This window comes from Chryseobacterium limigenitum, from assembly GCF_900114875.1.
Taxonomy (GTDB): domain Bacteria; phylum Bacteroidota; class Bacteroidia; order Flavobacteriales; family Weeksellaceae; genus Chryseobacterium; species Chryseobacterium limigenitum.
Genome location: NZ_FPKW01000001.1, coordinates 461,372 through 519,042, shown reverse-complemented (window position 1 = coordinate 519,042; position 57,671 = coordinate 461,372). Strand labels below are relative to the sequence as shown.

The window sequence follows — 57,671 nt, the reverse complement described above, 5'->3', positions numbered from 1 at the left end:
GTTTGTAAATAAGCCCTGTCATTCATGGTTTGAATTTGTTTCTCCAAAAATTGCAAAAAGTGCATTGAAGCTTGATCTTTTGACTAATTTTAAAAAATTTGTAAGAAAATATTTCAACGATCCAAAGTTGATTACTTTAATGGAATTTCCCGTAATTTTTCTTGGAGCAGCACCAAAAGATATTCCTGCACTATACAGTTTAATGAATTATGGAGGATATAAATTGGGAACCTGGTATCCGATGGGTGGTTTTTCAAAAGTGATAGATGCGATGAAAAGTGTTGCAGAAAGTCAAGGAGTGAAATTTCATTTTAATTCCAATGTAGAACAAATTATTGTTAAAAATAGTAAAGTTTCTTCTCTGTTAGTTAATGGAAAGGAAATCGATTTTGATACAATTATCGCTTCCTCAGATTATCACCATACGGAAAGTAAATTGTTATCTGAAGAATTCAGAAACTATAAAGAATCGTATTGGGAAAAGCTCACTTTTGCACCTTCCTGTTTGATTTATTATTTAGGTTTTAAAGAAAAAATTTCAAATCTTAAACATCATACATTGTTTTTTGAAAATGATTTGGACCTTCACACCACAGAAATTTATGAAGATAAAAAATGGCCTACAAAACCATTATTTTACGCTTGCTGCCCATCAAAAACAGATCCGGATGTAGCACCTGAAAATTGCGAAAATGTATTTCTTCTCATGCCTGTTGCTACCGGAATAGAAGATTCTGAATTGGAAAGAGAAAAATATTTTCTTGAAATGATCGTAAGATTAGAAAAACATACAGGAGATTCAAATTTACTATCAAAAATCGATTATAAAAAAAGCTATTGCATTAAAGATTTTAAAGAAGATTATAATGCTTATGAAGGGAATGCTTACGGACTTGCCAACACATTGTCGCAAACCGCAGTTTTGAAACCGTCACTCAGAAACAAAAAAGTGAAAAATCTTTTTTACACCGGACAGCTTACCGTTCCGGGACCCGGAGTTCCGCCGTCGATCATTTCAGGAAAAATTGCAGCTATCGAAGCCACCAAAACGAATTAATTATGAAAAAATTATTTGATGAACTTTCTTATCGGGTAAGTAAAGAAACAACCAAACAGTACAGCACGAGCTTTTCTTTGGGTATTTTGGCATTGTCTCCAACAATCAGGAATCCGATTTATGCGATCTATGGATATGTACGTCTGGCTGATGAAATTGTAGACAGTTTTCATGGGTATGATAAAGAAAAACTACTTAAAAAATTCAGGGAAGAAACCGTTCAGGCTTTGGAGGATGGAATTTCATTAAACCCTATTTTACAGTCGTTTCAGGACACGGTTCATCGTTTTGATATTGATCAGAACCTGATTAATCAGTTTTTGGATAGTATGCAGATGGATCTTCAGAAAGTAGATTATAATTCAGATCTTTATAAACAATATATTTTAGGCTCTGCAGAAGTGGTTGGCTTGATGTGTCTTCAGATATTTGTAGAAGGGAATGTTTCTGAATTTGAAAGACTTAAGCCTTTTGCCATGAAATTAGGTTCAGCTTTTCAGAAGGTTAATTTTTTAAGAGATATGAAAGATGATTATCAGATTCTGGGACGAAGTTATTTTCCGGATGTAGATATTACCTTGTTCGATAATAAAATTAAAGCTGATATTGAAAAAGATATCGAAAAAGAGTTTAATGAAGCCTTGATTGGAATTAAAAAGCTTCCCAATTCATCAAGATTTGGAGTGTATTTGGCGTATCGTTATTATATTTCACTTTTCAGAAAGATCAAAAGAACTTCGGCTCATAAGATCATTAATCAAAGGATAAGAATCTCAAACAGTAAAAAGATTTCTTTAATGATGAGCAGTTATTTACAGTATAAAACTTCATTTTTATAAAAAATTACAATGGTACACAGACTTTATAAAGAGCAGCAATTGAATTGTGATATAGCAACCGCATGGAAATTTTTCTCTTCGGCCAATAATCTGTCTAAGATCACTCCGAAAGACATGAAATTTGTTGTTTTGACTAAAACTGATGATGACGAAATTTATGAAGGAATGATCATTGATTACCATGTTTCGCCGTTGTTGGGCATTAAGATGAACTGGACTACAGAGATCAAACAGGTTGATTTTCAAAAAAGTTTTACCGATTATCAGCAAAAAGGACCTTATAAATTATGGAATCATTTTCATGAATTTATTCCTAATGATAAAGGAGTTTTAATGAAAGATACCGTTGACTACGAACTTCCAATGGGATTTTTAGGCGAAATTGCTCACAAACTTTTTGTGAAAGATAAGTTGGAACATATTTTCAGCTACCGAAATAAAGTTTTAGACAAAATGTTTAATAGTAAAATCTAACCACAAATCGAAGATTCGACGGAGTCAAAAGAGACAAAAGCTTTTTGACACTTTAGAACACTTTAGTTAAAAAAAGTCCACATAAGAAGAAAATCAAAGATTTTCATAAAACTTAAGTGTTCTTATTTTGCAGTTTACGGATTAACTTAATAAATCTTAAGTGTTATCATCTTTTGTAGCTTTTGTGGTTAAAATAAAAAATTAAATAAATAAAAATCATGAATTTTTTAATTGTCATAAGTACATTTTTCATCATGGAAGGCATGACGTGGCTGATCCATAAATACATCATGCATGGTTTTTTATGGTCGCTTCACAGGGATCATCACGACCACAGTAATGAAGGACATGTAGAAAAAAACGATTACTTTTTCCTGATTTTTGCCCTTCCAACCATCGCTTTGATGTATTACGGAACGGTCAATAATTACAACATCTATTTTTATATTGCTGTCGGAATTGCTTTGTACGGGATGGCTTATTTTTTTGTTCATGATATTTTCATTCATCAAAGAATAAAATTTTTAAGAGATACGAAAAACCCATATTTATTGTCGATCAGACGCGCGCACAAGCAACACCATAAGCATACAGGAAAGGAAAGAGGTGAGTGTTTTGGATTTTTATGGGTGCCGATTAAATATTTTAAAATGTATTTTAATAGAAATAAATGATGATAATCTATAATTTCATCTCATCAAAATTCATTGATAAAACTTTGTGACCTTAGCCGAGTAGAACGCCTTTGCGAACCTTAAAAACGACTAGTTGTCAAAAAAACTTTGCGGGCTTTGCGTTAAAAATTATTAGTATAAAACAGAATTCAATAAATAAGTTAAAAAATGCATCACTATACCTACCTGTTAATCAATTTTTTTACGGTGTTTATCTGTTTTATTTTTTCTTTTCATCATAAAATAAAATTCAACAGGCATTTCAGAGCTTTTTTCTCTGCTTCCTTTTTGGTGGCTTTGGTTTTTATAGTTTGGGACGCGTGGTTTACGAAAATAGGCGTGTGGTGGTTTAATGATCATTACCTTTTGGGAATCAGGATTTTAAATCTTCCGATTGAAGAAATATTATTCTTTATTTGCATTCCTTTCTCATGTGTATTTACCTATTTCTGTTTAGATAAATTTTTTAACCTCAATTGGCAACCTCTTCCCGAGAAAATATTCGTTATTATCAGTATCGTTTTAGCTTTAATTATAGCAGCTTATTTTCATGATAAGATCTATACATTCATGACATTTCTTACAACGGCAGTGAGCATGTTTGTGCTATATTTTGTATTAAAAGCACGATGGATAGGCAAAGCATCTTTCATCTATTTGATTTTAATGCCCGGTTTTTTAGCAGTAAACGGAATTCTAACAGGAACCGGTTTGGAATCTCCAATCGTGAATTATAATCCTCAGAACTTTATGGGAATAAGAATGTTGACCATTCCATTGGAAGATACGGTGTATGGCTATGAAATGATATTATGGAATCTGTTTTTATTCAAAAAATTTAAAAAAGAAGATGAATAAAATTAATATATTCTGGTTCAGACGAGATCTGAGGTTGGAAGACAACTGTGGTTTACATGAGGCTTTGCAATCGGGTGTAAAAGTCCTTCCTATTTTTATTTTTGGCCGTGAAATTTTAGACCAACTCAGTGATAAAAATGATAAAAGGGTAGACTATATTCATCAGGCATTAGAGGAGATCAATCAGGAGTTAAAAGAACATGGAACCGGCTTAAAAACGTTTTACGGAAAACCTTTTGAGGTCTTTGAAGAACTAACGAAAGAATTTGATATTGATACCGTTTTCTGTAACCGTGATTACGAGCCGCAAGCCATCAAAAGAGATCAAGAAATAGCTGATTTTCTAGCTAAAAAAGATGTAAAGTTTTCGCATTATAAAGATCAGGTTATTTTTGAAGAAAATGATATTCTTAAAAGTGATCAGACTCCTTACACCGTTTTTACTCCGTATTCCAAAAAATGGAAAGAAAATATCAACACAATTAAGATTGAAAATTTTGAGATCAATTTTAACAATTTTCTTCCACTAAAAGATCATAAAAATATTGTAAGCCTAAAAGAAATAGGATTTGAAAAGACAGGCTTTGAATTTTCACAACCTTCTTTAGATTCAAAAATTATAGATACCTATGATAAAAACCGTGATTTTCCGGCGTTGGATCATACAACTCATTTGGGAATTGCATTGAGATTCGGAACCATTTCTGTGAGAAAATGTGTGAAGTTTGCTCAAAAACATAATGAAACCTGGCTGAACGAGTTGATATGGAGAGAATTTTTCATGCAGATCTTATTTCATTTCCCGCATGTTGTGACTCAATGTTTTAAAAAGAAATATGAAAATATCCAATGGCGAAATAATGGAGATGAATTCAAAGCGTGGTGCGAAGGCAATACAGGATATCCGATTGTAGACGCAGGAATGCGACAGTTGAATGAGACCGGTTTTATGCATAATCGAGTAAGAATGGTTGTCGCCAGCTTTCTGACCAAACATTTATTGATCGATTGGAGATGGGGCGAGGCGTATTTTGCAGAAAAACTGTTAGATTATGATCTTTCTGCCAACAATGGAAACTGGCAGTGGGCAGCAGGTTGCGGTTGCGATGCTGCTCCGTATTTCAGAATCTTCAACCCGGAAGAACAGACTAAAAAATTTGATAAAGATCTCAAATATATCAAAAAATGGCTTCCTCAGGACGCTTTGCTAAACAGGCCTATTGTAGATCACAAGCTGGCTAGAGAAAGGGCTTTGAAAACCTATAAAGAAGGGTTGATTGTAGAATGATTATGCGCGTGAATAAAATAAATGATACATTAAAATCTGAAAGTATTTTCAGATTTTAATGTATTTTTTTTGTATTATTTGTAGTATTAGAATATAATTTGAATCAAAATTACATTGTATATTTGTATCTATGACTATACAAATGTTGGTTTCTATTTTAAAAAATAAAGCTTTCCTACTAATTTTTATTTTCTTTATAATCATCTGTAGTACATTACATGCTCAGAAATCTACTCCTGAAATTGATCATTTAATTAAAGTAATTGATGAAACTTACAGTAAAGAAAATATTGATAAGAAGAGACTTTTAGATCTTACCTCTGATCTATATTACTCATCCAAAGAAGCCAAATTTATAAAGGGGCAGACCTATGCTATTTTTGAAGAAGCTAAAATATATTACTTTGAAGGAGACTTTGCGTTGTCTCTTAAAAGAATTAATGAAGGAGTAGGTCTTGCAAAATCTCAGAAAGATTATGACATGCTTTGTAGATTATTGCTCATGTATCAAAGCTCTCTTTTAAGACTCGATTATGTAAATAAGGCTCAACAAATTTTAGCGAAATGTGAAGAGTATAATGAACTGAATTCTTCTAAAGAAAATAAAAAAATCAACGATATTTTTATTGATCTGGCACAAACAGATCTGATGGTTGATGAGCAAGGGTTAAGTGGTGATTTGAAATCTGTAATAACATTAAAGAAGAAGGCATATTCTACAGCGTTGGAACTTAATGATTCTAATAAATATAAGAAAATAACCGTCATTTATAGTCTTGAATCCTTAGCCTGGTCTGTTGCTCTGTCGGAAAATACAAATGAAGCCAGACAATATACTCAAGAGCTTGATAAACTCCTTGCTGTTTACCCGAATAATTACTCTATCATACAGAATTTTATCATTAAAGGGGCAATAGAAAATATTGACCATAATTACAAAGAGGCTATTTCTTATTTTTCACAGGCTATTGCACTCTCAAAAGAAAATAAAAGTATCTATAATCTGTATGAGGTATATCCTATGATTTCTGCCTCTTATGGTGAGTCAAAAGATTTTGAAAATGCAACAATATACTCATGGAAGTTTAAACATCTTTCTGATAGCATTACGCAGATAAAGAAAAAAACAGATAATATTGATCTGATTAATGAAATTAACGTAAAGATTTCTGAAAAAGAAGAGCCAGAAAGCGGGTTAGGCAAAATAATGTCAGCTGTTATAGCTTCGGTATTAGTCTTAGGGGTTGCAGCTTTTTTATTATGGTATAAGAATTTTAAGAGAAATCCTGAAAATGATCATGAAGTTCTTGTACAGGAGGATAATCTGGACGTTACAAAGAGATTAGTTAATCTTGCTAAAGAAGATATTAATTCATTTTATATTGAGTTTCGTAAGGTTTATCCTAATTTTTATCAAGCTCTCCAAAAGGAGTATCCTGAACTGAATGTTTCTGATCTTAATTTTTGTACGCTTATAAAAATGAATTTTGAGATCAAGGAAATCTCAATATATTCTAACGCGAGTATTAGATCTGTTGAAAGCAGGCGATACAGGATCATTAAGAAAATGAATCTTAGAAATCAGGATGATCTTTATATGATGATGTCATATATTAATTAGCAAATATCTATAAAGTTTGTCATCGTGCAATGATACGGGTAAGAATCTTTACCTACTATTTTCTAATACTATATGTAGATCCTTACGGGGATGACAAACTTTGTGGAAATAAATTATACTAAAACAACCTTTACTTATAAAGCAAAGGTTGTTTTTTTTATTTTGACTGTTCTTTATTTGAAATTTCCTGTTTATTATTAGAAGTTTCCTATACGTTATTAGGAGTTACTCATTTCTTATTAGGAATTTTTTATACGTTATTTTAATTTTCCTATTCGTTATCAGAAGTTTCCCGTGTATTATTTGAAGTTTGCAACTCGTTATTAGAAATTTCTTATGTCTGATAAGGAACTTTCCATAGGTATTATATATATGCTTCTTTAAATTTTAATTTTACTATTGCAGAATAATAAGGTTTTGCGGTATCACCAAGAGATTTCAGATAAGCTTTTATATCTCTTACTAACTGTATTATATTGGTCTGGTCTTTATACAAGATCTGATTTCTGTTTTTACGGGCTGTTATCAATGCATTGCCTGCAACATTTACAGTATTACTCAGCTCTGTAAGTTCTGCATGCATAGTTTGCAGCTGTTTGATGCTTATTTCCGGTTCGTTAGGAGCGTATTGGTACAAAGAAGCCAATTGATGGGTAAATGCATCAAGATTGGCAAGACGGCTGTCGTAACTCATTTGTGAAGTTGAGATGCCTTCCGTTTCTTTTGTTTCAGGATTTAAAGCTTTAGGTTTCTGATCTCCACGGATTTTTTTTGCCTGCTTTGCAATATTCTCTTTATCTGTGGAAGAGATATCCAGCGATTTGGCATAATTAAGTGCTTTTGTCATCAATTTGCCGAGTGGTGCAATGGCGGTTTCTCTGGATGCCACTGCATTTTTGTAGACAGGCTGTTTGTTGTTGAGTTCTGTAACAGAAGCCTGCAGCCTATTACGAAAATCTGCTAAGTTTGATAATTGCAGTTTAGTATTGGTAGGGTTGTATAGTGGTCCCATTTCTTCCAGAATGTGATATACTGCATTGAAGTTTGCGACATTTTTGTTATGTCCGGTTTCATTAGTTGATGCCATAATCATTTGTATTTTATGTTTTTACAAATATAAAAAATATTTCAGTATAGCAAGGGAATGAGATTTTTTTTAAAAGATAAAATAGTAAAGCTGTTTATATCAGTTAAAATAAAAATGTTTACATAAGTTCAGTATATAAAAAAAGTCCTCACCTATTAAGTGAAGACTAAAAATTTAAAATAATTAGCAGCTTTAATAAATCCTATAAAAAAAGCCCTCATTATTAAGAAAACCAAATCACAATAATGAAAAATCTAATGAGGGCATAATTTTATAGTTTGAAAAACACTAACTGAAATGAAATTATTATTTCTTAATAAATTTTATAATATAATTCTGTTTTTTTCCTTCAATAGATAGGGTATAGGAACCTGCAATGAGTTGCAAAACATTAATCTCATTGTTAGAATCAGTAGCTCCTGTTTCTACAACTCTTCCTTCTATGTTATAGATTTTGTATGTGATACCTCCTTTAATACCTTCTATTTTTATATAATCTGAAGTAGGATTGGGATATAATTTTATGCTCTCACCCAAATTATAATCTCCAACTCCCAGAGAACCACCGGTATCTCCTGCTAAAATTGCCATATCGGGAGAGCTTTGATAAGCATATGATTTTATTATCAGTTTATTGGTAATAAATGATACCAATACCCAACCGTAATGATACTGCCCACTAATTCTGAATCTGACACCAATATATCGGTCTCCTAATCCTAAGAAGTTAGCACTTTGCCCATCTCCTATAAGTGGACCTCGTTGTTCGGTAATCCATCCTGTAGATGAGGAAGATATATTTGTATTTGCATTCAGGGGCATCGCATAGGGAACGCCGAATGAATTATTAGAACCCGTACCTATGGCTTGATTCTGCGAATTATAAGCTCCTGCGTTACCACTTGTAATATGCATAAAATAGGCTCCGGGGCTGAAGACATCCCATCTGAAATTAAAATCTACAGCTCCATCATTATTGAAATCGATCGGGAAAAGATCAGCAGCACTGCCGCCTGTTGGAGAAAGATTGATATCAACATTTGGAGTGATCGGTGCGTACACAATTTGAGAATAGGCTTTGCTCATCATTAATAGAACCAAAGCAAGCAATATATTTTTTTTCATCATTTTTAAATTTTAATTATTGAATTTTTTCTGTTATCCTATAAAAAAAGCCCTCATTTATAATAAATTGAATCGGGATCATTGAAAGATCTAATGAGGGCATCGTTTTATAGTTTGAAATACTAACTAAGAATGAAATTATTTTGTCTATATCTATTCTTTAATAAAAATGTCATTTCTATCTACTTACAGTGAAAGGAGCAGAACACTTCCAAGCACCTTTAAAATAGAGTACCTGAAACCATGTATTCACACCATCGTCAAACATTTTTTGTGTTGGTGTTCCCCATATCCTGTATTTAAGTATACCAGAACCAGAAACTAAATTTCCTGCTTGAAGGACAACATTCAATCCATATAAACCGACATAATTTTCTGACACCTCTTGAGGATAAGCTCCTGGACCTCCACTATTTGTATATGGAACATCTAAAATTTTATCAATATACTGCCCTACACGATAAGGCCCTGTGTCAAAAATACCTCCACATGATAATGAAGGATTTCCCATTGGCGGTGCTGCAACAGTTCTTGTCAAAGTACATGTTCTACCACCGATATTAATAGCAAAGCTAGCTGTACCTGCACCGGATGGTGTTCCTGTAATAGTATAGGTAACTGAGCCGTTTCCATTAGCGAAACTTCCTGCTGCTAGTGTAGCTGTTAAACCTGTTACTCCTGTGGAAGCTACAGTTTGTCCGTTGTGTGTACCACCGTTACCACCAGTATATGGAATTGCTGATGACACTCCCGAAGCAGCTGTACCACCAGTTAATGTACCATTATTAGTAGCACTACCACAAGTTAATGTTGTAATCGCACCAACAGGAACTGCAACAGTTCTTGTCAAAGTACATGTTCTGCCACCGATATTAATAGCAAAGCTAGCTGTACCTGCTCCAGATGGTGTTCCTGTAATCGTATAGGTAAGAGTTCCGTTTCCATTGGCAAAATTTGCAGCAGCTAATGTAGCTGTTAAACCTGTTACTCCGGTAGAAGTTACTGTCTGCCCATTATGCGTACCAGCATTACCTCCTGTATAAGAAATTACGGATGTAACTACTGAAGCAGCCGTACCTCCTGTTAATGTCCCGTTATTAGTTGCACCTGCGCAATTTAAGGTTGCGATAGTTCCTACTACTGGTGTTGTAGAACAGTCATTGCCAGCCCAGGTTGTAGCATTCCAATATTGTAAGCAGTGTGCAGTTAAATTATAAATTGTTAATCCTTCGGGTACAGAGCTTATAGCATCTCTTTGAGCGGTTGTAAGTCTGGGGAAAAGGACTCCTTTATTTGTAGAGGTGATATCTAATATTGCATTGGCGTTAGGAGCAGTTACTCCTATACCTACATTTCCGTTTCCTTTAATACGCATTAATTCATTAGAATTTGTTGCACTTGAAGCAGCATAAAAAACGTGATCACTATTTTGGGTATCAGTTTGATAACGTAGAATTCCTCCATTTACTCCAAATCCATAGAATTGATTGTCATTATTACCTGTTTCATACATCACAATTTTTCGACTATTTACAATATTTTTAAATTGCAATGCGGCATTAGGAGCGATAGTTCCTATTCCTACATTACCAGTATTTAAAACTGTAAAATCATTTGATTGTTGAGCATTAGTGGGAACACCTGTTGTATTATTATCTTTAGCTCCATCAATGTGAAAAGCTCCTTGAGGGTTGGGGGTATTAATTCCGACTTGCGCTTGCGCTGCGATTGGGAAGACGGATAGAGCTCCTAAAATAAATAGTGTTTTTGTTTTCATCTTTAGAGATTTGTTGTTATATTTTTTTTTCTTATTATTTTAATGGGGTATAAGTAACCGGTTAAAGAATCTTTTATTTCCATTTGGGAATTATTAACGGATAAAAAAGATTGCTTTTAGTTTTTCATTTCCAACATAGAATTGAGGAAAGATTACATGCATCCATACTTCGAAGATCAAGAATTAATTGATGCATTAAGAGGCATTCCTGTTCTGTAATTTTTTTTCATGTACTTGACTTTTTTAGTGTTAAAAATTTCTTCCTTGTGTGTTTAGAATCGTATCTCATTCGTCAGAAATTAATTCATCTGAGTGGGTAGTCAGAGGGCAAATTTATAAGCAAAAACATGGGAAACCTGACGCAATTCTACTTAATGAAACGCAATAAAACGCAAAGTTTTAAACGGTTGTAATTCAGTGTTTTAAAATTTAAAATCAGTATTTTTGAAGTATGTAGAATACATTGTTTTCAGTGTTTTTATTAAAAAAATAAATTAGAATTATAAAATAAATTACTGGATACAGATTTTGTTTGTGCAGAAAACTGATGGAGTAGGTCTCAGAAGAATTTTATTATCAATAATTTATAAAATGATGTATATTTTATTTTGAAAAATCTGTTTATATGATGGTAATAAAAATTCCCCTCTATGTTTTACAGAAATAAATATAGAGAGGATTGGAAAATAAATGGATGTAGATTCTGAAAACCGATTGGGGCTCAAATCTTTTTTTTAGCTTATAAAATCCACCGCTCTTTATAAATTCTAAACAATAAAGAAGGATGAACAAGCACATAACACTAAATGAAATTTCGATTATAATTATTTGAATAAAACTATTTGGAATTATTTTTTAGAAATTATTTACCGATATTAAAATAACGATATTGCGTAATTGAATTGATATACAAATTTATTCGAGAAAGGAGTTATTGAATAACTTAGAAGTATGCAATTCTGCTTAATTTAAGGTGTCCTATATTGAAGTTTATAATTAAACAGCTGTTGGCTAGATATTAATTGTTTTTACTGTTTTTTCACAAAAAAAGAATTAAAACAATTATGGCATAGATATTACTTATACTATGGTATAAAAACTCACAAGATGATAGACCATAAAGAAAATAAGTATCTTGTTTATGAATATCTGGTTTTAAGTATAAGAAAGAATTTTAATTTGGATATCAGCCTTTTTAACGAATATATTTTAGCTAAAAATATTGTTTCAAAAACGAGAATAATTGTTCCTACATTTTCAGATAAGATTATCAGTAATCCAGGAATAAAAATGTTTTTAACGGCTCTTATTTTGAACCTTAATCATATGAATTACAATATTACCGATCTGAAGAAAGAAATAGAATATTTAAAGAATTCGGGCTCAAAAACTGAGGCTTAAGATAAAAAAGTTTACAATAATAAAGTCCCTCACTTTATAAGCAGGGACTTTATTATTGTATCGGGAGAATTTTGAGGATGATTTTTAGCTTAAATATTTGGCAACTTTCCCTTCCAGATCATCCAGATTAAATGGTTTTCCAACATAGTCATCAGCCTGGGCTTCCTTAGCCAAAGCCACGATATCATTGTTCGCCGTTACATAAATGACAGGAATATGCTTGAATTCTTCATGATTTTTCAAAAGTTTTGTAGCCTCAACGCCGCCAATTCTTGGGATCCAGTTATCCATCAGAATAACATCCGGCTGAAACTTTGTTACCTTTTCTACAATATCATGAGAGGTTTCTGAAATTTCGACTTCATATCCATTCTCCTCAAAGATGATGGTAATTATTTCTAAAATAGTAGTATCATCATCGAAAATCAAAATTTTCTTTTTACTCATATTAGTTCTATTTAAATCCTAAATTTTTTCTTTTAATTTTTATAATTGATTGATATAATTCGCCAGATTATTGGGTGTAATAATCAAATCATAATCAACTTCATGTACCGCATGTTTCGGCATATAATTTACTTCGGCTGTCTCCGGATCCTGAACCCAGACTTTTCCTCCATTTTTTTTGATGTATCCTAAACCTTCCACACCGTCTGCATTGGCTCCTGAAAGTAAAACTCCGATTACATTTTCACCATAAATTTCCGCTGCAGATTTAAAAGTTACATCAATGGACGGTCGTGAATAATTCATCTTTTCTGAACTGTCCAGAGACATTATTTTTTTATTTTCAAACAACAAATGATAATCTGCGGGAACGATGTATAATGTATTGTTTTTAATTTCTGTTTTATCCTCAATTTCAACGACTTCCATGGATGAAAATTGCTGTAATAAAATTGGAAGTATACTTGTAGAATGTGCCTTGCGGTGAACTACGAGTACAATGGGGAATTTTAATTCTATATCTAAATTTTTTATCATTTCCAGAATGACCTGTAAACTGCCTGCAGATCCTCCGATAACGATTAATTCTGTATCTGTGTTTTTCATGATCATTGCGTTTAGTTATGATCCAGTTTTTTCCAGATTTTTTGATCTTCAACCTGATGATAAGATTTGTCTAAATTAGAAAATCTCAGCGTTTCTTTTGATCCCAACGCCAAATATCCTAAATTCTCCAGGCTGTTATCAAAAAGACGGAAAACACGTTCCTGCAACCCTCGGTCAAAATAAATCAGCACATTTCTGCAGATAATTAACTGAAAACTGTTAAAAGAACTGTCTGAAACCAGATTATGAGTAGATAAGATGAGCTTTTCCTGTAGACTTTTATCAAATCTTACGCTGTCATAATTCGCAGTGTAATATTCTGAAAAATCTTTTTTACCGCCTGATAACATATAATTTTCAGAATATAATTTCATCTGCTGTAACGGAAAAATACCTGATCTTGCTGTTTCCAATACTGAAGGATTAAGATCCGTACCATAAATCAATGACTTATGGTAGAGATTCGCTTCTTTAAGCAATATGGCGATAGAATAGGCTTCTTCACCTGTAGAACACCCGGCTGCCCATATTCTGATCAAAGGATAAGTTCCTAGTTGTGGGAGAATTTTTTCGCGTAATGTTTTAAAGAAAGCCGGATCACGGAACATTTCTGTCACATTTACCGTAATTTCTTCTACAAAACGCTTTAAATATTCCGGATCGTTAAGTAGGGTATACCTCAATTCCGCAAAACTGGTGAATCTGTCAATCAGGCAGATACGATTAATCCTGCGTTTAAAAGAAGCTCTGCTGTATTCGGAAAAATCATATCCGTACATTGCGTACACATCTTTTATCAAGTATTCTACTTCTTCATCTTTTACGATACTTGGTTCCAGCATTTACGATAGTTTTTCTATGGCAGTTATCAGTTGGTCAACGTCAATCGGTTTTGATACATAATCCTGGGCTCCGGCGTCCAGACATTTTTGGCGGTCTTCCGGCATTGCCTGTGCAGTCACAGAAATAATATCTACTTTACTGATTGATGGAATGTTACGAATGGTTTTAATGGCTTCATATCCGTCCATTTCGGGCATCATCATGTCCATCAGTACAACATTTATCTTGTCATCTTTTTGAAGAATCTCAATAGCTTCCTGCGCCATTGTAGAACTTTCAATCTGATAACCTCTTGACTTCAACGTCAATTTAAGGGCAAATATATTACGTGGATCATCGTCCACAATTAAAATTTTTTTATTCATCAGAATTTATTCTGTTTAACTTTCATATAACCAAACACGTAGCAACGATAACAATTGGTCAATATCCACAGGTTTCGAGATATAATCTGAAGCACCTGCAGCAATGCATTTTTCACGGTCGCCGATCATCGATTTTGCGGTGATTGCAATAATAGGAAGACGCGTGTGAGAAGGTATTTTTCTTATTTCTTTAATGGTTTCATATCCATCCATTTCCGGCATCATCATATCCATCAAAACAACGTCGATATCAGGATTTTCTTTCATTTTTTCTAAAGCCTGCTTACCATCCATTGCCAAAACAACGTCGACTTTATATTTCTCTAAAGCTTTGGTTAAAGAAAAGATATTTCGAACGTCATCATCAGTGATCAGGATCTTTTTACCCTTTAAAACTTCCGTTAAAGAGCCTAAGACTTTATTTTTAATGGTTTCAGAACTATTCTTTTCTTCAACCAAATGCAAAAACAAACCAACTTCATCTAAAATTCTTTGGTAAGAATGGGCTGTTTTTACAACAATAGAATCAGCATACTGCTTGATTTTCAGCTCTTCTGACTGAGTTAAATTATGTCCTGTAAAAATAATGATCGGCAGATTTTCAAGCCCTTCATAACTTTTAATAGATTCTATGATTTGATATTGACTTCCTTTTGCAGCTCCGATATCTAAAATGACACAGTCAGAATTACCTTCCGTTAAAGCTTTAACACAATCTTCAACGTTGTTTTCTACTGATAATGAGATGTTAAAGTTGCTTAAATAGTAGGAGAGTGCGCTTGCATGTTTCGCATTTTCTTCAACGATTAAAACCTTTTGCGGAGATTTTTTAAGGGCTTCTTCAATCTTTCTGAAAACTTCGGTCATCTGATCCAGAGCCATAGGTTTATTAATGAAATCAATAGCTCCTTTCATTAAACTTTCCTTTTTTACATGCAAAACAGACATCATGTGAACCGGAATGTGCTTCGTCTGAGGGTTTGATTTCAATTCATCCATAACCTGCCATCCGTCTTTTACAGGTAGCTGAACGTCCAGCAAAATAGCTGCCGGATGATACTGAATAGCAAAGGATAAGGCATGGTCACCTCGTACGGAAACTACGCCTTTGTAATCTTGAAGATGAGCGTATTTCAATAATGCTTTGGCGAAATTAATATCATCTTCAACGATCAGAATAACTTTATCGTCTTTATTGATATTATCCCGATCATCAGCAACATCTTCCGGAATTTCCAAATTGTTGACAGGAAGTGTGTAGGAAACCTCGCCGTCTTCTAAAATTTGCTGAATTTCTTCTACATCTTCACGGATTATTTCCATTAAATGCTGATCCGTTTCAAGCTGAACTGTTTCCGAGACAGCCTTAGTGGGAATAATTAGGCTAAACACGCTTCCTTCATTTACTTTGCTTTCCAAGGTTAGTTCACCGCCCAACAGTCTTGCGATTTCCCGGCTTATGGAAAGACCTAAACCAGTTCCTCCAAATTTTCTTCTTGTTGATCCGTCTGCCTGCTGAAAGGCTTCAAAAATGATTTTCTGTTTGTCTTCTGCAATTCCGATTCCGGTATCTTTTACACTGAAAATGATGAAATCGTTATTCTTCGGATCTTTTTTAATATTTAAACTGATGCTTCCTTTGGTTGTAAATTTTGCAGCATTTGAAAGTAAATTTCTCATGACCTGATCTACACGCAAACGGTCGGTTTCAATAGCTTTTTCTACATCATTTTCTATTTCAATGTTAAATTCAATTCTTTTTTCCTGAAGAATAGGTTTAAATAAACTTTTTAGATCTTTTATAACTTCTTCAATGATAACTTCTTCATATTCCAACGTCATTTTACCGGATTCGATTTTAGCAAGATCTAAAATTTCATCGATCAGGGTTAATAAACTGCTTCCTGAACTTTGGATTACTTTCGCTGATTCTATTTGGTCTTCATTTAGGTTTTCATCAGGATTTTCAGCCATTAAACGAGAGAGAAGTAAGATAGAATTTAAAGGTGTACGAAGTTCGTGAGACATATTCGCTAAAAATTCAGACTTATATTTTGTGCTTAATGCAAGTTCTTCTACTTTTTTCTGAATTTCATTGTTGCGTTCAGCGATCAGGTGATTTTTATCTTCCAATAATCTTGAACGTTCCTCCAGTTCGGCATTAGCCTGCATCAATTCTTCCTGCTGAACTTTTAATTCTTCCTCAGAAGCCTGTAATTTTTGAGTCTGAGCTTCCAGTTCTGTGTTAAGATTCTCCAATTCAGAATGCTGAACCTGTAGTTCTTCCGATTGAGCCTGAGTTTCTTCAAGTAATTGCTGTTCTTTTTCACGGCTTTTTGCGGCGCTTAAAGCGATTCCTATATTTCGGCTGCATTCTGTGAAATAATCTATACGTTCTTCTTCAAAATTAGATGTTGAGCCTAATTCCAGAACTCCGATGGTATGACCGTCTGCTAAAATCGGCAACAATATTATTCCGTAAATTGTAATTTTACTGCTGGCAAAAGTTACCGTAAAATCATCTTCATGAAGATTATTATAAACCTGTATCTTTGCATTAACAAAGGCTTGGCCAACCATTCCTTCTCCCGGTTCAAAGGTCTTTTTCATGTTGTCCTCCAGTCCGAAAGCTGTATTTAATTTTAATACGCCTTCATCAAAAAGGTATAATGAACCATTGATGCAATTTCCATATTCAATTAGCTGATGTAAAGATTTTTTTGAAACTTCGTTTACAGATTTATTTCCTACCAAAGATTCATTTAAAATCGCAAGACCTTTCTGGCGCCAATCACTTTTATTGATCTCGTCGAAAGACTTTTTAAGAGAATCCGTCATATTGTTAAGAGATCCAACCAGATCTCCAAGGTCGTCCTGAGAAGTATCAGACGCTTTTTGGCTGTAATCGCCGTTGGCAACCCTGTTGGCTACTTGCTGAATTGCACTTACACGTCTGCTGATTTCCAGATCTTTAGCTTTTAACTGTTTTTCAAGTTTATCTCTGCGAATAAGATCTGCACGTAATTTTATATAGAAAAAAGTAGTGACAACAACGGCTGCTATGGCAGAAAATAGAATAAATAATACTGTTGTATCTGAAGAACGGTTAAGATCTTTATTCTTTATAGCAAGCTGAGCTTCTTCATATTGTACAAAGTCGCGAACGATCTGACGGCATTTGTCCATGTAAGTTTTGCTCATCAAAACCTGCTGCTGGGTCATTACAATGCCTTTTCTTCTGTTTTCTACAAAATGTTTTAGATTGCTGATGTTGCTGTTGACATTCTGCTGTAAACTACTCAAACGCTCAAGCTGACTTTTATCTTTAAGATCTAATGCTTTTGCACGCTCGAAAGCTTTTGGATAATCGGCTAAACTACGTTTGTAAGGTTCTAGGAAATTTTCTTTTCCCGTTAACTGATATCCTCTGTTTCCTGTTTCAGCATCTAAAAGAGCGATTAAAACGTCTTTTACTGCGGTAACCGAACGACGGCTTTGGGACAAGCTTTCCCTGTGTTCCATCTGTCTTTGGATGCTTATATATGAAGCAATTGAACTGGCAATTAAGATTAATAAAGATAAACCAACTCCAAACTGAAGATTTCTTATGATTTTTTTCGGCATGAAAATTAATTTAAAGGTAATGTGAAATAAAATGTAGAGCCTTCGTCCACTTTACTTGATACTCCGATGTTTCCGTGGTGTTGTTTGATGATCTCGGAACAGATGAACAGGCCGATTCCCATTCCCTGAAACTGTAACGAAGATTCTTCAACACGGTAAAATTTATGAAATACGGCATCTTGTTTAAAATCAGGAATCCCGATCCCGAAATCTGTAATGTTTACTTTAACTTCCTGCTCTTCTTCGTCAACGAAAGTGGTAACAATGACCTGATTATTTTGTGGAGAATATTTGATGGCGTTGGTAAGGAAATTAATCAAAACCTGCTCGATTCGGATCTCATCCAAAGGAATTAAGATATCAGGTTTCATTCCGTGCCAGTCGATTTTTACCTGACGGTCTTCGTGTGTCTGCAATATGGTGTCAATCGCATTTTGGATGACGTTTCCAATATTGGTAGGTTTTTTGTTGATTTTTAGTTTACCGTTTTCTATTTTTGAAACATCTAAAAGGTCGGTAATTAAAGTGTTAAGCTTCTCTATTTGATCCTGAACTTTAACCATAAAACCAGCTTCCGCACCATCTTTGTCTAATTTTAACTTACGATCCAATAGCTGAACATAGGCTTTAATGCTTGTGAGAGGCGTTTTCAGCTCATGACTGGCGATACTCAGGAATTCGTCTTTTTCTTTTTCTACTTTTTTCTGATCGTCAATATCTGTAAATGTTCCGACCCAATTCTTTATAGTATTTTCTTCATAAACGGGTGTAACTCTCAGTAAATGATATCGATAGTTTTCCGACTCTATGTTTTTTATTCTGACTTCCAATTCGAGAGCTTTGCCTTTCTTTTTGCAACGCTCAAATTCTTCTTTGATGTTGTGATCGTCGAAATGAGTTTCAGGAAATTCGTGTTCAGAATCGGAATATTCATGCCATTTTCTGTTGACAAAATCTACAATTCCGTCTTCATTTAATGTAAAAGCAATTTGTGGAAGAGATTCCAGCATCAGATGAAAATGATCGATCTGAGATTTCATAATAACCTGAGATTCTCTTCTTCCTTTTACTTCCAATTCCAAGCCTTGCTGCGTTTTTTTCATCGCAAGATTTTGCTCCTGAAGGTTGTAGAAAGTTTTTACTTTCAACAAAAGAATTTCGGGATCTATGGGTTTTGTTACATAATCTTTTCCGCCTGAAGCGTATCCACGGGTGATGAATTTTTTTTCAGTATTTACGGCAGATAAGAATATGATAGGAATTTCTTTGGTTTTGCTGTAATCGGCTAATGTTTCTGCAACTTCGAAACCATCAATGTCGGGCATCTGAACGTCCAGGATAATCAAAGCGTAATCATTTTTTAATGCTTTTCCCAATGCTTCTTCACCGGAACTGGCTATATCAACCTGAAAATCTTTAGATTCTAATAATTTTTTTAATGAATAAAGATTGTTTTGGTTATCATCAACAATTAAGATCATAGGAATGAAAAATCAATAATTAATTATGTTTACTCTTGCGTCAAAAATACTCACAAAAATCCGAAAAACATTTATTTTTTTAACCATTTATAGTTATGTACCACATGTTTTAAAATTTAAATCAAATTTTTAGAAAATTTTTCATTAGTGATTATTTGAAGAATAATTTAATTATGTTTTATATTCCTAAAAATTAGATAATAAACTAGAAAATGATTTAGTTTTAGAATAATTAAAATGTGATGTCTTAATTTTATTCTTCTATCTCTTTTCTGAAACTTACGACTTCATAATCATCATTGGAGCAGAATTTTTTACAGCTTTCATCATTAAATTTTTCAGGATTTTCCGTAAAAGCTTCAATGTACTTTTGGCTTTCATCTGTTTTAGCGGGAGTGATTATGATGTGGTAATCTTTTAATACAGATTCATCTGCATTTTTTAAAGATTCTTTTTTATGCTTTACTGCTTCGCTAAATTTCATATAGTTTGATTTTTAATTATACTGTAAATTTTAGAGTAAGAAACAAAGAAAAATCCTGTAATATTATGATCCTAATCATAAAATTACAGGATATGGTTTATTTATAAGTTATGAAGATTATCAGCTGTTTTTTTCTATTTTTTCAAATATTTCGTTTAACGCTTCCTGCATATCTTTTGAAGTGTTTTCACCACTTTGATTAGTGATAATAAATACCCCCAAATTATATTTTGGGATGATATAGATAAAACATTGTGAACGAAAAACTCCGCCGTGATGCTTGTAAAGCGTTCCCAATTTTTCATCTTTCATGATGCGCCAAGCGTAACCTGCGCTAAATGTATTATCAATTTTCACCAATGGACTGTGAGATTCTGCTATTTCAGGATTGTTTTTCAACTGATAAATAAGATATTTCATCATGTCCGGAAGGGTGGATTTTATATTGCCGGATGAACCCCAAGGTAATGTAGGCATTTTCATTACGATATCATTATAATTACAATGGTAGCCAACCGCAAGGTTTTCTTCTTCCTTTTTTGTCAGTGTAATGGTTGTATTTTTCATCTGAATATTTTGAGCTAAATACTCTTTTAATAAAACCTGAAACTTTTTGTGATATACTTTTTCCAGCACCGAACTTAATAATTCTATTCCAGCATTTGAATAGGAAAATTTGTATCCCGGAATCGTGTCAATTTTTACGGTATGTAAGTCTCTTAAAAAATCTTTTTGGTTGTAATTTTTTAATACATTATTAATGTTTTCAGGTGTATTTTTATTGGTGAAATCTTTAAAAAATGCATTGATGGGTAAAGGCAGCATAGAGGGTAATCCGCTGGTATGAGAGACTAGATCCTTTATGCGAACGGGATGGTTATTGAATTTTAAATTAGGATAATCTTCAGAAAGATACTTTTGAACAGGATCTTCAAGGTTTATTTTTTTATCCAAAACAGCTTTTGCAACTAATGTTCCTGTAAACGTTTTGCTTAGTGAACCAATTTCATAGATGGTTTGATTGGTTGGAAGATTGGCTTTTCCTTTTTCAAGTTCACCATAATGTCCGATATATTCTTGCCCTTGATAAACGATTCCGATGGAGACTGCATTAATTAATGGTTTTTGAACCATCTTTTGAGCGGCATTATCAACAACAGATTTAAGATTAATGTTTTCTTTTAATGATTGTTGTGCTAAACAAAATACCGATACTGTTATTGCGATAAAAAGGCTTATTTTTTTCATGGTTTCCAAAGTTTAATAGGAGTATATTAATCTATTGTTTGAATGATTGTATTTTGAAATTTATCTGCTTCATCTTTATGAATTTGATGTCCCGAGTTTTCAAATAAAAATAAATCTTTCTTGGGTGCTTTCACTTGCTCAAAATATCCTTTTGTAATGGAAGTTAACGTTTGAATATCGTTTTTACCAACGAAAAAATAAATTGGACAGTCGACTTTCTTTAATGTCTTTGGCAGATCAATTTTCATAACTTCGTTCCATGCAGGAGACCATGTTTTTGACCATTGAAGAAAGCCCTTTTTGAAATCATCAGTTGTTACATATTCTTTACCATCTTTGTAAAAAAGCCATTTTCTTAAATAAAACATGGACTCGTCATTGGTAAAAGGAAAATATACTTTCGACAATTCTTCCGTTGCAACAGGGTTATCTTTAAAATGAATTTTTAATGTTTTGAGTAATTCTTTTTCACTCGCTAATTGACTGATCACGGGATTTACAGCATAATAAGCATGTAATAATTCCGGATGATTTCTAACAATATAAAAGCCTAAAGCATTTCCCCAAGAGCTGCCTAATAAGTACAGTTTTTTCTGATTTAACCTCTTTAACAGAAAATTGATCACCTCATAAGTATCCTTTCCCATAAGTTCTACCGAAGGTTGGATTGGAGAAGGATTTAACGCTAATGTTTTTCCTGCATCTCTCTGATCCCATTGAACTATGGTAAATTTATTTTTTAAAATATTGGTATAAGAATCTGCATTTTTCATCATTGAACTTCCCGGGCCGCCCGATAAAAAGAGAAGGATAGGTTTGTTAATATCGTCTGTTTTGATTTCTATTGCTTGTTTTATTCCTCCAATTTCCGTGGTCAGAAGAGTGTCCATTTTTACGGAATGCAATTGTGCTAAACAAAACATTGATAATAATGTTAAGATAAAAAGGCTTATTTTTTTCATAGTTTCTAAGTATTAATTTGACTTTAAATTTTCTGATACAAATATGCTGTAGAAAGTTTTGAGATAAGTCCATGTAAAAAAAGTCGGACTCATTTTATTCGTTAAAATGAGTCCGACTTTCTACAATCTAAAGTTCGGGTATTTACAATTGGCTAATTATCAATTGTTTCTAAATGCTGTTGGCGTTTGATTTGTATGTTTTTTAAATGAAGTATGAAAAGAAGATTTTGAATTAAAGCCCACTTCGTATAAGATTTCCAATACGGTATATTCTCTTTTTGTAGGGTCTTTCAGAATGGTCATTGCTTTTTTCACGCGATATTCATTCACAAAATCAAAAAAATGCTGATTGATATGATGGTTGATTAAAACAGACAACTCACGAACCGGAATTTTCACCTGATCTGCCAATTCCTGAATCGTTAATGAAGGTTCTAAAAAGGGCTCCTTTTCAGTCATGAAGTTTTTAAGCTGTTCGATCTGAAAACTTTTTGTTTCGTCCGTTTTATTTTCAGTTTCCAGAGTTTCAGTAAAATCTTTTGTTGATTGTAAAGTAGAATCAATTCTTCGAAAAAGCTCAGGATAATTTAATGCTTTCAATATAAACCAGCAGGCAGCCAATAAAAAGGAAGCTCCCGCCACAATATGTATCCAAATAAACAGGTCGTTGTATGCTGTATATCGTATTGTATTTTTAAAAATAATACATAGATGGATGAATAGTAAAATCATTGTAAGCTGAAACAGCCATTTGTATAACAAAGTATTTGGATTCGTGTAATTCTCAAGATAAATTTTCTTGTATTTTTTGAGTATCATGAATACGCCAACGATATAAAAGAAATACTGCAGTTCCGCAATAACTTGATAAAAGAACATCTCGGGGGAGTCCCACATATGCTTGAAAAAATATTCTTTAGCAGGACCTTCTGCAAGATAAAGTCTTGGAACTAAAATTAAATTGGCAACGATAAAAGGGATAAGATGCAATAAGTGCTTTCTTTTTAAGGTAAAATCAGAATAACAAACGGCATTAACGTACAGATAGAAAAGGGGCATTACTAATAAGTATGCAGACATTTTGAAAGTTTTCAGATTATAGCTATCAGTAAGAAGATGCATAAAAAGTCCGCTCATATCAATTGCATTCATAATGAGGAACGCTGCGAATAATCTGTTTTCCAGTTTCCTTTCTGTTTTTACCGTTAACAAAAATACCGCAAGCAGCAGCGATATAAAAACGCTAATCGCTGCAATAACTTCCAGAAAATTCAATTTGTCCATTAGTTTTTTTGCAAAAATAGGATATAAGTTGTGAAGAAAATAGACTGATAAAGAACAAATTTTTAAAATATCTTATTTTTTTAATCAAAAGGTCGTTAATATTCTTGATCATCTCCTTAGCATTGGTGTTTTCCGGGTTCAATTCAAGCGATTTTTGATACATTTTCAGAGCTTCTTCTTTTCTATCAGATTGAAGCAACGCTTCTCCATAACTATCAAATATATTGGCGCTTTTTGGGAAAATCAATGTCGCCGAATAGAAGGTCTCCAAGGAAAGATCATTTTTTTGAAGCCTTAAAAATTGATAACCTAATCGGTTAAAATCATTTTCACTTGCTCCATAACTGCTTGGGTTTTTTAGATATTCTTGAATCAGCTGATCTGCTTTTTCTTTATTTCCGCTTTCCAGTAAGCTTCCGTAGATTCTTGATAGATTTTGTACAGGAATTGTATAAGGTTTGTTATCGATTATTTGTAAAACGGCATTAGATATAGGAAAAACAGGGCTGTTTCCGATGCTGGATAACAATATTACAGTTTCATTTTTAGTGATGTTGTGTAATAAGATACTGGTAAGTCCGGTAATAAAGCCGTCATGAAAAACAATTTTTCCGTTACTTTCATCGGTGTACATCGCCCAGCCTAAGCCGTAGCTCCCTTCTTTTCCATCGAATTGATAACTTACTTTTTTTCCATCATTCAAGATGGTTGCTGTAAGAGCTTCGTCTAATTCTTTCTTGCCTAAAATCTGATAGGAAAACAATGCCTTTTGGTATTTTTCTAAGTCTGCGGCTGTGCTTACGATGCCTCCGTTTCCGTAAAAGTTACTTTTTTCATCGATTAGAAAAGGGTTTTTTACGGTAGTGGTATTCACAAGTTGAGTGGAATAGAAATTAGGATACGTGTATAATTCTACCTGATTTTCTTTCTTGATTTTCCTGTTAAGCGGAACAAATGAATCTTTCATTTTCGCAGGATTGAAAATATTTTTCTCCAAATAATTCGCATAACTCATTCCGGATATTTTCTCAATGATCAGGGCAGCAAGACAAAAATTAACGTTGTTGTATTCCCATTTGCTTCCCGGCACAAATGAAAGCGGTGTTTTGAAGCGAATGAAAGTTGGTATAATATCCTGATTAGAAATTACTTTTTCCGGTTTTTCTTTTATGACAGTATCAAATAAATTATAATATTGCGCCAGTCCTGAAGTGTTATTCAGCAATTGTTTAACAGTGATATTTGGATAAGGAAAATCTGAAAGATATTTCTGAACCGAATCATCAATATTGATTTTTCCTTTCTGTTTAAGTTGAAGAATTGCTGTTGCAGTAAAGGTTTTTGTTATGGAAGCAATGGTGAACTGAGATTGGCTATTAATTTTGTCCTTTTTTTCAATATTAGAAAATCCGTACGAGTTAGAAAAAATAGTTTTCCCTGATTTGGAAATGATAACACTGCCGTTAAACAGATTATTTTTAGAAAGTGTAGAAAAAAGATCATTAAATTCCTGTCCCGAAAGAGTAGTACTGAAAAATGAAATCAGTAAGGTTAGAAAAAATATTTTTCTCATTTTATTGGTATTAATTTTAGCTTAATAATAGAACAATTTTGAAGAGAGTTTTATTACATTAAAAAAAATGACTATAAATTAATAGCATGTTAATTCAATCGTAAATTTTCTCAGTTTTGGTCTCATAATTGTTAGAGCTACAACACAAATTCTACAATTAATCACTAAATTATATCAATTATGAAAACTAAAACAACAGCTAAGAAAGTGACGGTTAAAAAAACGGCACCTTCAAAGACTCAAGCTAAGACTCAAGCGAAAATTCCTGTTAAGAAAGATGCGGCTAAAGAATTGAAAGATTTATTTGAAGATTCTTTAAAAGATATTTATTGGGCAGAAAGAGCGCTTACGAAGGCTCTTCCAAAAATGTATAAAAACGCAACGGATAAAAAGTTGCAGTCAGCGATTGAACTGCATCTTGCCGAAACTCATGTGCATGTAAAAAGGCTGGAAGAGTGTTTTGCTTCATTAGGTAAAAAAGCTCAGGCTAAAAAATGCGATGCAATGCAGGGGTTGTTGGATGAAGGCAAAAGCATCATGGAAGAAACTGAACCGGGGGCTGTAAGAGATGCGGGGATCATTGCTGCGGCACAAAAAGTAGAACATTATGAAATCGCAACTTATGGTACGCTGGCTGCTTACGCAAAAGTTCTTAAAGAAAAAACCTGCCTGAAAAATCTTCTGGCAACTTTAAATGAAGAAAAAATATGTGACAAGTTATTGTCAAAAGTCGCAGATATTACCTTAAATAGCAAAGCGATAAAAAAATAGAAAAAGCCCTATTTATGAAGGGAATTTTATGAGAAAACCTTGTTAGTAATAGTACCAACAAGGTTTTTAGTTATTTATTTAAGCGCTTGTATTTTTGCTCTCATTATCACGATCATTTTTTTTAGCGATTTTATCTGCTTTTTTTTCTTTTGCCGTTTTCAAAGGAGCTGTTTTATCAGATTTCTTTTTGACGTCTTTTTCTTTTGACATAATATTATTTTACTTTGAGGTAAAGTTCGCGTATAAAAAAACGAAAGGGTTGTACATAGATTATTATTTGTTGCATAAATCATAGATTTTATTTCAAACGAGTTTAGAAAAATAAGAAATTAATGTAGCTCATTGTAAAATAATAAATGATTAAAAGTGTAACTTTGAGTAGATTATAAGCAGTTATTTAAACTGTTTTATTAATATTTTTTTGTGAAATATTCAATACTGCCATGAAATTATATATAAAATATATGGTGAGCCTTCGATGCAAAATGGTTGTACACGAAGAACTTAATAACCTTGGCATAAAGCATGCGGTTGTTGACCTTGGTATTGTAGAAATATTGAATGACATTACCAAACAGCAACGGGAAATTTTAAAAGAAAACTTGCTGAAATACGGTCTAGAATTGCTTGATAATAAAAAAAGCATTCTGATTGAAAAGATAAAAAATGTAATTACAGAAATGATCCATTATTCTGACGAGCTGCCGAAAGAGAATTTTTCAGATTATTTAAGTGAAAAATTAGGATATGACTATACTTATTTAGCCAATACATTTTCTGAAGTAAAAGGAATTACCATACAGCATTTTATCATTGTGAATAAAATTGAAAAGGTAAAAGAATTGCTTCTGTATGACGAACTTAATCTTACTGAAATTTCTTATAAGCTCAATTACAGCAGTGTAGCGCATCTTTCTAATCAGTTTAAGAAGATAACAGGACTTTCACCGTCATTTTATAAACAGCTGAAACTAAAACGGACTAAAAATCTGGAAGATATTTAATTGTATGAAATATGTAAATTATCTTCATTGATTTGCAATGTTTCTTACTGCGAAGGTTCGATATTTGTATAATAATATACAAATCACTCTGATCATGGAAATTAATAGAAATATAGCCAACAATAATTTTAAAATTATCGGAGACTGGAACATCAATTCAAGACTTTTGAAAAATAAATTTTCACAGTTAACTGATTTTGATCTAAAGTTTGATGAAGGCAAAGAAATAGATCTTCTTGACAGGATGGGCAACAGACTCAGAAAAAACCGTGAAGAAGTAATGGATATTATAAAAGAAGTAAATCTGTCATAAACTATTTTCAAATACTGATTAAAACTAATAGGAAATAGTACATATGTTTTCAACGAGTTTTAATAAGAGGATAGAAGCTTAATAGTCTCTATCCTTTTTTTTTGAATTGTCGACAGAAATTTTAGATAAAACAAAAATATACAGATTATCATTTAAAAATTGTCTTATTTGAAAGAATGTAAAAGGTGAAAAAATAACTTTTACAACAAATTTTAGATTAAGATATTAAAGATGTTGTGGAGATTTCTTTCTCCAATGCAATTCATGCAAAAAAAATTAGAGGAAGCAACAGAAGTGCAGGTTAAAATTGATAAAGATTGTGCAAATGGAAATTCAGTTCATTGGTGTATTGTTGATAATTCATTTCTTTTATATTATATTGTGAAAATCCTAACATATGGAAAATTATATAAGAATTATACTATGATTATACTTCATTGGTGTGTTTAAAATATCAGTAATAAATTATTTTTAAAATATTTGTTAGTATTTAAAATTTTTAACTTAAATTTATCACATAAAGATTGCTCTTTATATTGTCCCGTTTGCCCCCAATATATTAGTGTGGAAATTTTTCACTTTTTATCAATTTTTTATTGATGATCTAATATAATAAAATGCTTGATTTTCTAAGCGTATCAAAACAAAAAAATTAAGCCATTTAAATAATGGCAGAACCGAAAAGTTAATAGAATATAGTAAGTTAAATATGTAATAATAAATTTATATTTTAAAAATAATTGATTGAGTAGGGAATTGAACAATGGTAATTTACCCGTCGAAAACTTTTTATTTTTACCAATATAATTTAGAATGTCATAGAATTCAATTAGTTAAGATTATTAGTTAGACAGCCTTGAAATCGATGATTTGAGGGCTGTTTTTATTTTTAAAACTCAATTAAAATTAATATACCATTATGAAAAATCTTTTTAAGTATGTCTTATTTGTATCGGTCACATTATTGTCGGTTTCTTGTAGCTCGGATAGAGAGGAAGTTATTGATGAAACGGGAGGTGTTACCCATGTTTTTTATAAAAATGCGGACGAATTTGCTTTAACTTATGACACAGGCGGAACGGTAAGTCAGCCAATCAGAAATCAGGCATTTGATCTGTATAAATCGGGTAAATGGAGCGAATTGGAAACCTTATTTAAAAATAATAACCTCAATGGCGGATGGCCTCCTGCAAACGGCGGATACAATATTGTGGATGAAGTTCCTCTTACAATGGGGCAAAAATTTGACAGATACAGTGGTGCTATCGGAAACTACACAGGAACCGGAATTCCCAATCTTGGGGGTAGTTTCACCAGCCCGATCGTAAACGGATATGTGTATACTTTTAGCCAAAGAGCATTAAATCAGGAAGAAAATAAATATGATTTCTATTATGAGATTGATGTTTTGAATAATTTATTACCTTTCAAGTCTCAAACGGCGGATGTTATTCCTTGGTTTGGTCAGGTGGGAAAGGGGAAACAAACGATGTGGAAAATCTCAATAGACCCTGCAACCGGTTATCAAAAAACATGGAATAAACTGGCGCAGGAGGGTTATATAAAAGTTACCATCAAAAAAAGTCCGAGCGGAAAGTATAATAACTTAGCTGGGACGGTTATTCAGTAATAAATAAATTGAAATGTATTCAATATCAAAAAAAATAAATATTCTTGAAAAAGCTCTTGTCGCAAAGAGCTTTTTTAGTAATGATGAAATTATTCCATCTGCTGTAACAAATTTTACATGCTGTAGTTGCGGTTCCGAAAATTCTGTCGAGATAAAACCTTACGAATCTGGTTTTCCGATCCTTCAAATTTATAATGAAGACAGAGTTTTATCTAAAAGTGAATTATTAAGTAACAAAATGGTTTCCGAAACTTCAACTAGAATGCAACATTTTGGAGAATTGACGGTACATGATCTTCCAACGCTTTATTTTGGAACAGATTGTTCTTCTTGCCATTCAAAATATATATGCGTATTCAGCTATGGAGAAAAGCAGCCGGGACTGACTTTATTAGAGATTTCGGGTGTTTGGAAGTATGAATAATATCATTTTGATTTAAAAATATCGATACAAAAAAAATCTGCCTCAGAATTGAAGCAGATTTTTTTTTGTCTAAGGAGTAAATTATTTTAAGATTTGATTGTCATAAAGTATATTATCATCTTCATCAAAACTTATGATAAGTACTTTATATTGTTTTGCGCTGTCGTTATTATAGAATTTAATTCTCGGAGGAACATAATCGCTGTCAAATAAATTTGGATTCCAGTATAATGTTTCTCTAGTGTCATTTTCGACTTTCGAATCATCGTCTAACATTTCAAGGGGAAATTCTGAAGGTTTATCATAACCTTTTACTACTGCCAAGTTATTTTTTTTGGTTTCTTTTTCCTTATTTTTTGATTTCAGATTACCTCTCATGGTATAGATTACTACGGCATTGCCTATTAATCCTGATCCTTTTATAACTTTCACCATCGCAATATTACTGATAGGAAGACTTGATATCATACTTGGATCAGTAGGAGTTTCATCCAAATATAATTTAGCCTGGCTACCACGAATATAGGGAACATTTTCCCCTGAACCATTTCTTTGAAATGTTAAACCAGCAGCTCTTCCTTGTAACCAATCTAAAATATTGGTTGATCCTGCAGCATGTTGGTCTTCATTTACAAAGTCAAATATGGTTGCATCTACAGAATTAAACATCCCGCTAGACAGCTGTTTGTTTAATTCTTCTTTTGGATCTTGTTTTTTTCCTACTAATTTTACTTCTTCGATTTGTACATCAACGTTCTCCGTTTTTTTGTTGTTTTTCTGAGTATTGATGGCTCTGGAAATAGTTGGAGAAAGTTTTTTACTTTCAGCTGCTTTTACCAATTTGTATTTTGTACTGGGGAAATTGCCTTTAAATTGTATTGGGTTTATTAATGGTTCTACTGTAACGAATAAGTTATCTGTATTTGATTCTTTATCTTTTTCCGGATTTACAAATAACGAAACCGCCAAAGGTTCATTGAAGTTAAGGTTATCTAAATAAATATATCCATTTTGATCAGTTTTAAATAGGCTGACAGTAGGTTGTCCTTTTCCTAATTTTAAAGCCAAAGTTACAGCAGCATCTTTCAAAATAGCATTGTCTTTAATCGGTTTTACTTTATAAGAAAGAAATTTTTGAGAACTGGTTTTAATAGTAGGGGTAACTCCGCTAAGGACGGAATTCCAATCAAATCTTTTCCAATTTTCTGAAATAAGCAGGGCATCCAAAGCTTCGCTGTTGGCATTTTTAGAAAAATACTGTGCCGGCTTGTCTATTCTGGAAGCAAAGTCTCCTGTAAGCCAAAGACTACTCAAGATATTTTCTTCTTCTGGGTTGTTGCTTCCGTCATCATCACTTACCACAACAGTATAATTTTTAAAATATGATTCTGGAGAAAGATCAATACTATTGAATGATCTTGGTGTTTGTTTTAAATTTTTACCGATAATTTCAGCTTTCTCAACCTTTAAATTATTGGGCTTGATAAAGCTCAGTCTTTTAGCAACTAAATTGTCCTGTTCATCAAAAATGGCCAATTGTAAAATACCATTGGATCCGTCGCTGATTTTTGTAGGAATAAGACTTGAAGCTTCATTCGTTAACTGATTAATATTTGCTTTATAAGCAAGATGATTATTGATAGTACCTACAATTTTATAATTTTGAAGCTGCTGTTTTAAATTGACTCCTTTTAAGCTGTATTTAATACCATCTTTAGAGCTGGAAACTTCTAAATTAAGACCGCTGCCAGCAACTTCGGGCAAATCTATTGTCTGTTTTTTTCCTGTATTATCTTGTATTATAGCCTGATATTTTTTGCCTAAAGTTGGAGTTATTTTAAAAGAGGCAACATTTTTATCAAACGATGTAAAAGTTGTGATAGATACATTTGGATTTTGTGCATCTATTATTTTTCCTGTCCAGCTTTCTGGTAAAGAACTATCGCTTGATAACCTTACCGCAAATTTTGTAGGCATACCGTTGATGAAATTTCCACCTTCCGGAAAAGCTTTGGCAGACCAATTGGAGCTTTTAGAAATCTCTAACGATTCAGCGGAGTTGGGATTGTAAATCGGAATAGTTTTAACAACCTGAAAGTCTTCACTAAAATTGGTCATGTAAGGTGTATAAGCCCTCACGAAATACACCTGCTCGGGAAGATCTGCTTTCAGTTTAAAATCTCCGCTGCCTTCACCATTGGTTAGAAGTATGGTTTTCCAGTCTATTAATTTTTTATCAGAATCGTATAATTCAACAAATAGAGTGGTAGACAATGCCGTCCGGTTGTAACCGTTAAATACAAAGCCTTTAAACCAAACTTGGTCACCTGCTGCATACTGTGATTTATCGGTAAGTAGGTATACTTTTTCCTGTTCGTAATTATTCTCAAGATTGGTAATTGCTTTTTCCAGTTTAGTTTGTGACAGTACAGGTTGTACACTGGAAATAAGTAATAAAAAGAATATATTTTTCATAAAGATATTAGTGCATTTTTAAAATGCAATGCTAAATTACTTATTTAAAGATTTCCAAAATTGATATTTAACTTATAATTGTAAAATTTAAGGAGATTTTAACTATTTAAAACCGGTAAAAAATAAATTTTTGACTGTATTTAGATTGTTTTTAGAATTTTAAGAATCCTTCTGATAAAATAAAACCTACAACATAAAAAATCCACAACTGAAAAGCTGTGGATTTTTTGTAATAATATATTAAACTAAGATTCGGTCTTCAATAAGCCATAGTTCACAGGAGCAGGTTCTTTTCCGAATAAACACGAAAAAATGTTCTGAAACTCATGGATATATTTACATTTAATAGAATTTCCGTAGATTTTTAAACCTTCTACGATCTTTCTGGGATTCAGGTCGATATCATATTTAATGAACGTTTCCGGTCTTTCATATCTGATACGCTGTTCAGAGCTGTATGTTCTTGAAAAACCGAACTTTTCTAACCACTCTTCAGTAATCTGAATAGGGGTAATAGATTCTGCTGAAACAGAAAAATTGTGAATATCATTCTCTATTTTTACAAAATAATCTTTTTCATTATCCTGGAATATCTCAGTTATTGTAAATATCTGATTTCTGTATTCCACTAAATTTTTAATTTTAAGATCTACAACGTTCATAATATTTTGTGTTAAGGTTAAAAGTATATTGAAAGTGCGTGTTGGTACAGTTATGTTTACAAATATTATGCCTTACACGGTAAATTTATTTAATCTTTTTGATAATTAATTGTTAATATTTTTCTTAAATAATTAATTATATGTTGATTATAATAACATGAGGTCATTTTTTAAATCAAACAATATGGTACTTGTGTGGTATTTGATGTTGTTTATTGGTGGGAAATCTTATCAATAGTAAGTGAAAAAGCAATGATAATAGAGAAAATAAGGAAGAAAATAAAGAATTTCCAAGAGCTTGCATGGAGAATATATCCTGTGCCACTTCCCAAAATACTTGAACCAAAATAATAAAAAAGCCAGTAAATAGAGGTTGCAGAAGATTTACCCTCTTTGGCACTTTCGATAATATTCATTGCTGAAACCGATTGAGAACTAAATGTTTTCTGAAATATTGATCGTTTGCAAAGTATTGATGTATTCCGAAGGCGTAATTTTTTCAATTTGCTTAAAAACACGATTAAAAGTTGACTGATTCGAAAATCCGGCCTCAGTGTAAATATACATCAGGGTTACTTTTTCCAGATCGTTTTCATTGAGCAGTTTTTTCACACAATTGATACGGTGAATATTCAAATAATTATTAAAATTTGGAAAACCGTGCTGTCTTATCGCTTTTGAGATATAAGTGCTGTTCACCTCCAGCTCTGTAGATAATTTAGAGATATTAAAATTAACATCTTTATAAGACAGTTTTTCTGTCATCATATTTTCTATTTTCTCGAATAGCTCATCTCCAAATGCCGGATCTTTTTCTACAGATACGGTTATCCTCGGTCCAGATTGCTGCTTTTGCTCAATCTCATGATGAATTTCTTCTCGTCTTATTTTGTCTTTAAAATAAATAATCAGTGCAAGAACGGCAACATTTGAGATCACCAAAAAAGTATCCGTCAGTTTCACATCTTCTTTGGAATGCTCCTGAAAATTAAAATCAAAATTTTTAGAAACCAAATATGCTAAAATGATATTAATGATGATGAAAACACTGTAAATAACCACATATTTCCTGTCAAAAAACACATACGCAGCCAAAGGGATAGGCATAAGCCATACGAAACTTGCCACAGAATTATGCCAAAAGGCAAGCATGATATAGAAATTGTATAAAGACGCAAGAATAATATACGTGTGAACCAGAATATTTATAGAATAATTTTTACGGATAATAAAATAAGAATATGACAGAAAAAATGCTCCGACGTAAAGATACAATGAGATTATTTTATCCGGAATAAGAAACGTGAAAATAAGAGCATACAAAAAAAGTATAACCGACATTAACATGACATAATAATGCACGAGATCTTTTTTGTGTTTCTCTATTTTTTGAAGTTTTATAGGATCTGTAATTATCATTTGTTGTTTAAAATATTACTTCATAACAGTCACAATTATTTTTTATAAGTCAAATCTAAGAATTAATTATATTAAATCATTGATTTTAAGTGAAATAAATAATGTAAGCTATTTTCAGGGTTTCATTGATGTGTTTAAAATTTGATTTAACGAGGCCGATAACTTTGCATCAGTTCTTAATCAGAAATTTTATTAGTACAAAGATAAAAAAGAGTTAATAAAATAAAGCGATAACTCTAAAATTGTACTCATTATAAATTAGACACAAATAATATATTATAAAACATGAAGAAATTAAAATTATCTCTTTTAAGTTTAGCATTGAGTTTTTTTTCAATAGGAGCCTATGCGCAAATAGGTATCAATACAGAGTCTCCTAAAGCAACTTTAGACGTTGTCGGAAAACCTGATGTGGCAACATCAGCTGACGGAGTGATCGCTCCCCGAATGACTGGCGACCAGCTTAGGGCAAAAGATGATGTATATCTTGCCGCGCAGACTGGCGCATTGGTGTATGTAACACAGGCGGTAGGCACACCTTCCGTAAAAACAGCCAAGGTTGATAAACCCGGATATTATATGTTCAACGGGGAAACATGGAAATTTGCTTTCGGTGGAAATGATACTGATATTTCAATTGGCGAACTGATTTATTATCACGGAAGTATTCCCGCAAACACCTCGGGAACAAATATTTTGGCAAGTACTTATCTTACGGATCTTCCTGTGTTGGGAGGTGTTTTAAGGCTTGATGCTCAGTTTGACGGTAATTCTTCTGGAACAGGAGCGGCAACTACTTTTAACCCGCGTCTTTACAATGTCGGAAGTTCTGATATGAAAATCTGGGTTTCGGAAATGTCTACCCACACAGGTGACTCAGACAATGGTAATATAAAGCTGTCACCGGGAGCTTACAGACAGTTTGACGACGGGGTTTATCTTACGCAGACTCACAATGAAACGGTAACTTTTGATATCACGATTCAGGAGCCGGAGCCAAGATGGTACAGGGTTTATTACGCTTTCAGAGTGGATAATAAATCTACAACAGGAACAAGTAATAATACAACATCAGATTCCGGCACAGCAGACAATACAAGAGAGCTGTTTTTATCAGTACAAAGATTATATTAATCTATCGGCTCGATTTAAACAGGTTTCGATTCTATAAACACACAAGAAAAATTATATAAATTGAGAGGCATTTGTCCTCTCTTTTTTGTTTTTAAACTTTACTATATAATTAGATCTGAATGAAAAATTTTAATTCTTTTAAATTTAAATATGTCAGAATTATTTTTTTGATTAAAAGTGGTAATTCATTATCATTGCATTACTAAAAAACATGCACAAATGATAAAAGATTTCCCATTCTATTTTTAAAAACGCTTTTGGTACAGGGACTTACGCTTCCTTATCTTATTAAAAAGACAAATTGGAAAACATACCGCAGATCATATTACCAATAATCACGCAGAAATGTTGGGAAGAAGTGTTTTTCTACAACAAATTCATGAAAATCTATCTGGAAGAAGCAGGAATACTTCTGATTCATTAAATTTTAATCGTTGATAATCGTTAAAAGTCTCTGCAGATATTCATTTTCTTTTACAACTTTGTTGTAAGACTGTCTCACATAGGCTGGTGAAAGCTCGTAGTTTTCCGGCTTTGAATTGATATCTTCATTTTCAATATATTGATCAAGATGAAGAGTATAATCTTTGATATATTTATTGATTAATTTCCGTTTTATTTTACAGATCGTTTTGTTTTTTATTTTATGTAAAGAATTTAGGATGAAAGATTTATCTCCATGGAAGTTAATAACGTTTGTTACAAACGAAAGATTATGTGTATCCTGTAAAACAGAATGTTGTTCATTTTCAAAAATCATGATGTGGTAAGAGTTTTAGTGAATCTGGAATGTTTTCAAAATACGGTATGCGGATCTGTGAAGATCAACAGACGGGTATTGAAAATGATTTTTTCAATATCAGAATAATCTTTTTTCGTGATGAAGTAAAGTTTGAAAGTTTCATGATATTAATATTTAAATAATGGTTAAAAAAATAAGCTATTAACTTGATTTTATATAAAATATTTCACTTCAAAAACCTAACCAAAATACTTACATTGTTTCAAAAATATAAAAATTTGTAACAAAACAACTTATTAATGCGTTATTTTTCGTAAAAACTTGATTATTGTTGCCATTTTTGTGGTATGTAGGTGTTTTTATTCGGTAAATAGTATTTTTTTGAGATTGAATTTTTACCGGAACCAATAAAAGCTTTTAAAAAAATATGAGCAAAAGTGGAAATATTTTATAAAGTATTATTTTAATTGACTATAAATTAACTACAATAGGTTGTTCTCTTTTTTTGGATTTAAATTAATATTTAACTTAATTTTTTTCAGCTTACTATATGATCATCTTTAATAAATCAAGTAAAGTTTTCATATTCAACAGAATTTATATTTTTATTAATAGCATCATATTTTTATTAATATTTACTTAACAAATGATAATTTACTTAATTATTGCATTGAATTTTTAATATTGATATTGAATTTATAAATTAAAATTTGTATTTTTACAAGACTAAAAACCAAAAAACTTATAGAATATGAAAAAAACAGTATCATCTATTGTAATGGTTATTTCATTTTTTACCATTCAAGCTTATGCTCAAGTAGGGATTGATACAGCTTCGCCAGCATCTACATTGGATGTAAATGCTAAAAATGCTACAGGTGCCACAACCAACGTTGATGGTATGTTAGTGCCAAGGGTAGACAGGCAGAGAGCTCAAATTATGACAGGTATTCCTACTTCTACTTTAATCTACATAAATAACGCAACCACGGGATTACAGTCTGGCGCTGCTGTCAATATAGACGATGTAGGTTATTATTATTATAACGGGACTGCATGGGTGAAAATGCACAACCCTAATAATTCCATATTTTCTAATGTTAATATTTACAATTCGGATGGATCTCTTACGGGAAATAGAATTGTAACTCAGGCAGCTAATACTTTAGCCTTTACAGCAACTGCAACGAATGCTTTTTCTGTAGATGGATCTACCTTGTCTGTAGATGCGGCTAACGACAGATTAGGAATAGGAACGGCTGCACCTACAAGGAAATTGCATGTAGAGGGAGGTCAGTTCCTTAATGCTGCAGTAGCATATGCGTTAAGTAGAGATGCATTGGACATTAATATCGGGCAGGATGGTTTTGGGTACGGTAACCGTACAGATAATTTTGGAATCAACATGAAGTCTTCGTCATCTGTTTTTCCGGGAACAATTTCTCGTATTAATTTTGGTGATGTAAGTACAGGTACGGCAGTAGGGTCTCGTTACCTGTCTTTTAGTGTAGGTATAACTCCTAATGAGCTAATGTATCTTACAGATCTCAATGCAGGAAGAGTCGGGATAGGCAATACAGCACCTGCTGCAAAGCTGGATATTGTAGGAACTACTTTTGGTATGAAAAACTCTGTAGGAAGTGGAAGTTGGGATAATATCTGGTTTAATGTTACGCCAAGTATTCCTTCTATTAATGTTTCGGGAGCAGAATCGGGGTTGCAGTTTAATGTAGGAGCAAACTCTGTAGGAACGTATGGTGACGGTCAGACATTAACAACTGTAGCTACCATGTTGTCTAACGGAAATATGGGAGTTGGGACTACAACGCCTGCAGCAAAGCTTCACGTAGAAGGAGCAGAAGTTAGACTTAGTAACGCAGCTTCTTTATGGGGACTTGATCCTGAAGGAACATCACCTACGTCTCAATTCAGTATTATTGACCGTACAAATAGTGTTCGCCGTTTAATATTACAAGAAAACGGAAATGCATATATGGGTGGCGCTCTAGGTACTGGTGGTGCAAATGCTACTATTAGCGCAGTTGGAGGAAGTGTAGGAATTGGTAATAATACCGCTCCAACAAATACGTTGGATGTAAACGGAACAACAAGGGTAAGAACAATAACCGCGGTAGCGGGAACAACTGTTGTAACTCCGGTATATTCTGACGCAAATGGAGTTTTAGTAAAGACATCTCCCTCTGCTACTTATGGTGGTACTTCATCCAGTTCAGTTAATTTAGCAAGTGGTGCTACGGGTGCATTGATTTCAGGTTTGGTTGATGGAGGTATTTATAAAATTCTAGTTACAACCGCAGATGCTTGTGGTGATAATGCTATTGCTGAATATTATATAACGAGCGTTTCTGCTAACAGTTATTTTTCAATTAATGGTTTAGGCGGACTTTTAGCGAGCGGTACTACTAATAAGTCTCCTGCTTTTGCTCAGACCAGCAGAAATGTTATTGCAACCACCTGGACAGGAAAAGTAGGGTGTTCGGGAGGAGATAACTCTACTTCTCTTAATTACACTCTAACGGTTCCTGCAGCAGGAAGTATTAACATAACTAATAACGGAAATATTACTAAAGGTTATTCTGTAGTTGCCACCAGAATTAATTAAAATTGATTTTCTGATTACTTCCCTCGTAATTAGATAATAATAAATGATATCGTTTGGCACTCAGATTCTAAACACACAAATATAAACTGGATAGAAATATCCGGTTTTTTTATTTAAAATTCAAAAAATAAAAACCTCCCAAAAAAGTGAGAAGTTAATAAAAATTGACTGTTTATTGAAGTGTAATTCAATCGTTATTTATGGTTTTCAAGCCATTGTAAGCGGCGTTCATCTGCAAGATGTTTTACTTTGAAATTTTCAAAAATTGCATTGAAACCATCTCCATCCGGACACGCTGCCATTAAACCGACCATGACGGGGGTATTGTCCTGCAAATGAGCATTGCGCATCATAATATAATTTTTATCATCAAAAGAATAAAAAATTTCTACAGCATCAAGCCTTCTTATTGCTTTTATCCAAACCGCGGGAGGTGTTTTGTCTAATGTGATCACGCTCCAGTCGCTCGTGTTATGGGTGACAACAGTGCTGAGGTTATACTTACCATCCACAAATTCAACACCGGCTTTGATGTATTGGTCTTTATCGATTCTAAGCATCAGTCCCATCTGATCAAATCTTGCCTTATAGTTTCCGGTAATTTTTACCTTAGCTTCAAATTCTCCGCCATAAGTTGTGTAATAGAAAGGAGCGTCGTCTACTGTGAAACCATAATGTGAAATTCTCCAGTAATCACTTTGTGGAGTTACAAATATGGATAAAGTGTTGTTTTTAATTTCCCATTTTTCAGGTTCGTTGAACCATGTCATTTTTTCTAACGTCTGAGCAGAACTTTTCTGAGCCAATAGAAGCAGGCAAAAACTTAAAATTATTCTTTTCATTATCTTTCTTTATCGGTATAACTGAGTGTAAAGTATTAATTTAGCAAAAGTAAAATTTTACCATAGTTTCATCAATACTTATAAATAACCATTTATGGAGATCGTAGATACGCTTAACAAAACACTGCTGAACAGGAATGGAAGCATCTGTCTGTTGGATATTGATATATATAAGCAGCAGGCGTCAATGTATTCTCAGATCGAAAACGTTATTTCGGTATTAAGCGATATGCAGGTAAATAAAAGCTACGTCTATACTTCAAAATCAGGGTTGGAATTAGGTTTGAATTTCAAGAATAATCCAACCGTTATAGATTCAATTTGGGAAGAAGAGATCTTAAAGAAAATACATCCGGATGATAAGCTAAAAAAATACATCCATGAATTACGCTTTTTTAAATTGATGGATTCACTTAAGCATGAAGACCGCGATAATTACAATGTTGTATCCAGGATCAGAATGAAAGATAAAAATGATGAATATAAATTCGTACAGCATCGTATGTTTTACACCTATTCACCCTGCAATAATAAGCTCAGGTTTGCGCTTTGTCTTTACAGTATAGCTTTGGACCAGTCGATTCTTTTGCCCTCGGATTTTTTAATTATAAACTCTACGAAAGGAGAAGTGGTGGTTGAAGATAAATTAAATTATAAAAATATCTTGTCTCAAAGAGAATTAGAGGTCTTGAAATTTGTTGGCGAAGGTTTTACAAGCAAAGAGATTGCGGATTTTCTTTTTATAAGTGTAAATACCGTCAGTCGTCATCGCCAGAATATACTGGAAAAACTGAATGTAAAAAACTCGATCAAGGCATTTAATGACAGTTTTTATTAAGTCTAAAATAAAATTTTTATTAAATAATTTTTTTCATTGAATAAATGTGGAGTTATCTGGTAAATAGTTAAATATTTCATACTTAAGTGAGACAGTTGAGAAAGTGGTCATTTTTTTTGTTTTTGATGAGGTTTTATGTTTTAATTTTCAGTAATTTTAGATAAATGAAAAGTTTTTTCAGATGTGTTAATAAATATTAAAATGATGTAATTAGTGTGAAATATGTTGATTTTCAAACTGTATGATTGAAATATTATATACATAATAAATTTTAATTGAAAATTCAAAGTCAGCCATGTGAAATAATCATATATTTGTTCTTTAAACAGCTAACAAAATTAAGGATGAACATTAACTTTACAACAGCCACATTTAAGGATTTTGAGAATATTCCAGACTATAATATATCTCAAAGAGCAGAGATTTTTTATGAATTTTTAGAATTTATGAAGTCCAATGGACACATGAATTACAGATTGAAGAATACAACCGGAACCAACTCATTGGTTCATGTAAATATTTCCAATCAGGATAGAGAATATGTGAGCTTTGTTTCCAGTGATTATTTAGGATTTACACAACACCCGAAAGTAAAGCAGGCAGCAATTGATGGGATTGAGAAATACGGGACCGGGACAGGGGCAACTCCGCTTATCGGAGGATATTTTGATTATCATAATGATCTTGAAAAAAAGATCTCTTCTTTTTTCGGAAGAAAGGAGGAGGAAGCAGTAGTTTTTACTACAGGATATACAGCTAATAGCGCTACTTTGCAGTGTTTAATGCAGAAAGAGGATATCGCTATTTTAGACATGGCAATACATGCAAGTGTGCATGAAGGTTGTGCCTACACAAATAAAAAAACGTTTCCTCACAATAATTTAGAAGCTTTGGAACACATTTTGAAGACTTCAGAAAACCTTTATCGCACAAAACTCGTAGTTATAGATGGAGTGTATTCACAAGATGGGGATACTTCGCATGTAAAAGAGATTTATGCGTTAGTAAAAAAGTATAATGCTTTTTTAATGGTAGACGATGTACATGGAGTAGGGATTTTAGGAGAAACGGGAAGAGGAACGCTTGAAGAAGCCGATCTATTGGATAAAATAGACATTATTACGGGAACCTTTAGTAAGACTTTCGGTAATTTGGGAGGATATGTAATTGCAGATAAAAAAATAGCGGCAATTTTGAGATTCCAGTCTAAACAACAGATTTTTTCTGCGACGGCACCGCCTTCTTCTGCAGGAATCATTAAGGCCATTGAATTAATTGATGAAGAGCCAATCTGGAGACAGAAGCTTTGGGATAATATTAATTATTTCAAAAAAGGGTTGGATGATTTAGGATTAGATACAGGAGTTACACGTTCTGCGATCGTTCCGGTAAAAATCGGAGATCCCTATGTAACAGGTGACGTAGGAAGACTACTTATTGAAAGAGGAATTTATACAAACCCTATTTTATATCCTGCTGTTCCTAGAAAAGATGCGCGTATCAGAATGAGTGTAATGGCGAGACATGAAAAAGAACATCTTGATAAAACGCTGAATGCGTTTGAAGATATAAACAAAAAATTGCATATTGCAAAAAAATAAAATAATACGAGTATTATGCCCAGAAAAGTTGTGCAAGGTCCCATCAGGGACAAAGAAAAAACTAAACAGAAATTACTTGCCGCAGTTGGTAAAATTTTAAGAGTAAAAGGTTACTCAGGTTTAAAAGTAAGTAAGATCGCTGCCGTTGCAGGTTTCGACAAAAAACTTATCTATGAATATTTTGGAAGCACTGATAAGTTGATCGATGAGTATATCAAATCTCAGGATTATTGGACAAAATTCAATCAGAATGTAGAAGTTGATATCTCAGACGGGGGTAAAGAATTGTCAAAAATGGCTTTGCTTAACCAGTTTGATAACTTGAAAAAGAACAAAGAACTTCAGAAGATTATTCTTTGGGAGCTTTCAGAAAGTAAACCTATTCTTAGAAAATTAGTTGAGCAGCGTGAAGAAGTGGGAGATATGTTATTTCAGCATATTACAGACCCTCACTTTGGAGAAAATGCTACTAGATACAGGGCAATTATGGCGTTAATTATTTCTGGAGCATATTACTTAAATCTTTATACAGGTTATAACGCAAACAAGTTTTGCGGTATTGATATGAAGACTGACGAAGGTAGAGCAGAAATTGAAAAAGCTATTGTTGAGTTGATCGACTTTGCTTACGAAGATAAAAAATAATATGTTTGAAATTTTCCATTTGTAGAAAAGTATGATTTATACGAAATTTTGAAAATTTAAATTTTCAAATTAGAACAATATTTCTTATTTTTGACCAATGGAAAATTTCATCGTATCTGCAAGAAAATATCGCCCACAAGAGTTTGACACGGTTGTTGGGCAATCTCATATTACGGATACGTTAGAACATGCAATTGAAGAAAATCAGTTGGCCCAGGCTTTACTGTTTTGTGGACCCCGAGGCGTTGGTAAAACGACTTGTGCCAGAATTTTGGCAAGAAAGATCAACGAAAAAGACGGTTCCGTTTCAGAAGATGGTTTCGCGTACAACATCTATGAATTAGATGCTGCTTCCAATAACTCTGTTGATGACATCAGAGAGTTGATAGATCAGGTGCGCTTTGCTCCTCAGGTTGGTAAATACAAGGTATATATCATCGATGAGGTACATATGCTGTCTTCTGCTGCCTTCAACGCTTTCCTTAAGACGCTGGAAGAACCTCCTGCGCATGCAATATTTATTTTGGCAACCACAGAAAAGCATAAAATCATCCCAACGATTTTATCGCGTTGTCAGATCTACGATTTCAAAAGAATTGTGATTGAAGATATCCAGTCGCACCTTAGAAATATTGCTCAGAAAGAAAATATTCAATATGAAGATGATGCTTTATATTTAATAGCTCAAAAAGCTGATGGAGCTTTGAGAGATGCCCTTTCTATATTCGACAGACTATCTACATTTTCTCAGAAAAATATTACTTTGGCTAAAGCTGCCGAAGTACTTAATATTTTAGATTACGATCAATATCTAAATATTGTTGATCTTGCCAAAGAAAATAAAATTCCCGAAGTACTTTTTGCTTTTAATGAAATTGTAAAAAAAGGTTTCGATTCTCATATTTTCATTGCAGGATTAGGAAATCATTTCAGAGATTTGATGATGGCTCAAAATGCTTCTACAATTGATTTAATAGAAGTAGGAGAGAAAACAAAAACCAAATTTGTAGAGCAGGGCCAAAAATGGAACGCTCAACAGTTAATAGACGGTATTGAGATTTGCAATCATGCCGATATCAATTATAAGAACTCAAAGAATCCAAGACTTACGGTAGAAATTGCGTTAATGCAATTGTCCTCACTGACGGCTAATGCTGACCTTGCTAAAAAAAAAAGTTCTTAATACTAGCGCCCTTCCTTCATGAAAAGATTGAAGTAGCAATTCCGCAAAAAATAGAGGTAAAGAAAGAAGAAAAGGTTGAAAAACCTGTGATTTCTAATGAACCTCAGGAAATTGTTATTAAAAAAACTTCCAAGCCTTTATCTAAGCAGGGATCTTCTTCCGGTTTCAGTATCAATTCTTTTATGAATAAAGAAGAGAAAGTTGAAAAAAAGGAAGATAGCACGCTTGCCACAAAAACTGAAGACCTTCCACAAAACCATTTTACAGAAACCGATTTACAAATGGAATGGAATTTGCTATTGAAACAATTGCAATCCAAGAATACATTTGTTTTTAATGCTATTAAAGCTTTTAAATTAGTTAAAATAGACGAGCATAATATTCAGGTTTCTTATCCTTCAGACTCTGCAAAAGTGGAATTTGATAAAATAAGCGGAGAATTTTTTAATCATTTCAAAAGAAAAGTACATAATTATTCTATTGAAATTGAGTACAAAAGAGACTTCGAAAGCCTTAAAATTGAGGTTGTTACGACTAAGAAGATATTCGAAAAGTTCATCGAGAAAAATCCTTTACTGAAAGATCTTGATGATTTAATGAAGTTTGATTTGTCATAATTTTATATATTTGTCAAATAATTTTGTTTTAAATTACTTTTTGACAAACACAAATTATAAATTTAATAGCTGAAAATAGAAGATTCACAACATAAAAGTGGAACAAACAATTTTACATAAACCTAATTCTAAAAACCTTTTTGGTTTTGCAACTGCTGATTTCTTTAGCAGTTATTTTGGTTTGTCTTTTAGCTATCTTAGAAATTTTGGAACGTATTATCGATTTTATTGGTATTACTAACTAAATTTCTTTCTCAAAAAAATACAAGGAATAGATTGATTTTCTATCATAATTCCTAATCCCACTTAATTTTTTTAACGGCATTTTTTGAAAGAAATTATAAATTAAATTTTATAATCATTTGCCTATTGATATAAACAGTAAAAATAAATATATAAATTAACGATATGAATTTAAGTGACTTAAAAAACGACTGGATCAACGAATTCCCTCAACCAATGATGATTGCAGGGCCATGTAGCGCGGAAAGTGAAGCTCAGATGTTGGAGACAGCAAGGAGAATTAAAGAAACAGGTGCGCAGGTTCCTATTTTCCGTGCAGGAATTTGGAAGCCCCGTACAAAACCGAACGGATTTGAAGGAGTAGGAGTGATCGGGCTAAACTGGTTGAAGAAAGTAAAAGAAGAATACGGTTTCAAAACGGCTACAGAAGTTGCCAACGCGCACCACGTTTTCGCTGCATTGGAAGCTGATGTTGATATTCTTTGGATCGGAGCGCGTTCTACCGTGAACCCGTTTACCGTTCAGGAAATTGCAATGGCTTTGAGAGGAACGAATAAAACGGTTTTGGTTAAAAACCCTGTAAACCCTGATTTAGCGTTATGGATCGGAGCTTTAGAAAGATTATTAGGACAAGGGATTGAAAACCTTGGAGCAATACACAGAGGTTTTTCTACCTACCAAAAAACAAAATACAGAAACAATCCGAACTGGCAGATTGCATTAGACTTCAAGAGTCAGTTCCCTAATATTCCAATGTTGATCGACCCTTCTCACATCTGCGGAAACAGAACTGGTTTGGCAGGTATTACTCAGGAAGCAATGAACGTTGGTTACCAGGGTGCAATTATTGAATCTCACTGCAACCCTGATGAAGCCTGGAGTGATGCGTCTCAGCAGATCACGCCGGAAGTTTTAGCTGAATTAATCGGAAATTTAAAAATCAGGAACTCCGGATTGGCTGGTTTTGACGGTGAAATGGGAAGACACAGAACATTGATTTCTGATCTGGATTTCCAATTGATCGAGCTTCTTTCTCAAAGAATGAAAATCTCAGAAAAAATCGGTAAGCTTAAAAAAGAGAATGATATCGCGATCTTCCAGCCGGAACGTTGGAAAGTGATCACAGAATATGCTACACAAAAAGCTAGGGAAACAGGTATGTCTCAGGATTTTATCGAGAAAGTTTTTAAAGCAATTCACGAAGAATCTATTGAAGTGCAGAACAGCATTATGATCGATAGAAAGTAATTTTATTTAGGGCTTAGGGTTTAGGTTGCAGGAATTAGGAGATTGCGTAAAATTTTTCTAATATCTGAAACCTAAACCCTGAGCCCTATTTCCTAATTCGCTATATTTGCACTCAGTAATATATATGAAAGGAAAAATCATTAAATCTACAGGAAGTTGGTATCAGGTTTTAGAAATGGAAACCGGTAAAATTTTCGAGGCCAGAATTCGAGGCAAATTTAAATTAATTAAAACCAGACTTACCAATCCGCTTGCTGTAGGAGATTTTGTGGAATTTCAGTTGGAACAGGATGATGTCGCTTGGATCACAAAAATAGAACAACGACGAAATTATCTTATCAGAAAATCCGTTAACCTTTCAAAAGAAGCACACATTATTGCCTCCAATATCGATGTAGCCTGCTTTATTTTTACCCTTAAACATCCTGAAACATCTCTTGGTTTCCTTGACCGGTTTTTGGCATGCTGTGAAGCGTACAATATTGAACCTTTACTTTTATTCAATAAAATGGATGTTTTAAATGAACCTGAAATCGAACTGGTAAAAGATATCGAGTTTGTTTATCAGGACATCGGGTATAATACCTTGGAAATATCTTCATATTCTCAATTAAATCTGAATGATTTGCAGGAACTTCTAAAAGACAGAACTTCTGTTTTCTTCGGCCATTCAGGATGTGGAAAATCAACTTTAGTGAATGCTTTACAGCCAGGTTTGAATATCAAAACTTCTGAAATATCAGATACACATCTTAAAGGAAAGCACACAACAACTTTTGCTCAGATGCATTTCTGGAATTTTGGCGGAAATGTTATTGATACTCCCGGAGTCCGTGAGTTTGCAATGATTGATATTGAAAAAGAAGAAGTACAGCATTATTTCCCTGAGATCTTTAGAAAGAGAAAAGAATGCAAATTTCACAATTGCATGCATATTAATGAGCCAAAATGTGCCGTTCTTGAGGCACTGGAAACAGGCGAAATCCAAGAAACCAGATATTCTACTTATATCAAGCTAATGGACGAAGCGGAAGAATTGTCTCAAAAATAAATTTTCGTAATAATAACAAAATATAATATATCCTGTCTAAAATTAGTTAAACAGGAGTTTAACTAATTCATAATGTTTGACTTGGGTGATCTTTTTGGGGAATATTAGACAATAAAAAACCCAGCCGAGGCTGGGTAAAAACTAATAACCATGAAAACTCAAATTAAACATGAGAATCGGAATAAAATAAACAATTACTGTGCCAAGTTTTGTTCACCATTTCTTAATAAAAGTTATTTTTATGTTAAAAAAAAATTAAAATTAAAATCAAAAATATTTTTCGTAATTTCGCGGCATTAAAAAAATATACATTTATGTCTAACATTACATTCACTATGATTAAGCCTGATGCTGTTGCAGACGGACATATCGGTGCTATATTAGGTAAAATTGCAGAAGGTGGTTTTAAAATTAAAGCTTTGAAACTAACTCAACTTACTGTTGCTGATGCAAAAAAGTTCTACGAAGTTCACGCTGAAAGACCTTTCTACGGAGAATTGGTAGATTTCATGAGTTCTGGACCAATCGTTGCTGCTGTTCTTGAAAAAGATAACGCTGTTGAAGATTTCAGAACATTGATCGGAGCTACAAACCCGGCTGAAGCTGCGGAAGGAACGATCAGAAAGATGTTTGCAAGAAGCATCGGAGAGAATGCGGTTCACGGTTCAGATTCTAACGAGAACGCTCTTATCGAAGCTCAATTCCATTTTTCAGGAAGAGAGATTTTCTAATTAAGAATTTTCTTATCTAAAATAAAAAATCCAGAAATTTTTTCTGGATTTTTGTTTTTTACGCCATACTGTCATATTATTGGCAGGTTTTACAGGTTATTTTCAACGGCGGCTACCTTTTCTCGGAATAATTCAATAGGTTTGTCCAGTAAAACGGCAATTATTGTCATATTTTTGTCAAGTCTTTCTTTTGGAATGTCCATATAAATGATTCCGGGTTTGTCACTCCAGTATAATTTGTTGTAAGATCTATGATTGACCAAAGAACCATCGCCAACAATTCGGATTCTGGCCATTCCGTTTTTTATCCCTTTTAAAGCAATTGGTCCGGTTGGAGTTCCTTCAACAAAAAGATAAATTGTCTGTTTGTCTTTTGAAAGGACACTGTTGCCAGAATAATGCCCGTTTGGCAGACCTTTTTCAGTTTCAAATAAAGCTTCTGCATGTTTACTGATCCAATTGATGGTTTCAGAATTTGTTTTTGATGATTTTGGAAATTTCATATCCAATCCGTCACTTGTTAATCCTGATTTATTGAAAATATTATTTCCGTCATGAAGCTGTTCAGCAATTTGATACGCAGCCAGCTTGGCATTTGGAGTTTCTAAAATTTGATTGAGCGAAGGATTGTCTTTCTTGATATCTTTTTGAATTAAAATTTCCGGAAAATCAAGTTCTACAGCCGTAACATCTTGGTCAAATTGTACATTTGAAAGATCCAACGTTATTGTTTGATTAGCTTCTTTTGTGAAATTGAGTTTTTGATTCGTTCCAATAACTTTCGCGGATGTTGGTATTGATAATAATCCGTAAACCTTTGTAAAATCTTTCGCTTCTTCCAGATAAAGGAACAGTTTTTTTCCATCTTTTGACATGGCAGATTTTCCTTTGTAATTTTCAAACGGAATTCCGTGTCTAGTTCCGTAGATGGCATCAGAATGTTTTGAAGTCCATCTTGCCAGATTTTTCAAAATTTCAACTTGCTCGGCTGGAATTGTTCCATCAGCTTTCGGTCCAATATCCAGCAATAAGTTTCCGCCCATGCTGATCACGTCTGCCAATGTTCTCACGATCATATTCGGAGTTTTATAATTCTTGTCAAAAGGCTGATAGCCCCACGCATCATTCATCGTATAGCACAATTCCCAATAATCGCTTTGAGGATTTATCACCGGAATTCCCTGTTCAGGAGTTTCGTAATCTCCGTGCGTATTTAGCCTTGAATTGATGATAATATTCGGATTGTATTTTCTTAAATTTTCTAATGTTTTCGGCGCCTGCCACTCTTCCGATGAATGCTCCCAATCACCATCAAACCACAATAAATCTGGCTTAAATTGACTGGAAAGGTCATTCAGTTGACTTTGATAATAATTCACAAAATTTGCCCAGCGTTTGGGGTCATTCTTAATATCATATCGTTTTTTTGTTCTGGTATTATTGTCGTAATAAGGATGGCTCCAATCGGGAAGAGAGTAGTAAAGCCCCGTTTTTAACCTTGATTTTTTAAGTTCTGAAACAAAAGGCGCCAATATATCTTTTTTAGCCAAAGAGTTTTTAGGGATAGTGGTGGATTTTTCAGCTTTAGAATCCCAAAGAGAAACTCCATCGTGGTGTTTTGTGGTGATGACAGCATATTTGGCTCCGGAATCTTTAATTAATTTCACCCATTCATCAGGTTTATATTGTGAAGCAGAAAATCCGTTGAGCTGCTTCATGTAATTTTCATGGTTGATATAATTATTGAAAAAAGACCAAGATTCTGCAATTCCGTCAACGGAATAGATACCCCAATGAATAAAAATTCCCAGTTTAGCATCCTGAAACCACTCCATTTTTTTGTTGTCGGCTGTTTTATCTTGAGCATTAAGACTGCCGGTTGATAAAATCAATCCTAATAAAAATGTTCCGGTAATTTTACTTTTCATCTTTCTCCGTTTTTGCGGACTAAAATAAGAAAAGTTGATAAAAATTACTTTATAATCATTGATCAATTGTATGAAATAAGAAAATATTGTGAATCTGTGATTAAATATTAGAAATTATTAAACTTAAATTTGTTTTAATGTATTATTTTTATCTTTCAGCAAAAAAACTTAATCATCAAATTAAATATATGAAAATGACAACGATACTTTTAATTGTCACAGCTGTCCTCACAGCCTTGATAGCCGGACTTTTTTACGCATATTCCTGTTCTGTCGTATTGGGATTGGGAAAATTATCAGACACAGAATATTTAAAAGCAATGCAGTCGATCAACCGTGAGATCCTGAATCCTGTATTTTTTGTAAGTTTTATGGGAACTGCCGTTTTACTTCCGATTTCTACATTTTATATCGGTCACAAAATCCTGTTTTTACCTTGCTTCTGTTGGCTACGTTAGCTTATTTAATCGGTGTATTCGGAGTGACAGTAGTTGGAAATGTTCCGCTTAATGATCAATTAGATAAGTTTAGTATTGTAAATTCTACAAAAGAAGGAATCAGGCAAATGCGGGACAACTTTGAAAACAGATGGAATTTTTTAAACAACATAAGAACTGTTTTTTCTGTAATCAGCATACTTTTAGTCGTTTGTGCCTGTGTCTGGAATAAGGTGGAATAAATATTTTTTTTCGTTAAAATTTTCTATTAAGTAGAAATACTTAATGAAAATTCAGTGTTTTTACGGATGCTTTTAATGAATTTATTGTAGATCTTTACATCAGAATTACAAAAGGAAGTTTAAGCACTAAGCTTTAAAAAATAAAAACTAATAACCATCATAAGCTCAGATTACAGAGTAAGAAAGGCAGCCACAAGCTGCCTTTATCTTTATTTAAAAACGGAATAATTAAATTTTTAAAAGCTCAATAGTTCTTTCAGGGTTTTCGGCTGAGAAAACTGCATTTCCGGCAACTAAGACATCTGCTCCCGCTTCGAAAAGTTTTGAAGCGTTATCCAGATTTACTCCACCGTCAATTTCAATAAGAGCAGTAGAATTATTACTTAAAATTAAGTCTTTCGTTTCAGCGATTTTCTTGTAAGTGTTTTCAATGAATTTTTGTCCGCCAAATCCTGGATTTACGCTCATTAACAATACAAGATCTACATCAGCAATAATATCTTCCAACATTAAAACCGGAGTGGATGGGTTTAAAACAACCCCGGCTTTCGCTCCCAAACTCTGAATATGATGAATTGTTCTGTGAAGATGCGTACAGGCTTCATAATGCACCGAAATAAGATCAGCACCGTGATTGATGAATTCTTCAACATATTTTTCCGGTTCTAAGATCATCAAATGTACATCTACAAATTTCTTGGCATGCTGCTGAACAGTTTTCATCACAGGAAAACCAAATGAAATGTTGGGTACAAACCTTCCGTCCATCACATCGATGTGTAACCAGTCGGCCTGAGAATTATTTAACATTTCAATGTCTCTTTGCAGATTCCCAAAGTCTGCAGATAAAAGGGAAGGAGCAATAAGCTTCGTTTTCATTTTTTACTTTTATTTAGATTTTAGAAGCTTGAAATTAGAGGTTAGATTAAAACTAACTTCTAAAATCTAATTTCTAACTTCTTTTTCTTAATGATATTTCAACTTCATTTCCGGTTTTATTTTCAAAATAGTTTCGTAGATCAGTTTAATTACATTTCCTACGTCTTCTTTAGAAACCATTTCCACGGTTGTATGCATGTAGCGCAAAGGTAAAGAAATTAAAGCACTCGGAACTCCGCCGTTGGAGTGCGCAAATGCATCAGTATCAGTACCGGTAGCTCTGCTTGCTGCTGCTCTCTGGAAAGGAATTTTTTTAGTTTTTGCAGTATCAATAATTAATTCTCTGATCACGTGATGTACACTTGGAGCAAAGAAAACAACTGGCCCGTCACCACATTTCTGGTCGCCTTCTTTTTTCTTTTCGATCATTGGAGTGGTCGTGTCATGAGTAACATCTGTAACGATGGCGATATTAGGTTTGATGGTATCTGCAATCATATCAGCTCCATATAAACCAACTTCTTCCTGAACAGAATTGGTGATATACAAGCCAAATGGAATCGTTTTCTTGTTTTCTTTTAAAAGTCTTGCCACTTCTGCGATCATAAAACCACCGATTCTGTTATCTAAAGCTCTGCAAACGAAATAACGGTCATTCATTTCGAAGAATTCGTCTGGATAAGTGATCATACAGCCAACGTAAATTCCCATTTCTTCAACCTCTTTTTTGGTGGTTGCTCCACAGTCGATAAAAATATTTTCGATCTTTGGAACGGGTTCATTTTGATTGGTTCTTGTATGGATTGCAGGCCATCCGAAAACTCCTTTTACGATTCCGTTTTCTCCGTGAATGTGAACGACTTTTGATGGTGCAATGGTCTGATCTGAGCCTCCGTTTCGGATTACGTAGATCAATCCTTCATCTGTAATGTAATTTACGTACCATGAGATTTCATCGGCATGTGCTTCAATAACTACTTTAAATTGAGCATCGGGATTAATTATCCCATAGCAAGTTCCGTAATGATCTACTTCAATTTTATCAACGTAAGGCCGGATATAGTCCATCCAGACTTCCTGCCCCTTGTGTTCGTATCCGGTTGGCGATGAAGTATTTAAGTATTTTTCTAAAAATTTCAAAGATTTCTTCTCAAATTTCATAAAAAGGAATGATTTTTGCGTTTAATTTTTGTTCTAATACGTGTAAAAATAATGAATTTTACTAAGATTGTTTGTCTTTTTCTTTTCTTTTTTGGAGTCTTTGTTTTCGGACAAAGGGATTCCGTGACTGTGAAGCCTTTGAGCCAGTATCCACAAGAGTTGTTAAAAGTGGATGAATTTGGCAATAAATATTACTACGATGAAAGCCAAAAAGCCAGAATCTACGAGATCAACGGAGAAACTGTGGTGGCAATGGATGAATTGGTTTTAGTGAATAAACCGAAATTTAACAATCAGCTAGATAAAAATTATTATTATTTCCTTAATAAAAAATTATACAGAGTTTATCCTTTATTTGTGACTGCTCTTCAGCAATACCGAGATATTCAGAAGGAAATGACAGATCTGGATAGTAAAGCAAAAAGAAAATATGTAAAAGACAGGCAAAATATGCTGGCTGATCAATATGAAAAGCAATTGAGAGATTTGACGACAACAGAAGGTCAGGTTTTTGCAAAGTTGATGAACAGAGCTACCGGCAAAAATGTATTTGAAATTATTAAAGAATTAAGAGGCGGATGGAGCGCATTCTGGTGGAATGTAAAAGGTAAAATGGCAGATATCGATCTTAAAGACCAATACAACCCGCGTAAAAACAGAACTGACGAATTTTTAGAGTCTCTCCTGCAATCCAACTGGAATTCTGGTTACCTTGAGCCTTATCCTGGTGCAAGTACTTTTAAATCCCCAAAATAACAAACCCATATAATAAAAATACCTGTAAATTTTACAGGTATTTTTCTTTTAATTTATCGAATACAACTTTATCTACAGGTAAAGAAAACGGATTGTCCGGTCTGTCGATAGAAATCCATTCTGTTTTCTCAATACAAGGATCAAGGATGATGAAATCCTCTTCGTTGATAATATTTACTATATAATATATGGTAAGAAGTTGTTCGTTCTCTCTGAAACGCGAAACCAGAAAGTTTTCCTGTGTGTAGAAATGCTCTGCAATCTCTATTTTCACATTAAGCTCTTCATCAAATTCGCGGTGTAAACATTCAATAAGTCCTTCTCCATATTCTAATCCGCCTCCCGGAAATTTCATTAAAGGCTCTCCTGCATATTCTTCAAATAGTGTCAGAACTTTTTTGTCTTTTACAGCACAGGCATAGACTCTCACGTTGATCTTATCTATCATATATAATAATTTGTATAGCTAATTTAGGAATTTTTATAGAGATGTTAGAGATTGGAAACTAGAAATTAGTATTAATAAACAAAACAAGTTTTTCTTATTCGTATTTATACTAACCTCTAACTTCTAATATCTAATATCTACAATTTAACTGCATTAATCATCTCCCTTTTCCCCGGAGGGCCTTGTTTCTTCTCTACTTTAAAATTAAGTTCCTGAAGAATTCTTCTTACGCTTCCTTTAGAAGAGTAGGTCGTTAATAGGCCGTTAACACTCATTTTATCGGAAACCAGTTCAAATAATGGCTTTTCCCAAAGATCTGGCTGAACTCTCGCGCCGAAACAGTCAAAATAAACAAGGTTGATTTTAGGTAACTCAATGTCTTTCAGGTCAAAGAAGTCACATTGTATCTTTTTTAAATTAAAACCATTAATAATTTCAACCGATTTCCCCCATTCAGCTTGATGAATTTTTTGATAAATTTCTTTGAATTCTGGGTTATCAAAATGCTCAAAGTAGGCTAAATCTTCAATTTCTGATTCATTTATGGGATACTTTTCAAGGGTAAAATAGTTGATGATATGATTTTTGTCAGTTTTTAAATATTCATTAATTGTAACCAAAACATTCAAACCTGTTCCAAAACCGAGTTCTAAAATATTAATTTCGTAATCATTTACCAAATTTAATCCATTTTTAATAAACACGTGTTCTGCTTCCTGTAGGGCTCCGTGGTGTGAGTGGTAGTTTTCGTTTAAATCATTGATAAACAAAGTTTTACTACCGTCATTTGTGGTCTTAATTTCTCGTTTCAAGCTTTTTTTTGTCAAATTTAATGTAAAATTTTTATATTTAGAAAATTATGTTAAATTTGTAGAACATCATAAAAAATTTTAGAAATGATAATTCAAAAAACTGAAAACTCCAGAATTTCTACATTCGACCCAAACAATTTTTCTTTCGGAAATACTTTTATAGATCATATGATAATATGTGAGTATGAAGACGGAAAATGGGGGGATGTAAAATTAGTTCCTTATGGTCCTTTAATGTTTACACCAGCGATGATGGGGGTAAATTACGGGCAGGCTTGTTTTGAGGGTATGAAAGCCTATAAAGACAAAGACGGGCAGGTTTTCCTTTTCAGGCCTGAAAAGAATTTTGAGCGTATCAACAAGTCGGCTGCGCGTCTTGCCATGCCGGAAGTTACGGAAGAAATGTTTTTAGATGGTTTAAAAGCATTGGTAGACCTTGATAGAGGCTGGATTCCTTCTGGAGAGGGAATGTCATTGTATATCAGACCATTGATCTTCGCTACGGAAGAAGCATTGAAAGCTAGAGTTTCTAATAAATATATGTTCGCTATCGTTGCAACACCTGCAAAGAGCTATTATACAGATCCGGTTTCTGTTAAAATTTCAGACCATTATTCAAGAGCGGCAAGCGGTGGTGTAGGTTCTGCTAAAGCAGCAGGTAACTATGCAGCATCTTTTTACCCGACTCAGTTGGCAATGGAAGAAGGATATGAGCAGATTATCTGGACTGATGATGCTACACACGAATATTTCGAAGAAAGTGGAACAATGAATGTTTTCGTTAGAATTAATGATACAATTTATACGCCTCCAACTTCTGAGAAGATTTTAGATGGCGTTACAAGAGACAGTTTTATTCAGTTAGCTAAGAGAAGAGGTATTGAAGTAAAGGTTGAGCCAATCTCTGTAAAAGCTGTTGTAGAAGCTCAGAAGAACGGAACACTGAAAGAAGTTTGGGGAGTTGGAACTGCAGTTGTAACTACGGTTTTCCAGGCTTTAGGATATAATGGTGATAAATTACAGTTACCTGTACTTTCTGATGATGAGAGCTTTGCTGCTACACTTAAAAATGATTTAGTTAATATTCAGACTAACGTTGCAGAAGATACTTTCGGATGGAGAGTGATGGTTGAGAAAAACGTTCTTGAAACAGTTTAATTCAACACAGAAAAATTATATGAAAGCCAAGAGATTCTTGGCTTTTTTTGTTTTTTATATCCTGTGAAATGCGTATTTTCGCAAAAGTTTATGAAAAAAATACTCTTCATATCGGTATTAGGCTTGCTGAGCTGTAACAGAAATGCACAGGTTCATCCTCCCGTGGGCGGGGTCTTGAGTAAAAAAGATCTTGATGTCTCTAAAGACAGAATGAAAAATCTTAATTCAATAGAAAGAAACCAGATCCAGCAGTGGATCGGGATGCAATCTGTAAAATTTTATCCCACACAGCTTAATTACTGGGTAACTGCCGAAGGTTTTGATCAGAGAGAAAGAAGACAGGATAATTCCCTTATTTCTTATTCTTATGATCTGTATGATTTTGATGATACAAAGATCTATGACGAACCAGTTGCGAGAAGAGATGCCAAATTCGGACACTTTGATGAGTTAAAAGCCGTAGAAAATGCACTGCGTTTTATACATGATGGGGAAGAAGTTACGCTTTTGGTGCCGTCTGCACTGGCCTATGGAACCTATGGAGACGAGAAAAAAATAGATAATGATATCCCATTAATCATAAAATTAAAAGCATTATAATGAAATTGTTTAACAAGAATATAATTCTGGCAGCGGCTAGTGTTTCGCTGATGAGTTGTACACCAATTTATAAAAAAATGAACGTAGACAAAGAAACTTACGAAGGGCTTAAAGACGGACTTTATGCTAATCTTCAAACAACTAAAGGAAATCTTATTGTAAAGTTTGAAGACAAAAAATCGCCTGTAACTGTGGCTAACTTTGTTGGTCTTGCAGAAGGTAAAATTGATAACAAAGCTAAGGCTAAAGGAGTTCCTTTCTATGACGGAACTATTTTCCACAGAGTAATCAAAGATTTTATGATCCAGGGGGGAGATCCTAAAGGAACAGGAATGGGAGATCCTGGATATAAATTCGAAGACGAAAAAAATGATCTTCACCATACAGGAAAAGGTATTTTATCAATGGCGAACTCCGGACCAAACACCAACGGTTCTCAGTTTTTCATCACTGAAGTAGCGACACCTTGGTTAGACGGAAAACACACAATCTTCGGATCAGTGGTAAAAGGTAACGATGTGATCGATGCTATTGCTAACGTAGAAAAAGGAGCTCAGGATAAGCCTAAAACTGATATTGTACTTGAAAAAGTATCTATTTTCAGCAAAGGAGATGAGTACAAAAACTACGATGCAGCAAAAACTTTCACAGAAGGAAAAGCTAAGATCGCTGAAAATAACAAAGCTTATATCGCAAAAGAAGAAGCTGACAGAAAGAAAAAAGAGGAAGAATTCAAAGCGAATCAGTTGAAAATGGTTGAGGATTTACAGGCAGGAATGCAAAAAACTGAATCTGGATTATACTACAAGATCACAAAAACAACTACCGGAAAAGCTCCAAAAGCAGGTGATAACATTTCTGTACACTATGCAGGAAAATTGGTAGACGGATCTGAGTTCGATTCTTCATTCAAAAGAAACGAGCCTATCGAAATTCCTATCGGAATGGGTAGAGTGATCAAAGGATGGGACGAAGGTATCCTATTATTAAAAGAAGGTGAAACTGCTACTTTATTGATCCCACCAGCATTAGGTTACGGAGAAAGAGGTGCAGGAGGAGTGATCCCGCCAAACGCATGGTTAGTTTTCGATGTTGAGCTTGTGAAAGTTCAGTAATTGAAGCTTTATGATATTGAAAGCCGTCCGAAAGGGCGGCTTTTTTTTAATTTGATAATTATTATGGTTTAATTATGGTTTTCCGTGACTTCTAAATAGAAATGTGTGTTAAATTTGTAATGTTTAAAGCTTTTTATTATAATTGTAAAATTAAATTACAAAACATGAATGAATTTGGAGGAAATTGGACTGAAAATAAAATTGAAATCCTAATTGAGTATGCTCGAGCATATTTAAAAATTATGAATGGTTTTGCTCGAAAATATGATTGGGATCTATTGTATTTTGACGGTTTTGCTGGATCTGGGCAAATCCAAGGAGATAATAAGGTAAATGCAATAATTGGTGCAGCTAGGAGAATGTTAGAAGTTGAAGAGCCTAGAGGTTTTGATCTATATTATTTTGTGGAAAAAGAAAAGGAATATGCTGATATTTTAAATAGTCAAACAGTTCCTAATTATCCAAACAAAAAGATCTTTGTTGTAAATGAAGATTGCAATGTGAAAATTGAATCACTCAGTAATTTTTTGTCATCAAAAAAAGGTAAAAAATTTAAATCTTTGGCTTACATTGATCCTTGTGGAATGCAATTAAATTGGAAATCTCTCCAAACTCTCGAAAAACATTCAGTGGATGTATGGATTTTAGTTCCAACAGGAATGGGAGTAAATAGATTACTTAAAAATAATGGACAAATTTCTGACGCTTATTCTGCAAAATTAGAACAATTTTTAGGGATGAATAAAGAAGAAATTCTCTCATATTTTTATCAAGAATCGAAAGTTTTGACATTATTTGGAGAAGAAACGGTAATGACTAAA

The 57,671-nt window shown here is 33.3% G+C and carries 57 protein-coding genes (2 of these 57 running past the window's edge); 31 read left to right on the top strand and 26 right to left on the bottom strand.

The window, feature by feature from the left end; translation table 11 throughout:
• From BT156_RS02480 to BT156_RS02450, 7 genes are all read left to right on the top strand, one after another.
• On the top strand, window positions 1–1,057 hold the 3' portion of the coding sequence (locus BT156_RS02480) for a phytoene desaturase family protein (protein WP_072406850.1). The gene continues 416 nt to the left of window position 1, outside the view; only the last 1,057 of its 1,473 coding nucleotides appear in the window; its start codon lies off the left edge, out of view; its stop codon occupies window positions 1,055–1,057.
• Between the two features lie 2 nt (window positions 1,058–1,059).
• Window positions 1,060–1,896: a phytoene/squalene synthase family protein gene (locus tag BT156_RS02475; RefSeq protein ID WP_072406848.1), complete on the top strand. Its 837-nt coding sequence runs from the start codon at window positions 1,060–1,062 to the stop codon at window positions 1,894–1,896.
• 9 nt (window positions 1,897–1,905) lie between these two features.
• Window positions 1,906–2,370, top strand: a complete 465-nt coding sequence (locus tag BT156_RS02470; RefSeq protein ID WP_072406846.1) for an SRPBCC family protein — start codon at window positions 1,906–1,908, stop codon at window positions 2,368–2,370.
• A gap of 218 nt (window positions 2,371–2,588) precedes the next feature.
• Window positions 2,589–3,044, top strand: coding sequence for a sterol desaturase family protein (locus BT156_RS02465; protein ID WP_083582267.1), 456 nt, complete (start codon window positions 2,589–2,591; stop codon window positions 3,042–3,044).
• A 168-nt stretch (window positions 3,045–3,212) separates the two neighbouring features.
• Window positions 3,213–3,902, top strand: coding sequence for a lycopene cyclase domain-containing protein (locus BT156_RS02460; protein WP_072406842.1), 690 nt, complete (start codon window positions 3,213–3,215; stop codon window positions 3,900–3,902).
• Window positions 3,895–5,190 carry a cryptochrome/photolyase family protein gene (locus BT156_RS02455; protein WP_072406840.1) on the top strand — a complete coding sequence of 432 codons (1,296 nt, stop codon included), beginning with the start codon at window positions 3,895–3,897 and terminating at the stop codon, window positions 5,188–5,190. Before BT156_RS02460 ends, BT156_RS02455 begins: the two co-directional genes overlap by 8 nt.
• A gap of 130 nt (window positions 5,191–5,320) precedes the next feature.
• Window positions 5,321–6,811: a hypothetical protein gene (locus BT156_RS02450; RefSeq protein WP_139255392.1), complete on the top strand. Its 1,491-nt coding sequence runs from the start codon at window positions 5,321–5,323 to the stop codon at window positions 6,809–6,811.
• A gap of 364 nt (window positions 6,812–7,175) precedes the next feature.
• Here BT156_RS02450 and BT156_RS02445 read toward each other — a convergent pair whose 3' ends face one another.
• The 3 genes from BT156_RS02445 to BT156_RS02435 all read right to left on the bottom strand — a co-directional run bounded on the left by BT156_RS02445 (window position 7,176) and on the right by BT156_RS02435 (window position 10,800).
• On the bottom strand, window positions 7,176–7,898 hold the full coding sequence (locus BT156_RS02445) for a hypothetical protein (RefSeq protein ID WP_072406836.1): 723 nt from the start codon (window positions 7,896–7,898) through the stop codon (window positions 7,176–7,178).
• A gap of 306 nt (window positions 7,899–8,204) precedes the next feature.
• Window positions 8,205–9,023, bottom strand: a complete 819-nt coding sequence (locus BT156_RS02440; protein WP_170857262.1) for a T9SS type A sorting domain-containing protein — start codon at window positions 9,021–9,023, stop codon at window positions 8,205–8,207.
• A gap of 178 nt (window positions 9,024–9,201) precedes the next feature.
• Window positions 9,202–10,800 carry an autotransporter outer membrane beta-barrel domain-containing protein gene (locus tag BT156_RS02435; RefSeq protein WP_072406833.1) on the bottom strand — a complete coding sequence of 533 codons (1,599 nt, stop codon included), beginning with the start codon at window positions 10,798–10,800 and terminating at the stop codon, window positions 9,202–9,204.
• A gap of 1,107 nt (window positions 10,801–11,907) precedes the next feature.
• On the opposite strand from BT156_RS02435, the gene BT156_RS02430 reads away from it, so the two are divergent.
• Window positions 11,908–12,201, top strand: a complete 294-nt coding sequence (locus BT156_RS02430) for a hypothetical protein (protein ID WP_072406831.1) — start codon at window positions 11,908–11,910, stop codon at window positions 12,199–12,201.
• 84 nt (window positions 12,202–12,285) lie between these two features.
• Here the strand turns inward: BT156_RS02430 and BT156_RS02425 are convergent, their stop codons facing one another.
• From BT156_RS02425 to BT156_RS02375, 11 genes are all read right to left on the bottom strand, one after another.
• Entirely contained in the window at window positions 12,286–12,648 is a 363-nt protein-coding gene (locus BT156_RS02425; RefSeq protein WP_072406828.1) for a response regulator, read from the bottom strand.
• Between the two features lie 39 nt (window positions 12,649–12,687).
• Window positions 12,688–13,254 carry a chemotaxis protein CheB gene (locus BT156_RS02420; RefSeq protein ID WP_228429936.1) on the bottom strand — a complete coding sequence of 189 codons (567 nt, stop codon included), beginning with the start codon at window positions 13,252–13,254 and terminating at the stop codon, window positions 12,688–12,690.
• An 11-nt stretch (window positions 13,255–13,265) separates the two neighbouring features.
• Window positions 13,266–14,096: a CheR family methyltransferase gene (locus tag BT156_RS02415; RefSeq protein ID WP_072406826.1), complete on the bottom strand. Its 831-nt coding sequence runs from the start codon at window positions 14,094–14,096 to the stop codon at window positions 13,266–13,268.
• Window positions 14,097–14,462, bottom strand: a complete 366-nt coding sequence (locus BT156_RS02410) for a response regulator (RefSeq protein WP_072406824.1) — start codon at window positions 14,460–14,462, stop codon at window positions 14,097–14,099.
• Window positions 14,463–14,477: 15 nt separating this feature from the next.
• Window positions 14,478–18,086 carry a response regulator gene (locus tag BT156_RS02405; RefSeq protein WP_072406822.1) on the bottom strand — a complete coding sequence of 1,203 codons (3,609 nt, stop codon included), beginning with the start codon at window positions 18,084–18,086 and terminating at the stop codon, window positions 14,478–14,480.
• 5 nt (window positions 18,087–18,091) lie between these two features.
• Window positions 18,092–19,567, bottom strand: coding sequence for a hybrid sensor histidine kinase/response regulator (locus BT156_RS02400; RefSeq protein ID WP_072406819.1), 1,476 nt, complete (start codon window positions 19,565–19,567; stop codon window positions 18,092–18,094).
• 253 nt (window positions 19,568–19,820) lie between these two features.
• The gene (locus BT156_RS02395) at window positions 19,821–20,051 is read right to left on the bottom strand and encodes a hypothetical protein (protein WP_072406817.1); all 231 of its coding nucleotides are present in this window, start codon (window positions 20,049–20,051) and stop codon (window positions 19,821–19,823) included.
• Between the two features lie 120 nt (window positions 20,052–20,171).
• Window positions 20,172–21,299 carry a serine hydrolase domain-containing protein gene (locus BT156_RS02390; protein WP_072406815.1) on the bottom strand — a complete coding sequence of 376 codons (1,128 nt, stop codon included), beginning with the start codon at window positions 21,297–21,299 and terminating at the stop codon, window positions 20,172–20,174.
• A gap of 26 nt (window positions 21,300–21,325) precedes the next feature.
• The gene (locus BT156_RS02385; protein WP_228429933.1) at window positions 21,326–22,189 is read right to left on the bottom strand and encodes an alpha/beta fold hydrolase; all 864 of its coding nucleotides are present in this window, start codon (window positions 22,187–22,189) and stop codon (window positions 21,326–21,328) included.
• 231 nt (window positions 22,190–22,420) lie between these two features.
• A complete protein-coding gene (locus BT156_RS02380; protein WP_072406811.1) occupies window positions 22,421–23,545 on the bottom strand; it encodes a helix-turn-helix domain-containing protein in 1,125 nt (374 codons plus the stop codon).
• Window positions 23,505–25,118 carry a serine hydrolase gene (locus BT156_RS02375; RefSeq protein WP_072406809.1) on the bottom strand — a complete coding sequence of 538 codons (1,614 nt, stop codon included), beginning with the start codon at window positions 25,116–25,118 and terminating at the stop codon, window positions 23,505–23,507. Before BT156_RS02375 ends, BT156_RS02380 begins: the two co-directional genes overlap by 41 nt.
• Window positions 25,119–25,298: 180 nt before the next feature.
• Here BT156_RS02375 and BT156_RS02370 point away from each other — a divergent pair, with 180 nt between their 5' ends.
• A complete protein-coding gene (locus BT156_RS02370) occupies window positions 25,299–25,889 on the top strand; it encodes a YciE/YciF ferroxidase family protein (protein ID WP_072406807.1) in 591 nt (196 codons plus the stop codon).
• A gap of 78 nt (window positions 25,890–25,967) precedes the next feature.
• Here BT156_RS02370 and BT156_RS22450 read toward each other — a convergent pair whose 3' ends face one another.
• A complete protein-coding gene (locus BT156_RS22450; RefSeq protein ID WP_257737073.1) occupies window positions 25,968–26,099 on the bottom strand; it encodes a hypothetical protein in 132 nt (43 codons plus the stop codon).
• Between the two features lie 233 nt (window positions 26,100–26,332).
• Here BT156_RS22450 and BT156_RS02365 point away from each other — a divergent pair, with 233 nt between their 5' ends.
• The 4 genes from BT156_RS02365 (at window position 26,333) to BT156_RS02345 (ending at window position 29,260) form a co-directional block, all read left to right on the top strand.
• On the top strand, window positions 26,333–26,893 hold the full coding sequence (locus tag BT156_RS02365; RefSeq protein WP_228429930.1) for a helix-turn-helix domain-containing protein: 561 nt from the start codon (window positions 26,333–26,335) through the stop codon (window positions 26,891–26,893).
• A gap of 94 nt (window positions 26,894–26,987) precedes the next feature.
• Window positions 26,988–27,206 (top strand): hypothetical protein, encoded by a 219-nt coding sequence (locus tag BT156_RS02360; protein WP_072406805.1) that lies wholly within the window; start codon window positions 26,988–26,990, stop codon window positions 27,204–27,206.
• A gap of 919 nt (window positions 27,207–28,125) precedes the next feature.
• Window positions 28,126–28,836 (top strand): glycohydrolase toxin TNT-related protein, encoded by a 711-nt coding sequence (locus tag BT156_RS02350; RefSeq protein ID WP_072406801.1) that lies wholly within the window; start codon window positions 28,126–28,128, stop codon window positions 28,834–28,836.
• Between the two features lie 13 nt (window positions 28,837–28,849).
• Complete coding sequence (locus tag BT156_RS02345; protein WP_072406799.1) at window positions 28,850–29,260, top strand: hypothetical protein; 411 nt, start codon at window positions 28,850–28,852, stop codon at window positions 29,258–29,260.
• Window positions 29,261–29,341: 81 nt separating this feature from the next.
• On the opposite strand, the gene BT156_RS02340 is transcribed toward BT156_RS02345, so the two are convergent.
• The 4 genes from BT156_RS02340 to BT156_RS02325 all read right to left on the bottom strand — a co-directional run bounded on the left by BT156_RS02340 (window position 29,342) and on the right by BT156_RS02325 (window position 33,816).
• Complete coding sequence (locus tag BT156_RS02340) at window positions 29,342–31,735, bottom strand: TonB-dependent receptor plug domain-containing protein (RefSeq protein WP_072406797.1); 2,394 nt, start codon at window positions 31,733–31,735, stop codon at window positions 29,342–29,344.
• A gap of 245 nt (window positions 31,736–31,980) precedes the next feature.
• The gene (locus BT156_RS02335; RefSeq protein ID WP_072406795.1) at window positions 31,981–32,397 is read right to left on the bottom strand and encodes a hypothetical protein; all 417 of its coding nucleotides are present in this window, start codon (window positions 32,395–32,397) and stop codon (window positions 31,981–31,983) included.
• A 212-nt stretch (window positions 32,398–32,609) separates the two neighbouring features.
• Window positions 32,610–32,813 (bottom strand): hypothetical protein, encoded by a 204-nt coding sequence (locus BT156_RS02330; protein ID WP_228429927.1) that lies wholly within the window; start codon window positions 32,811–32,813, stop codon window positions 32,610–32,612.
• Between the two features lie 19 nt (window positions 32,814–32,832).
• Window positions 32,833–33,816 carry a helix-turn-helix domain-containing protein gene (locus BT156_RS02325; protein WP_072406793.1) on the bottom strand — a complete coding sequence of 328 codons (984 nt, stop codon included), beginning with the start codon at window positions 33,814–33,816 and terminating at the stop codon, window positions 32,833–32,835.
• 285 nt (window positions 33,817–34,101) lie between these two features.
• On the opposite strand from BT156_RS02325, the gene BT156_RS02320 reads away from it, so the two are divergent.
• Entirely contained in the window at window positions 34,102–34,950 is an 849-nt protein-coding gene (locus BT156_RS02320; RefSeq protein WP_072406791.1) for a hypothetical protein, read from the top strand.
• Window positions 34,951–35,251: 301 nt separating this feature from the next.
• On the top strand, window positions 35,252–35,374 hold the full coding sequence (locus BT156_RS22445; RefSeq protein ID WP_262484294.1) for a hypothetical protein: 123 nt from the start codon (window positions 35,252–35,254) through the stop codon (window positions 35,372–35,374).
• Between the two features lie 3 nt (window positions 35,375–35,377).
• On the opposite strand, the gene BT156_RS02315 is transcribed toward BT156_RS22445, so the two are convergent.
• Window positions 35,378–35,710, bottom strand: a complete 333-nt coding sequence (locus BT156_RS02315) for a hypothetical protein (RefSeq protein WP_072406789.1) — start codon at window positions 35,708–35,710, stop codon at window positions 35,378–35,380.
• Window positions 35,711–36,443: 733 nt separating this feature from the next.
• Here BT156_RS02315 and BT156_RS02310 point away from each other — a divergent pair.
• On the top strand, window positions 36,444–38,315 hold the full coding sequence (locus BT156_RS02310; RefSeq protein ID WP_072406787.1) for a hypothetical protein: 1,872 nt from the start codon (window positions 36,444–36,446) through the stop codon (window positions 38,313–38,315).
• Window positions 38,316–38,509: 194 nt separating this feature from the next.
• Here BT156_RS02310 and BT156_RS02305 read toward each other — a convergent pair whose 3' ends face one another.
• A complete protein-coding gene (locus tag BT156_RS02305) occupies window positions 38,510–39,157 on the bottom strand; it encodes a DUF1349 domain-containing protein (protein WP_072406785.1) in 648 nt (215 codons plus the stop codon).
• A gap of 94 nt (window positions 39,158–39,251) precedes the next feature.
• On the opposite strand from BT156_RS02305, the gene BT156_RS02300 reads away from it, so the two are divergent.
• The 8 genes from BT156_RS02300 (at window position 39,252) to BT156_RS02265 (ending at window position 47,314) form a co-directional block, all read left to right on the top strand.
• Complete coding sequence (locus BT156_RS02300; protein WP_072406783.1) at window positions 39,252–39,995, top strand: response regulator transcription factor; 744 nt, start codon at window positions 39,252–39,254, stop codon at window positions 39,993–39,995.
• Between the two features lie 344 nt (window positions 39,996–40,339).
• Window positions 40,340–41,596 (top strand): aminotransferase class I/II-fold pyridoxal phosphate-dependent enzyme, encoded by a 1,257-nt coding sequence (locus BT156_RS02295; protein ID WP_072406781.1) that lies wholly within the window; start codon window positions 40,340–40,342, stop codon window positions 41,594–41,596.
• 15 nt (window positions 41,597–41,611) lie between these two features.
• On the top strand, window positions 41,612–42,241 hold the full coding sequence (locus tag BT156_RS02290) for a TetR/AcrR family transcriptional regulator (RefSeq protein WP_072406779.1): 630 nt from the start codon (window positions 41,612–41,614) through the stop codon (window positions 42,239–42,241).
• A gap of 97 nt (window positions 42,242–42,338) precedes the next feature.
• The gene (gene dnaX / locus BT156_RS02285) at window positions 42,339–43,424 is read left to right on the top strand and encodes a DNA polymerase III subunit gamma/tau (RefSeq protein ID WP_072406777.1); all 1,086 of its coding nucleotides are present in this window, start codon (window positions 42,339–42,341) and stop codon (window positions 43,422–43,424) included.
• 86 nt (window positions 43,425–43,510) lie between these two features.
• Complete coding sequence (locus BT156_RS22330; protein WP_228394328.1) at window positions 43,511–44,041, top strand: hypothetical protein; 531 nt, start codon at window positions 43,511–43,513, stop codon at window positions 44,039–44,041.
• A 408-nt stretch (window positions 44,042–44,449) separates the two neighbouring features.
• Complete coding sequence (locus tag BT156_RS02275; RefSeq protein ID WP_072406775.1) at window positions 44,450–45,532, top strand: chorismate mutase; 1,083 nt, start codon at window positions 44,450–44,452, stop codon at window positions 45,530–45,532.
• A gap of 124 nt (window positions 45,533–45,656) precedes the next feature.
• Window positions 45,657–46,583, top strand: coding sequence for a ribosome small subunit-dependent GTPase A (gene rsgA, locus BT156_RS02270; protein WP_072406773.1), 927 nt, complete (start codon window positions 45,657–45,659; stop codon window positions 46,581–46,583).
• Window positions 46,584–46,897: 314 nt separating this feature from the next.
• Window positions 46,898–47,314, top strand: a complete 417-nt coding sequence (locus tag BT156_RS02265) for a nucleoside-diphosphate kinase (protein WP_066758910.1) — start codon at window positions 46,898–46,900, stop codon at window positions 47,312–47,314.
• Window positions 47,315–47,403: 89 nt separating this feature from the next.
• Here the strand turns inward: BT156_RS02265 and BT156_RS02260 are convergent, their stop codons facing one another.
• Window positions 47,404–49,242 carry an alpha-L-fucosidase gene (locus BT156_RS02260; RefSeq protein WP_072406771.1) on the bottom strand — a complete coding sequence of 613 codons (1,839 nt, stop codon included), beginning with the start codon at window positions 49,240–49,242 and terminating at the stop codon, window positions 47,404–47,406.
• 194 nt (window positions 49,243–49,436) lie between these two features.
• Here BT156_RS02260 and BT156_RS22325 point away from each other — a divergent pair, with 194 nt between their 5' ends.
• Both BT156_RS22325 and BT156_RS22320 read left to right on the top strand, forming a co-directional pair.
• Window positions 49,437–49,700: an anthrone oxygenase family protein gene (locus BT156_RS22325; RefSeq protein WP_228429924.1), complete on the top strand. Its 264-nt coding sequence runs from the start codon at window positions 49,437–49,439 to the stop codon at window positions 49,698–49,700.
• Window positions 49,688–49,921, top strand: a complete 234-nt coding sequence (locus BT156_RS22320) for a DUF1772 domain-containing protein (RefSeq protein ID WP_262484293.1) — start codon at window positions 49,688–49,690, stop codon at window positions 49,919–49,921. Before BT156_RS22325 ends, BT156_RS22320 begins: the two co-directional genes overlap by 13 nt.
• Window positions 49,922–50,149: 228 nt before the next feature.
• On the opposite strand, the gene rpe is transcribed toward BT156_RS22320, so the two are convergent.
• Entirely contained in the window at window positions 50,150–50,800 is a 651-nt protein-coding gene (gene rpe, locus BT156_RS02250) for a ribulose-phosphate 3-epimerase (RefSeq protein WP_072406769.1), read from the bottom strand.
• 87 nt (window positions 50,801–50,887) lie between these two features.
• Entirely contained in the window at window positions 50,888–51,961 is a 1,074-nt protein-coding gene (gene chrP, locus BT156_RS02245; protein WP_072406767.1) for a chryseobasin maturation metalloprotease ChrP, read from the bottom strand.
• A gap of 51 nt (window positions 51,962–52,012) precedes the next feature.
• On the opposite strand from chrP, the gene BT156_RS02240 reads away from it, so the two are divergent.
• Window positions 52,013–52,717: a DUF4294 domain-containing protein gene (locus BT156_RS02240; protein ID WP_072406765.1), complete on the top strand. Its 705-nt coding sequence runs from the start codon at window positions 52,013–52,015 to the stop codon at window positions 52,715–52,717.
• A gap of 31 nt (window positions 52,718–52,748) precedes the next feature.
• Here BT156_RS02240 and BT156_RS02235 read toward each other — a convergent pair whose 3' ends face one another.
• Both BT156_RS02235 and mnmD read right to left on the bottom strand, forming a co-directional pair.
• On the bottom strand, window positions 52,749–53,165 hold the full coding sequence (locus tag BT156_RS02235; RefSeq protein ID WP_072406763.1) for an NUDIX domain-containing protein: 417 nt from the start codon (window positions 53,163–53,165) through the stop codon (window positions 52,749–52,751).
• Between the two features lie 137 nt (window positions 53,166–53,302).
• A complete protein-coding gene (gene mnmD, locus BT156_RS02230; RefSeq protein WP_072406985.1) occupies window positions 53,303–53,977 on the bottom strand; it encodes a tRNA (5-methylaminomethyl-2-thiouridine)(34)-methyltransferase MnmC2 in 675 nt (224 codons plus the stop codon).
• Window positions 53,978–54,061: 84 nt separating this feature from the next.
• Here mnmD and BT156_RS02225 point away from each other — a divergent pair, with 84 nt between their 5' ends.
• The 4 genes from BT156_RS02225 to tcmP all read left to right on the top strand — a co-directional run.
• Window positions 54,062–55,135 (top strand): branched-chain amino acid aminotransferase, encoded by a 1,074-nt coding sequence (locus BT156_RS02225; protein WP_072406761.1) that lies wholly within the window; start codon window positions 54,062–54,064, stop codon window positions 55,133–55,135.
• A 90-nt stretch (window positions 55,136–55,225) separates the two neighbouring features.
• Window positions 55,226–55,735 (top strand): FKBP-type peptidyl-prolyl cis-trans isomerase, encoded by a 510-nt coding sequence (locus BT156_RS02220; RefSeq protein WP_072406759.1) that lies wholly within the window; start codon window positions 55,226–55,228, stop codon window positions 55,733–55,735.
• Window positions 55,736–55,812: 77 nt separating this feature from the next.
• Window positions 55,813–56,850: a peptidylprolyl isomerase gene (locus tag BT156_RS02215; RefSeq protein WP_228429947.1), complete on the top strand. Its 1,038-nt coding sequence runs from the start codon at window positions 55,813–55,815 to the stop codon at window positions 56,848–56,850.
• Window positions 56,851–57,014: 164 nt separating this feature from the next.
• Window positions 57,015–57,671: the 5' portion of a three-Cys-motif partner protein TcmP gene (gene tcmP / locus BT156_RS02210; protein ID WP_170857260.1), read on the top strand. Its footprint extends 186 nt past the window's final position; 657 of the gene's 843 nt are visible here — the first part of the coding sequence; the start codon lies at window positions 57,015–57,017; the stop codon falls past the right edge of the window.

Excerpts from the sequence above, each read along its gene's own strand:
- BT156_RS02475 (WP_072406848.1), top strand. The coding sequence starts at position 1,060 with ATGAAAAAATTATTTGATGAACTTTCTTATCGGGTAAGTAAAGAAACA.
- BT156_RS02470 (WP_072406846.1), top strand. The coding sequence starts at position 1,906 with ATGGTACACAGACTTTATAAAGAGCAGCAATTGAATTGTGATATAGCA.
- BT156_RS02465 (WP_083582267.1), top strand. The coding sequence starts at position 2,589 with ATGAATTTTTTAATTGTCATAAGTACATTTTTCATCATGGAAGGCATG.
- BT156_RS02460 (WP_072406842.1), top strand. The coding sequence starts at position 3,213 with ATGCATCACTATACCTACCTGTTAATCAATTTTTTTACGGTGTTTATC.
- BT156_RS02455 (WP_072406840.1), top strand. The coding sequence starts at position 3,895 with ATGAATAAAATTAATATATTCTGGTTCAGACGAGATCTGAGGTTGGAA.
- BT156_RS02450 (WP_139255392.1), top strand. The coding sequence starts at position 5,321 with ATGACTATACAAATGTTGGTTTCTATTTTAAAAAATAAAGCTTTCCTA.
- BT156_RS02445 (WP_072406836.1), bottom strand. The coding sequence starts at position 7,898 with ATGGCATCAACTAATGAAACCGGACATAACAAAAATGTCGCAAACTTC.
- BT156_RS02440 (WP_170857262.1), bottom strand. The coding sequence starts at position 9,023 with ATGAAAAAAAATATATTGCTTGCTTTGGTTCTATTAATGATGAGCAAA.
- BT156_RS02435 (WP_072406833.1), bottom strand. The coding sequence starts at position 10,800 with ATGAAAACAAAAACACTATTTATTTTAGGAGCTCTATCCGTCTTCCCA.
- BT156_RS02430 (WP_072406831.1), top strand. The coding sequence starts at position 11,908 with ATGATAGACCATAAAGAAAATAAGTATCTTGTTTATGAATATCTGGTT.
- BT156_RS02425 (WP_072406828.1), bottom strand. The coding sequence starts at position 12,648 with ATGAGTAAAAAGAAAATTTTGATTTTCGATGATGATACTACTATTTTA.
- BT156_RS02420 (WP_228429936.1), bottom strand. The coding sequence starts at position 13,254 with ATGAAAAACACAGATACAGAATTAATCGTTATCGGAGGATCTGCAGGC.
- BT156_RS02415 (WP_072406826.1), bottom strand. The coding sequence starts at position 14,096 with ATGCTGGAACCAAGTATCGTAAAAGATGAAGAAGTAGAATACTTGATA.
- BT156_RS02410 (WP_072406824.1), bottom strand. The coding sequence starts at position 14,462 with ATGAATAAAAAAATTTTAATTGTGGACGATGATCCACGTAATATATTT.
- BT156_RS02405 (WP_072406822.1), bottom strand. The coding sequence starts at position 18,086 with ATGCCGAAAAAAATCATAAGAAATCTTCAGTTTGGAGTTGGTTTATCT.
- BT156_RS02400 (WP_072406819.1), bottom strand. The coding sequence starts at position 19,567 with ATGATCTTAATTGTTGATGATAACCAAAACAATCTTTATTCATTAAAA.
- BT156_RS02395 (WP_072406817.1), bottom strand. The coding sequence starts at position 20,051 with ATGAAATTTAGCGAAGCAGTAAAGCATAAAAAAGAATCTTTAAAAAAT.
- BT156_RS02390 (WP_072406815.1), bottom strand. The coding sequence starts at position 21,299 with ATGAAAAAAATAAGCCTTTTTATCGCAATAACAGTATCGGTATTTTGT.
- BT156_RS02385 (WP_228429933.1), bottom strand. The coding sequence starts at position 22,189 with ATGGACACTCTTCTGACCACGGAAATTGGAGGAATAAAACAAGCAATA.
- BT156_RS02380 (WP_072406811.1), bottom strand. The coding sequence starts at position 23,545 with ATGGACAAATTGAATTTTCTGGAAGTTATTGCAGCGATTAGCGTTTTT.
- BT156_RS02375 (WP_072406809.1), bottom strand. The coding sequence starts at position 25,118 with ATGAGAAAAATATTTTTTCTAACCTTACTGATTTCATTTTTCAGTACT.
- BT156_RS02370 (WP_072406807.1), top strand. The coding sequence starts at position 25,299 with ATGAAAACTAAAACAACAGCTAAGAAAGTGACGGTTAAAAAAACGGCA.
- BT156_RS22450 (WP_257737073.1), bottom strand. The coding sequence starts at position 26,099 with ATGTCAAAAGAAAAAGACGTCAAAAAGAAATCTGATAAAACAGCTCCT.
- BT156_RS02365 (WP_228429930.1), top strand. The coding sequence starts at position 26,333 with ATGAAATTATATATAAAATATATGGTGAGCCTTCGATGCAAAATGGTT.
- BT156_RS02360 (WP_072406805.1), top strand. The coding sequence starts at position 26,988 with ATGGAAATTAATAGAAATATAGCCAACAATAATTTTAAAATTATCGGA.
- BT156_RS02350 (WP_072406801.1), top strand. The coding sequence starts at position 28,126 with ATGAAAAATCTTTTTAAGTATGTCTTATTTGTATCGGTCACATTATTG.
- BT156_RS02345 (WP_072406799.1), top strand. The coding sequence starts at position 28,850 with ATGTATTCAATATCAAAAAAAATAAATATTCTTGAAAAAGCTCTTGTC.
- BT156_RS02340 (WP_072406797.1), bottom strand. The coding sequence starts at position 31,735 with ATGAAAAATATATTCTTTTTATTACTTATTTCCAGTGTACAACCTGTA.
- BT156_RS02335 (WP_072406795.1), bottom strand. The coding sequence starts at position 32,397 with ATGAACGTTGTAGATCTTAAAATTAAAAATTTAGTGGAATACAGAAAT.
- BT156_RS02330 (WP_228429927.1), bottom strand. The coding sequence starts at position 32,813 with ATGAATATTATCGAAAGTGCCAAAGAGGGTAAATCTTCTGCAACCTCT.
- BT156_RS02325 (WP_072406793.1), bottom strand. The coding sequence starts at position 33,816 with ATGATAATTACAGATCCTATAAAACTTCAAAAAATAGAGAAACACAAA.
- BT156_RS02320 (WP_072406791.1), top strand. The coding sequence starts at position 34,102 with ATGAAGAAATTAAAATTATCTCTTTTAAGTTTAGCATTGAGTTTTTTT.
- BT156_RS02315 (WP_072406789.1), bottom strand. The coding sequence starts at position 35,710 with ATGATTTTTGAAAATGAACAACATTCTGTTTTACAGGATACACATAAT.
- BT156_RS02310 (WP_072406787.1), top strand. The coding sequence starts at position 36,444 with ATGAAAAAAACAGTATCATCTATTGTAATGGTTATTTCATTTTTTACC.
- BT156_RS02305 (WP_072406785.1), bottom strand. The coding sequence starts at position 39,157 with ATGAAAAGAATAATTTTAAGTTTTTGCCTGCTTCTATTGGCTCAGAAA.
- BT156_RS02300 (WP_072406783.1), top strand. The coding sequence starts at position 39,252 with ATGGAGATCGTAGATACGCTTAACAAAACACTGCTGAACAGGAATGGA.
- BT156_RS02295 (WP_072406781.1), top strand. The coding sequence starts at position 40,340 with ATGAACATTAACTTTACAACAGCCACATTTAAGGATTTTGAGAATATT.
- BT156_RS02290 (WP_072406779.1), top strand. The coding sequence starts at position 41,612 with ATGCCCAGAAAAGTTGTGCAAGGTCCCATCAGGGACAAAGAAAAAACT.
- dnaX (WP_072406777.1), top strand. The coding sequence starts at position 42,339 with ATGGAAAATTTCATCGTATCTGCAAGAAAATATCGCCCACAAGAGTTT.
- BT156_RS02275 (WP_072406775.1), top strand. The coding sequence starts at position 44,450 with ATGAATTTAAGTGACTTAAAAAACGACTGGATCAACGAATTCCCTCAA.
- rsgA (WP_072406773.1), top strand. The coding sequence starts at position 45,657 with ATGAAAGGAAAAATCATTAAATCTACAGGAAGTTGGTATCAGGTTTTA.
- BT156_RS02265 (WP_066758910.1), top strand. The coding sequence starts at position 46,898 with ATGTCTAACATTACATTCACTATGATTAAGCCTGATGCTGTTGCAGAC.
- BT156_RS02260 (WP_072406771.1), bottom strand. The coding sequence starts at position 49,242 with ATGAAAAGTAAAATTACCGGAACATTTTTATTAGGATTGATTTTATCA.
- BT156_RS22325 (WP_228429924.1), top strand. The coding sequence starts at position 49,437 with ATGACAACGATACTTTTAATTGTCACAGCTGTCCTCACAGCCTTGATA.
- rpe (WP_072406769.1), bottom strand. The coding sequence starts at position 50,800 with ATGAAAACGAAGCTTATTGCTCCTTCCCTTTTATCTGCAGACTTTGGG.
- chrP (WP_072406767.1), bottom strand. The coding sequence starts at position 51,961 with ATGAAATTTGAGAAGAAATCTTTGAAATTTTTAGAAAAATACTTAAAT.
- BT156_RS02240 (WP_072406765.1), top strand. The coding sequence starts at position 52,013 with ATGAATTTTACTAAGATTGTTTGTCTTTTTCTTTTCTTTTTTGGAGTC.
- BT156_RS02235 (WP_072406763.1), bottom strand. The coding sequence starts at position 53,165 with ATGATAGATAAGATCAACGTGAGAGTCTATGCCTGTGCTGTAAAAGAC.
- BT156_RS02225 (WP_072406761.1), top strand. The coding sequence starts at position 54,062 with ATGATAATTCAAAAAACTGAAAACTCCAGAATTTCTACATTCGACCCA.
- BT156_RS02220 (WP_072406759.1), top strand. The coding sequence starts at position 55,226 with ATGAAAAAAATACTCTTCATATCGGTATTAGGCTTGCTGAGCTGTAAC.
- BT156_RS02215 (WP_228429947.1), top strand. The coding sequence starts at position 55,813 with ATGAACGTAGACAAAGAAACTTACGAAGGGCTTAAAGACGGACTTTAT.